This is a genomic window from Ensifer adhaerens (assembly GCF_002007205.1).
In the GTDB taxonomy this organism is placed as follows: Bacteria; Pseudomonadota; Alphaproteobacteria; order Rhizobiales; family Rhizobiaceae; genus Ensifer; species Ensifer adhaerens_D.
This window is the reverse complement of record NZ_LAZS01000008.1, coordinates 173,015-228,144: the sequence shown is the minus strand read 5'-3', so window position 1 is coordinate 228,144 and position 55,130 is coordinate 173,015. Positions and strand designations below refer to the sequence as shown.

The 55,130-nt window shown below is 64.3% G+C and carries 54 protein-coding genes and 1 pseudogene (1 of these 55 cut by a window edge); 26 read left to right on the top strand and 29 right to left on the bottom strand.

Annotated elements, in window-relative coordinates; all coding sequences use genetic code 11:
• The 5 genes in view from bioB to XB14_RS19335 are tightly spaced (each overlapping or abutting the next) and all read left to right on the top strand, a layout consistent with a single transcriptional unit that may run on beyond the window.
• A protein-coding gene (bioB, locus tag XB14_RS19355; RefSeq protein ID WP_077963225.1) for a biotin synthase BioB crosses the window boundary here: on the top strand, window positions 1-988 show its 3' portion. 29 nt of this gene lie to the left of the window's left edge; 988 of the gene's 1,017 nt are visible here — the last part of the coding sequence; its start codon lies off the left edge, out of view; it ends in the stop codon at window positions 986-988.
• Window positions 985-2,130: an 8-amino-7-oxononanoate synthase gene (locus XB14_RS19350; RefSeq protein WP_077963224.1), complete on the top strand. Its 1,146-nt coding sequence runs from the start codon at window positions 985-987 to the stop codon at window positions 2,128-2,130. The genes bioB and XB14_RS19350 overlap by 4 nt, the downstream gene beginning before the upstream one ends.
• Window positions 2,127-2,765, top strand: coding sequence for a dethiobiotin synthase (gene bioD / locus XB14_RS19345; RefSeq protein WP_077963223.1), 639 nt, complete (start codon window positions 2,127-2,129; stop codon window positions 2,763-2,765). Before XB14_RS19350 ends, bioD begins: the two co-directional genes overlap by 4 nt.
• Entirely contained in the window at window positions 2,762-4,030 is a 1,269-nt protein-coding gene (locus tag XB14_RS19340; RefSeq protein ID WP_077963222.1) for an adenosylmethionine--8-amino-7-oxononanoate transaminase, read from the top strand. Before bioD ends, XB14_RS19340 begins: the two co-directional genes overlap by 4 nt.
• Window positions 4,027-5,016: a beta-ketoacyl-ACP synthase III gene (locus XB14_RS19335; protein ID WP_077963221.1), complete on the top strand. Its 990-nt coding sequence runs from the start codon at window positions 4,027-4,029 to the stop codon at window positions 5,014-5,016. The genes XB14_RS19340 and XB14_RS19335 overlap by 4 nt, the downstream gene beginning before the upstream one ends.
• 51 nt (window positions 5,017-5,067) lie before the next feature.
• Here XB14_RS19335 and XB14_RS19330 read toward each other — a convergent pair whose 3' ends face one another.
• Window positions 5,068-6,069, bottom strand: a complete 1,002-nt coding sequence (locus XB14_RS19330; protein ID WP_077963220.1) for a LacI family DNA-binding transcriptional regulator — start codon at window positions 6,067-6,069, stop codon at window positions 5,068-5,070.
• Window positions 6,070-6,366: 297 nt separating this feature from the next.
• Here XB14_RS19330 and XB14_RS19325 point away from each other — a divergent pair, with 297 nt between their 5' ends.
• From XB14_RS19325 to XB14_RS19310, 4 genes are all read left to right on the top strand, one after another.
• Entirely contained in the window at window positions 6,367-7,299 is a 933-nt protein-coding gene (locus XB14_RS19325; protein ID WP_077963219.1) for a sugar ABC transporter substrate-binding protein, read from the top strand.
• Between the two features lie 117 nt (window positions 7,300-7,416).
• Window positions 7,417-8,979, top strand: a complete 1,563-nt coding sequence (locus tag XB14_RS19320; RefSeq protein ID WP_077963509.1) for a sugar ABC transporter ATP-binding protein — start codon at window positions 7,417-7,419, stop codon at window positions 8,977-8,979.
• Window position 8,980: 1 nt separating this feature from the next.
• Window positions 8,981-9,994, top strand: coding sequence for an ABC transporter permease (locus tag XB14_RS19315; protein WP_077963218.1), 1,014 nt, complete (start codon window positions 8,981-8,983; stop codon window positions 9,992-9,994).
• Window positions 9,995-10,139: 145 nt separating this feature from the next.
• Entirely contained in the window at window positions 10,140-10,616 is a 477-nt protein-coding gene (locus XB14_RS19310) for an RbsD/FucU family protein (RefSeq protein WP_077963217.1), read from the top strand.
• Window positions 10,617-10,654: 38 nt separating this feature from the next.
• Here the strand turns inward: XB14_RS19310 and XB14_RS19305 are convergent, their stop codons facing one another.
• From XB14_RS19305 to XB14_RS19290, 4 genes are all read right to left on the bottom strand, one after another.
• Entirely contained in the window at window positions 10,655-11,701 is a 1,047-nt protein-coding gene (locus XB14_RS19305) for a glutathione synthetase (protein ID WP_077963216.1), read from the bottom strand.
• A gap of 8 nt (window positions 11,702-11,709) precedes the next feature.
• Complete coding sequence (locus XB14_RS19300) at window positions 11,710-13,575, bottom strand: flavohemoglobin expression-modulating QEGLA motif protein (RefSeq protein ID WP_234804085.1); 1,866 nt, start codon at window positions 13,573-13,575, stop codon at window positions 11,710-11,712.
• Window positions 13,576-13,589: 14 nt separating this feature from the next.
• Window positions 13,590-14,414 (bottom strand): N-formylglutamate amidohydrolase, encoded by an 825-nt coding sequence (locus tag XB14_RS19295; protein WP_077963214.1) that lies wholly within the window; start codon window positions 14,412-14,414, stop codon window positions 13,590-13,592.
• A 129-nt stretch (window positions 14,415-14,543) separates the two neighbouring features.
• Entirely contained in the window at window positions 14,544-15,443 is a 900-nt protein-coding gene (locus XB14_RS19290; RefSeq protein WP_077963213.1) for a LysR substrate-binding domain-containing protein, read from the bottom strand.
• Between the two features lie 106 nt (window positions 15,444-15,549).
• Between XB14_RS19290 and XB14_RS19285 the strand changes: the two genes are divergently transcribed.
• The 3 genes from XB14_RS19285 (at window position 15,550) to XB14_RS19275 (ending at window position 16,835) form a co-directional block, all read left to right on the top strand.
• Window positions 15,550-15,744: a hypothetical protein gene (locus tag XB14_RS19285; protein WP_077963212.1), complete on the top strand. Its 195-nt coding sequence runs from the start codon at window positions 15,550-15,552 to the stop codon at window positions 15,742-15,744.
• A gap of 196 nt (window positions 15,745-15,940) precedes the next feature.
• Window positions 15,941-16,156: a hypothetical protein gene (locus XB14_RS19280; RefSeq protein ID WP_327326763.1), complete on the top strand. Its 216-nt coding sequence runs from the start codon at window positions 15,941-15,943 to the stop codon at window positions 16,154-16,156.
• A gap of 76 nt (window positions 16,157-16,232) precedes the next feature.
• Window positions 16,233-16,835 carry a nitroreductase family protein gene (locus XB14_RS19275; protein ID WP_077963211.1) on the top strand — a complete coding sequence of 201 codons (603 nt, stop codon included), beginning with the start codon at window positions 16,233-16,235 and terminating at the stop codon, window positions 16,833-16,835.
• Between the two features lie 49 nt (window positions 16,836-16,884).
• On the opposite strand, the gene XB14_RS19270 is transcribed toward XB14_RS19275, so the two are convergent.
• Window positions 16,885-17,202 carry a potassium channel family protein gene (locus XB14_RS19270; RefSeq protein ID WP_077963210.1) on the bottom strand — a complete coding sequence of 106 codons (318 nt, stop codon included), beginning with the start codon at window positions 17,200-17,202 and terminating at the stop codon, window positions 16,885-16,887.
• Between the two features lie 293 nt (window positions 17,203-17,495).
• Between XB14_RS19270 and XB14_RS19265 the strand changes: the two genes are divergently transcribed.
• The gene (locus XB14_RS19265; RefSeq protein WP_077963507.1) at window positions 17,496-19,166 is read left to right on the top strand and encodes a SulP family inorganic anion transporter; all 1,671 of its coding nucleotides are present in this window, start codon (window positions 17,496-17,498) and stop codon (window positions 19,164-19,166) included.
• A 116-nt stretch (window positions 19,167-19,282) separates the two neighbouring features.
• On the opposite strand, the gene XB14_RS19260 is transcribed toward XB14_RS19265, so the two are convergent.
• The 3 genes from XB14_RS19260 to XB14_RS19250 all read right to left on the bottom strand — a co-directional run bounded on the left by XB14_RS19260 (window position 19,283) and on the right by XB14_RS19250 (window position 21,883).
• Entirely contained in the window at window positions 19,283-19,717 is a 435-nt protein-coding gene (locus tag XB14_RS19260) for a GFA family protein (RefSeq protein ID WP_077963209.1), read from the bottom strand.
• Window positions 19,718-19,826: 109 nt separating this feature from the next.
• Entirely contained in the window at window positions 19,827-21,221 is a 1,395-nt protein-coding gene (locus XB14_RS19255) for an ATP-binding protein (protein ID WP_077963208.1), read from the bottom strand.
• Window positions 21,221-21,883, bottom strand: coding sequence for a response regulator transcription factor (locus XB14_RS19250; protein ID WP_077963207.1), 663 nt, complete (start codon window positions 21,881-21,883; stop codon window positions 21,221-21,223). Before XB14_RS19250 ends, XB14_RS19255 begins: the two co-directional genes overlap by 1 nt.
• 115 nt (window positions 21,884-21,998) lie before the next feature.
• On the opposite strand from XB14_RS19250, the gene XB14_RS19245 reads away from it, so the two are divergent.
• Both XB14_RS19245 and XB14_RS19240 read left to right on the top strand, forming a co-directional pair.
• Complete coding sequence (locus XB14_RS19245; RefSeq protein WP_077963206.1) at window positions 21,999-22,757, top strand: L,D-transpeptidase; 759 nt, start codon at window positions 21,999-22,001, stop codon at window positions 22,755-22,757.
• Between the two features lie 185 nt (window positions 22,758-22,942).
• Window positions 22,943-23,659, top strand: coding sequence for a L,D-transpeptidase (locus tag XB14_RS19240; RefSeq protein ID WP_077963205.1), 717 nt, complete (start codon window positions 22,943-22,945; stop codon window positions 23,657-23,659).
• Between the two features lie 48 nt (window positions 23,660-23,707).
• Here the strand turns inward: XB14_RS19240 and XB14_RS33290 are convergent, their stop codons facing one another.
• The 4 genes from XB14_RS33290 to XB14_RS19220 all read right to left on the bottom strand — a co-directional run bounded on the left by XB14_RS33290 (window position 23,708) and on the right by XB14_RS19220 (window position 27,240).
• The gene (locus XB14_RS33290) at window positions 23,708-24,547 is read right to left on the bottom strand and encodes a L,D-transpeptidase (RefSeq protein WP_077963204.1); all 840 of its coding nucleotides are present in this window, start codon (window positions 24,545-24,547) and stop codon (window positions 23,708-23,710) included.
• 83 nt (window positions 24,548-24,630) lie between these two features.
• Window positions 24,631-25,614 (bottom strand): L,D-transpeptidase family protein, encoded by a 984-nt coding sequence (locus tag XB14_RS19230; protein WP_077963506.1) that lies wholly within the window; start codon window positions 25,612-25,614, stop codon window positions 24,631-24,633.
• Window positions 25,615-25,947: 333 nt separating this feature from the next.
• Window positions 25,948-26,202: a hypothetical protein gene (locus tag XB14_RS19225; protein ID WP_077963203.1), complete on the bottom strand. Its 255-nt coding sequence runs from the start codon at window positions 26,200-26,202 to the stop codon at window positions 25,948-25,950.
• Window positions 26,203-26,331: 129 nt separating this feature from the next.
• On the bottom strand, window positions 26,332-27,240 hold the full coding sequence (locus tag XB14_RS19220; RefSeq protein WP_077963202.1) for an SDR family oxidoreductase: 909 nt from the start codon (window positions 27,238-27,240) through the stop codon (window positions 26,332-26,334).
• Between the two features lie 89 nt (window positions 27,241-27,329).
• Here XB14_RS19220 and XB14_RS19215 point away from each other — a divergent pair, with 89 nt between their 5' ends.
• Both XB14_RS19215 and XB14_RS19210 read left to right on the top strand, forming a co-directional pair.
• Window positions 27,330-27,902, top strand: coding sequence for a TetR/AcrR family transcriptional regulator (locus XB14_RS19215; protein WP_077963201.1), 573 nt, complete (start codon window positions 27,330-27,332; stop codon window positions 27,900-27,902).
• A 97-nt stretch (window positions 27,903-27,999) separates the two neighbouring features.
• Window positions 28,000-29,049 carry a serine hydrolase domain-containing protein gene (locus tag XB14_RS19210; protein ID WP_077963505.1) on the top strand — a complete coding sequence of 350 codons (1,050 nt, stop codon included), beginning with the start codon at window positions 28,000-28,002 and terminating at the stop codon, window positions 29,047-29,049.
• A gap of 25 nt (window positions 29,050-29,074) precedes the next feature.
• Here the strand turns inward: XB14_RS19210 and XB14_RS19205 are convergent, their stop codons facing one another.
• Window positions 29,075-29,887, bottom strand: coding sequence for an arginase family protein (locus XB14_RS19205; RefSeq protein WP_234804084.1), 813 nt, complete (start codon window positions 29,885-29,887; stop codon window positions 29,075-29,077).
• A 132-nt stretch (window positions 29,888-30,019) separates the two neighbouring features.
• On the opposite strand from XB14_RS19205, the pseudogene XB14_RS33855 reads away from it, so the two are divergent.
• Window positions 30,020-30,387, top strand: a pseudogene (locus XB14_RS33855) (GAF domain-containing protein).
• A 17-nt stretch (window positions 30,388-30,404) separates the two neighbouring features.
• Here the strand turns inward: XB14_RS33855 and XB14_RS19195 are convergent.
• From XB14_RS19195 to XB14_RS19185, 3 genes are all read right to left on the bottom strand, one after another.
• Window positions 30,405-31,421, bottom strand: a complete 1,017-nt coding sequence (locus XB14_RS19195) for a zinc-binding alcohol dehydrogenase family protein (RefSeq protein ID WP_077963199.1) — start codon at window positions 31,419-31,421, stop codon at window positions 30,405-30,407.
• A gap of 113 nt (window positions 31,422-31,534) precedes the next feature.
• Window positions 31,535-32,206, bottom strand: coding sequence for an SDR family oxidoreductase (locus XB14_RS19190; protein ID WP_077963198.1), 672 nt, complete (start codon window positions 32,204-32,206; stop codon window positions 31,535-31,537).
• Window positions 32,203-32,601, bottom strand: a complete 399-nt coding sequence (locus tag XB14_RS19185) for a glyoxalase (RefSeq protein WP_077963197.1) — start codon at window positions 32,599-32,601, stop codon at window positions 32,203-32,205. Before XB14_RS19185 ends, XB14_RS19190 begins: the two co-directional genes overlap by 4 nt.
• A 91-nt stretch (window positions 32,602-32,692) precedes the next feature.
• Between XB14_RS19185 and XB14_RS19180 the strand changes: the two genes are divergently transcribed.
• The 5 genes from XB14_RS19180 to XB14_RS19160 all read left to right on the top strand — a co-directional run bounded on the left by XB14_RS19180 (window position 32,693) and on the right by XB14_RS19160 (window position 39,217).
• Complete coding sequence (locus tag XB14_RS19180; RefSeq protein ID WP_077963196.1) at window positions 32,693-33,610, top strand: LysR family transcriptional regulator; 918 nt, start codon at window positions 32,693-32,695, stop codon at window positions 33,608-33,610.
• Window positions 33,611-33,855: 245 nt separating this feature from the next.
• Window positions 33,856-34,362, top strand: a complete 507-nt coding sequence (locus XB14_RS19175; RefSeq protein WP_077963195.1) for a sigma-70 family RNA polymerase sigma factor — start codon at window positions 33,856-33,858, stop codon at window positions 34,360-34,362.
• Window positions 34,363-34,461: 99 nt separating this feature from the next.
• Window positions 34,462-35,412, top strand: coding sequence for a FecR family protein (locus XB14_RS19170; RefSeq protein WP_077963194.1), 951 nt, complete (start codon window positions 34,462-34,464; stop codon window positions 35,410-35,412).
• A 161-nt stretch (window positions 35,413-35,573) separates the two neighbouring features.
• On the top strand, window positions 35,574-37,979 hold the full coding sequence (locus tag XB14_RS19165) for a TonB-dependent siderophore receptor (protein ID WP_077963193.1): 2,406 nt from the start codon (window positions 35,574-35,576) through the stop codon (window positions 37,977-37,979).
• Window positions 37,979-39,217 carry an MFS transporter gene (locus XB14_RS19160; protein WP_077963192.1) on the top strand — a complete coding sequence of 413 codons (1,239 nt, stop codon included), beginning with the start codon at window positions 37,979-37,981 and terminating at the stop codon, window positions 39,215-39,217. Before XB14_RS19165 ends, XB14_RS19160 begins: the two co-directional genes overlap by 1 nt.
• A gap of 313 nt (window positions 39,218-39,530) precedes the next feature.
• On the opposite strand, the gene XB14_RS19150 is transcribed toward XB14_RS19160, so the two are convergent.
• On the bottom strand, window positions 39,531-40,520 hold the full coding sequence (locus XB14_RS19150) for a GlxA family transcriptional regulator (protein WP_077963190.1): 990 nt from the start codon (window positions 40,518-40,520) through the stop codon (window positions 39,531-39,533).
• 124 nt (window positions 40,521-40,644) lie between these two features.
• Between XB14_RS19150 and XB14_RS19145 the strand changes: the two genes are divergently transcribed.
• Complete coding sequence (locus tag XB14_RS19145) at window positions 40,645-41,262, top strand: cysteine hydrolase family protein (protein ID WP_077963504.1); 618 nt, start codon at window positions 40,645-40,647, stop codon at window positions 41,260-41,262.
• A gap of 79 nt (window positions 41,263-41,341) precedes the next feature.
• On the opposite strand, the gene XB14_RS19140 is transcribed toward XB14_RS19145, so the two are convergent.
• The 6 genes from XB14_RS19140 to XB14_RS19115 all read right to left on the bottom strand — a co-directional run bounded on the left by XB14_RS19140 (window position 41,342) and on the right by XB14_RS19115 (window position 48,202).
• Complete coding sequence (locus tag XB14_RS19140) at window positions 41,342-42,358, bottom strand: LacI family DNA-binding transcriptional regulator (protein ID WP_077963503.1); 1,017 nt, start codon at window positions 42,356-42,358, stop codon at window positions 41,342-41,344.
• A 121-nt stretch (window positions 42,359-42,479) separates the two neighbouring features.
• Window positions 42,480-43,760, bottom strand: coding sequence for a D-tagatose-bisphosphate aldolase, class II, non-catalytic subunit (locus XB14_RS19135; RefSeq protein ID WP_077963189.1), 1,281 nt, complete (start codon window positions 43,758-43,760; stop codon window positions 42,480-42,482).
• 5 nt (window positions 43,761-43,765) lie between these two features.
• The gene (locus tag XB14_RS19130; protein ID WP_077963188.1) at window positions 43,766-44,707 is read right to left on the bottom strand and encodes a sugar kinase; all 942 of its coding nucleotides are present in this window, start codon (window positions 44,705-44,707) and stop codon (window positions 43,766-43,768) included.
• A 22-nt stretch (window positions 44,708-44,729) separates the two neighbouring features.
• Entirely contained in the window at window positions 44,730-45,692 is a 963-nt protein-coding gene (locus XB14_RS19125; protein ID WP_060521942.1) for an ABC transporter permease, read from the bottom strand.
• Window positions 45,689-47,200: a sugar ABC transporter ATP-binding protein gene (locus tag XB14_RS19120; RefSeq protein WP_077963187.1), complete on the bottom strand. Its 1,512-nt coding sequence runs from the start codon at window positions 47,198-47,200 to the stop codon at window positions 45,689-45,691. Before XB14_RS19120 ends, XB14_RS19125 begins: the two co-directional genes overlap by 4 nt.
• A gap of 111 nt (window positions 47,201-47,311) precedes the next feature.
• Window positions 47,312-48,202 (bottom strand): substrate-binding domain-containing protein, encoded by an 891-nt coding sequence (locus XB14_RS19115; protein ID WP_077963186.1) that lies wholly within the window; start codon window positions 48,200-48,202, stop codon window positions 47,312-47,314.
• A 294-nt stretch (window positions 48,203-48,496) separates the two neighbouring features.
• On the opposite strand from XB14_RS19115, the gene XB14_RS19110 reads away from it, so the two are divergent.
• Window positions 48,497-48,781: an acylphosphatase gene (locus XB14_RS19110; RefSeq protein ID WP_077963502.1), complete on the top strand. Its 285-nt coding sequence runs from the start codon at window positions 48,497-48,499 to the stop codon at window positions 48,779-48,781.
• 94 nt (window positions 48,782-48,875) lie between these two features.
• On the opposite strand, the gene XB14_RS19105 is transcribed toward XB14_RS19110, so the two are convergent.
• Window positions 48,876-49,544: a TetR/AcrR family transcriptional regulator gene (locus tag XB14_RS19105; RefSeq protein WP_077963185.1), complete on the bottom strand. Its 669-nt coding sequence runs from the start codon at window positions 49,542-49,544 to the stop codon at window positions 48,876-48,878.
• Between the two features lie 189 nt (window positions 49,545-49,733).
• On the opposite strand from XB14_RS19105, the gene XB14_RS19100 reads away from it, so the two are divergent.
• Window positions 49,734-50,930: a multidrug effflux MFS transporter gene (locus XB14_RS19100; RefSeq protein WP_077963184.1), complete on the top strand. Its 1,197-nt coding sequence runs from the start codon at window positions 49,734-49,736 to the stop codon at window positions 50,928-50,930.
• 82 nt (window positions 50,931-51,012) lie between these two features.
• Here XB14_RS19100 and nrdF read toward each other — a convergent pair whose 3' ends face one another.
• From nrdF to nrdH, 4 genes are all read right to left on the bottom strand, one after another.
• Window positions 51,013-51,987, bottom strand: coding sequence for a class 1b ribonucleoside-diphosphate reductase subunit beta (nrdF, locus tag XB14_RS19095; RefSeq protein ID WP_077963183.1), 975 nt, complete (start codon window positions 51,985-51,987; stop codon window positions 51,013-51,015).
• A gap of 207 nt (window positions 51,988-52,194) precedes the next feature.
• On the bottom strand, window positions 52,195-54,348 hold the full coding sequence (gene nrdE, locus XB14_RS19085; RefSeq protein ID WP_077963182.1) for a class 1b ribonucleoside-diphosphate reductase subunit alpha: 2,154 nt from the start codon (window positions 54,346-54,348) through the stop codon (window positions 52,195-52,197).
• Entirely contained in the window at window positions 54,318-54,734 is a 417-nt protein-coding gene (gene nrdI, locus XB14_RS19080; RefSeq protein ID WP_077963181.1) for a class Ib ribonucleoside-diphosphate reductase assembly flavoprotein NrdI, read from the bottom strand. Before nrdI ends, nrdE begins: the two co-directional genes overlap by 31 nt.
• A gap of 11 nt (window positions 54,735-54,745) precedes the next feature.
• Complete coding sequence (nrdH, locus tag XB14_RS19075) at window positions 54,746-54,967, bottom strand: glutaredoxin-like protein NrdH (protein ID WP_077963180.1); 222 nt, start codon at window positions 54,965-54,967, stop codon at window positions 54,746-54,748.
• Window positions 54,968-55,130: the final 163 nt, after the last annotated feature.

The following is a 55,130-nucleotide window of genomic DNA, read 5'->3' as shown; positions in this document are numbered from 1 at the left end:
TAATTTTACCCCGGGCGACGCTGCCGAATCCCGCTGGACGCAAGCGGAAGCGGAAAAAATCTATAATTCGCCGTTTAATGACTTGCTCTACCGCGCACACACGGTCCATCGCGCGCAGTTCGATCCCAACGCCATCCAGATGAGCCGGCTGCTTTCGATCAAGACCGGAGGCTGCGCCGAGGACTGCGGTTACTGCAGCCAGTCCGCCCACTACCAGACCGGCCTCAAGGCATCGAAGCTGATGGAGGTCGAGCGTGTGCTTGCCGAGGCACGCAAGGCGCGCGATGGCGGCGCGACCCGATATTGCATGGGCGCCGCCTGGCGCAGCCCGAAGGATCGCGACATGGAGGCGATCGTCGCGATGGTCAGCGGTGTGCGGGCGCTCGGCATGGAAACCTGCATGACGCTCGGCATGCTGACGCCCGCCCAATCCGCGCGGCTCGCCGAAGCCGGGCTCGACTACTACAACCACAATATCGATACGTCCGAGCGCTTCTACGGCGAGATCATCACCACCCGTAGCTTTGCCGACCGGCTGGAGACGCTCGCCAATGTCCGCGACGCCGGCATCAAGGTCTGCGCCGGCGGCATCCTCGGCATGGGCGAGGCCGCCGACGACCGGATCTCGATGCTGGTGACGCTCGCCAACCTGCCGGTGCCTCCGGAAAGCGTGCCGATCAACATGCTGATCCCGATTCCGGGCTCGAAGCTTGCCGATGCCGCGCCGGTCGATCCGATCGATTTCGTCCGCACCATCGCCCTTGCCCGCATCCTGATGCCGCAATCGCATGTCCGCCTTTCGGCCGGACGGACGGACATGAGCGACGAGACGCAGGCGCTCTGTTTCTTTGCCGGCGCCAATTCGATCTTCGTCGGCGAAACCTTGCTGACCGCCGACAATCCGGGCGAGGACCACGACGCGGCGCTCTTCCGGCGCCTGGGTCTAAGGCCGATGGCCCCAACGGCAAGGCAGGACGCGGCCGAATGACCACGGGTCTCGTCGCGCGCTACGAGAAGACTCTCGATGGCCTCGAACGCAAGGGGCGCCGCCGCGCGCTCGTCTCCGCCTGCGGCATCGACTTTACCTCCAACGACTATCTGGCGCTCGCCGCCTCGCCAAGGCTGAAGGCGGCGATGACGGCGGCAATCGCACGCGGCGTGTCGGTCGGCTCCGGCGGCTCGCGGCTCTTGCGCGGCAACCACGGGGAGCACGAGGCGCTGGAGGCCGAAGCTGCCGCCTTCTTCGGCGTGGAGCGGACGCTCTTCTTCGGCAGCGGCTATGCCGCAAACGCCGCGTTGTTTTCGACGCTGCCGCAGCGCGACGACATCGTTGTGCACGATGCCCTGATCCATGCGAGCGCCCATGACGGTATCGCCGCGAGCAAGGCCCCGGCGGTAGCGGCAGCCCATAACGATGTCGACGCCTTTGCCGACGCCATCGGCCAATGGCGTCGTGCCGGCGGCATGGGGCATCCGTGGATTGCCGTCGAAAGCCTCTATTCGATGGACGGCGATCGTGCCCCGCTCGCCGACCTCTTAGCGCTTGCCGCGCACCATGACGGCTTTCTCGTCATCGACGAGGCGCATGCGACCGGCGTCTTCGGACCGGATGGCCGCGGGCTGGCGGCGGAACTGGAAGGCCGGGGGAATGTGGTCGTGCTGCACACTTGCGGCAAGGCGCTCGGTGTTTCCGGCGCGCTTGTCGGAGCAAGCGCCGTCCTCTGCGACTATCTCGTCAACCGCGCCCGCAACTTCATCTACTCGACCGCGCCTTCACCGCTGGCCGCCGCCGCCGTGCGCGAAGCGCTCGCCGCGCTCGTCGACGAACCGGAGCGCCGCGCCGCGTTCGAAGACCTAAGAGCCTTTGCCAACCGGGCGCTGGTCGAGGTGCTTGGCATCGAAGGCAGCGGCTCGCAGATACTCCCCATCCCGATTGGCGACAACGGCCGTGCGGTCCGCATTGCCGCACGCATGCGAACCGAGGGCTACGATATCAGGGCGATCCGGCCGCCGACGGTGCCGGAAGGCACCGCGCGCCTTCGGGTCGCGATCACGCTCAATGTCGACCGGGCGGCGATTGGGCAGATGCTCCAGCGCCTGAAGATCGCGATCGCGGAGGAGCGGCCATGAAAACCCGTCTCGTGGTCACCGGTACCGATACCGGCATCGGCAAGACCATCTTTTCCGCGGCGCTTACCGATGCGCTCGACGGCTGCTACTGGAAGCCTGTGCAATCGGGCCTCGACGAAGAAACCGACAGCGAAACCGTCGGCCGGCTCGGCCGGCTGCCCTCTGATCGTATCCTGCCCGAAGCCTACAGGCTGGCGACGCCGGCCTCGCCGCACCTGTCGGCACGGATCGACGGCGTCACGCTCCGGCCCGAAGGTCTTTTGCCGCCCGCGGTGGATCGACCTCTGGTGATCGAAGGCGCGGGCGGGCTGCTGGTGCCGCTGACGGAGCGCACGGTCTTTGCGGATGTCTTCGCGCTCTGGCAGATCCCGGTCGTCCTTTGCGCCCGCACCGGGCTTGGTACGATCAACCACACCCTGTTGTCGCTCGAGGCGCTGCGCCGCCGCGCCATTCCCATCCTCGGGGTAGCCTTCATCGGCGACGCGCAGGAAGACAGCGAAGCGATCATCTCCAGGCTTGGCGCCGTGCGTCGGCTCGGACGGCTGCCGCGGCTCGAAGCGCTGACGCCGGACCGCCTGCGGCAGGCCTTCGCCGAGAATTTCAACATCGCCGATTTCCGGGAGGTGCCGGCATGAGAAGCTCCACGGTCTGGTATCCCTTCACCCAGCATGCCCTGGAACCGCCGATGCGCCGCATCGTCGGCACCGAGGGTGCGTTTCTCGTCGACGAGCATGGCGTGTCGATCCTCGATGCGATTTCGTCCTGGTGGGTCATCACCCACGGTCATCGCCATCCTGCTATCATGGAGGCGATCCGCAAGGCCACGGACACCTACGACCAGATCATCTTCGCCGAATACACCCACGCGCCGGCGGAAGACCTGGCGCAAGGGCTGGTCGAGATCGCGCCGCCCGGGCTCGCCCATGTCTTCTACTCCGACAGCGGTTCGACCGCGGTCGAAGTCGCGCTGAAGATGGCGCTCGGCTTCTTCCACAACAGCGGCCGGCCGCGAAACCGCATCTGCGTGCTGGAGCATGGCTATCACGGCGACACGATCGGCACGATGTCGACCGGAGAACGAGGCGTCTTCAATGCCGCCTACGCGCCGCTGCTCTTCTCCGTCGACCGCTTGCCCTTTCCGGAGCCGGGTCGGGAGCAGGCAACGCTCGACGCCTTCGAGACGGCCTGCGCATCCGGCGCGGTTGCCGCCCTCTTGATCGAGCCTCTGCTGCTCGGCGCCGGCGGCATGAAAACCTATCCGGCTTCCGTGCTGTCCGAGCTGAAGCGCATTGCCGAACGGCATGGCAGCCTGCTGATCGCTGACGAAGTGATGACCGGTTGGGGGCGGACGGGCAGCCTGTTTGCCTGCGAACAGGCCGGGATCACGCCCGATATTCTCTGCACCTCGAAGGGGTTGACCGGTGGTGCACTTCCCTTGGCCGCGACGCTGTGCACCTCGGAAATCTTCGAGGCGCATCTTTCGTCCGACCGGCGCAAGACGTTCTTCCATTCGAGTTCCTACACCGCCAACCCGATCGCCTGTGCCGCGGCACTTGCCAATCTTGGCGTCTGGAAACAGGAGCCGGTGCGGCAGCGGATCGACACGCTGACGGAGCGGCAGCACCAGCAGATCGAGCGGTTTGCCGATGATCCTCGCTTCGGCGGCATGCGCCAGCTCGGCACCATAACAGCTCTCGACCTCACGGTGCCGTCCGGCGGCTATCTCGCCGAGGTCGGCCCGCAGCTCAGGGCGTTTTTCCGCAAGCGTGGTTTGCTGATCCGTCCGCTCGGCAACGTCATCTACCTGATGCCGCCCTACTGCGTCACCGACGACGATCTTGGGCGGGCCTATGACGCGATCGACGAGGCGGCGTCGCTCTTCGGGGCAGGGCAGCTATGAGGCCTGTTCGCTCCTCCCGGATCGTCGGTTTCGGCCATGCCGCACCGGAGCGGCGTGTCGCCAACGACGAAATCGAGACGACGCTGGGGCTTGAGCCCGGCTGGATCGAGCGCCGCACCGGCATTCGCGAGCGGCGCTGGGCCGCGCCCGGCGACACGCTGTCGGGGCTTGCAGCAAAGGCGGGCGCAATGGCGCTCGACGATGCCCGCACCCCGCCCGGCGATATCGCCCTGGTCCTGCTTGCGACCTCGACGCCCGATCATCTGCTACCGCCTTCCGCACCCCTGCTCGCCCATCGTCTCGGTCTTTCCAACGCCGGTGCGATCGACCTTGCCGGCGCCTGTTCAGGCTTCGTTTACGCCTTGACGCTCGCCGACGGTTTCGTGCGGTCGCAGGGAAAGCCGGTGCTGGTGGTGGCGGCCAACATCTTGAGCCGCCGGATCAATCCGGCCGAGCGGGCGAGCGCCGTGCTCTTTGCCGATGCCGCCGGCGCCGTCGTCGTCGCGCCCTCCGATGATCCGCAGACAGGCCTGTTCGGCGTCGACCTTGCCGCCGATGGCAGCCGCTACGATCTGATCTCGATTGCCGCCGGCGGCAGCAACAGGCCGTTTTCTGCCGACACCAGGCCCGAGGATCTGCTGATGACGATGCGTGACGGGCGCGAGATGTTCGCGCAGGCGGTGGAGATGATGACGGCCTGTGCCGTGAACGCCATGGACGCCGCCGGCTGCGTGGCCCCGGACATCAGCCGCTTCGTGCCGCACCAGGCCAATGCCCGTATCTTCGACGCCGTCTGCGACCGACTCGGCATCGCGCCGTCGAAAACGGTGCGCACGATCTCGGACTACGGCAATTCGTCGGCCGCGACCATCCCGCTGTCGCTATCGCTGGCGCATCGAGAAAAACCCTTCATCGCCGGCGAAAAGCTGTTGCTGACGGCGGCCGGCGCGGGGCTTGCGGGAGGGGCGGCGGTGCTTGCGATCTGATGACGCGTCGACGGCGGCAACACTCCGTAACGTGGGGCGCGCGCCGTGATGTCAGGGTGTTGAGGGCGCGGCGCAGGAGCCGCGTTTCATCAGCATTGGCTGCAGCTTGTATTCCTCCTGCAGCGCATGGCTGCCGAGCACGCCTTCGAGCGCGAGCCGGGCGATCTCGTCGATCGGCTGGCGAATGGTTGTGAGCCGCGGCAGCACCAGCGAGGCCAGCGGAATGTCGTCGAAGCCGACGATCGAAAGGTCGTTCGGGACCCGAAGCCCCATGTCGTCGGCGGCGCGCAGCAGGCCGATTGCCTGCTGGTCGCTGGCAGTGGCGATCGCCGTCGGGCGACTTTTTTCGGGCTGCGTCAGCAGCTGCTTACCAAGTTCTTCGCCTGAGCGGTAGTCGAAGTGCCCTTCGACGATCTGCGGCGGAACGTAGTCGCCTGGGTGGCTCTTCCGGAATTCCGCGAGCCGTTGAACGAAACCGCCGCGGCGCTCGCCGGAGACTTCGGTCGTGCCCGGACCGCTGATATAGCCGAGCCGACGATGGCCGAGCGAAAGCAGGTGGTCCGCGGCGAGATAACCGCCCTGACGGTTGTCGACGGAGACGAGCGCATGGCCGCTCAAGGGCCGGTCGACGGTCACTGTGCGCGTGCGCGACGCCAACCCATCGGCGAGGCTGTTGCTGACGGGAACGAGGATCAGCCCGGCCGGCAACCGTCCGAGCAGGGTTTCGATCTGCTGCTTCTCGGCGTCCGGGTCGTCATGGGTGTTGGCAAGCAGCACCGAGTAGCCCTCGGCGGAAGCCAACATCTCCACCTGTTTGGCAAGCTCGGCAAAGAAGGGGTTGGTGATGTCAGGCACGACGAGGCCGATAATGTCGGTCTTGGCGAGCCGGAGGCTGCGACCGAGAATGTTCGGCCGGTAGCCGATCGCGTCGATCGTCGCTTCGACCTTCGCCCTGATGTCCTCGCTCACCGTCTTGTTCTTGGCAAGCACACGCGAAACCGTGCCGACGGACACCCCGGCGCGCTGGGCAACATCCTTGATCGTCGGGTTCAAACGGTCGGCTCCCTATCACGTTCGCTGCATCGATCAGGAGGGAAAATCATGCAACGGATCAAAGTCTTACGCCAGCGACCGCGGGTCTGTCCGACGGCAGCTGGCCTTCCTCTTAAATCAGAGAATGCCGCGAACCGGTAGCGGCTTCCAGCACAAATTTCGCAAGTGATGAAACGTTTCATATTGACAGCGATACCGCCTTTCTATCTCTTAAAGGCCGAAGCGGACCACGCATGCACATGCGATGAAACGTTTCATTGGTGGTTGGAGGACCATCTTTTCACCGGAGGAGAACCCATGAAATTTTCCCTGTATGCGTCTATCGTCGCACTCACCGTTGCCACCGCATTGCCGACACTTGCCATGGCTGCCGATAAACCCGTCGTCGGCCTCGTCATGAAGTCGCTTGCGAACGACTTCTTCAAGAACATGCTGGAAGGCGCCGAAGCGCATGCGCAGAAGCGTGGCGACTACGAGCTCAAAGCCATCGGCATGCAGAACGAGACCGATTTCGAGAGCCAGTTGAACGGCGTCGAGAACTTCATCACCCAGGGCGTCGACGCGATCGTGATTGCGCCGGCCGACTCCCGCGCCATGGTCGCGCCGCTGAAGAAGGCGATGGATGCGGGCATTGTCGTCATCAATTTCGACGTTTCGCTCGACGAGCAGGCAAAGAAGGATGCCGGCGTCGATCTGGCCTTCGTCGGCCCTGACAATCGCGGCGGCGCCAAGATGGTCGGTGATGCGCTCGCCAAGGATCTCGGCGCCGGCGCTAAGGTCGTGATCCTCGAGGGCAATCCGGGCGCCGACAATGCAGCGCAGCGCAAGCGCGGCTTCGAGGATGCGATCGCGGCAGGCAAGCTCGATCTTCTCGATTCCCGCACGGCGCATTGGGAAACGGAAGAGGCCAATTCCGTCTTCTCGACCATGCTGACGGCGCATCCCGATATCCAGGGTGTGCTTGCCGCCAACGATTCCATGGCGATCGGTGTCGTCAAGGCGCTCGACGCGGCTGGCCGCAACGACATCAAGGTCGTCGGCTTCGACAATGTGCCGGCGGTCGCCCCGATGCTGAAGGACGGCAAGCTTTTGGCGACGGTCGACCAGTTCGGTTCGCAGATGGCGGCGAACGCCATCGACAAGGCGCTCGAAGTCGTGGCCGGCGGGCCCAAGCTCGAAGGTTGGGTGAAGACCGACATCGAGCTCGTGACCAAGGACAACGTGAAATAACCCAGAGACCGCGCGTGCGCACCGGGCGCTGCCCGGTGCGCTTCGGCAAGGACAGCATTCGCCGCAGGCCAATGGCTTGCGTGCGCAATTGCTGCGTTTCAAAAGGGCCAGGTCATGATGAACACGCAAACCGTGCAGGCGGAAGCGGCTGGCGTTTCGATGCCGCCGGTTCTGGAACTGCATGATGTTAAGAAGGCCTTTGGGGGTACCAAGGCTCTGAACGGCGTCAGCCTCTCCATTCAGCCGGGCGAAGTGCACGGCCTCATCGGCGAGAACGGTGCCGGCAAATCGACTTTGATCAAGGTTCTCTGCGGTATCGTACGTCCGGACGAGGGTGCAATCAATCTTGCAGGCCGCGCCTATGCACCAACGACGCCCCGGGAGGCCAAGGCCAACGGTCTCCAGGTGGTGCACCAGGAATTCAACCTTCTGCCCCATCTGTCGGTGGCGGAGAACATCTTCATCGAGCATCTGCCGCGCAATGCGTTCGGCGTTGTCAGACGGCAGGAGATGCATGCCGGCGCACGGGCCGCACTCGATGCGATCGGCCTCAGCGACATCGACGTGCGCTGGCCGGTCGCGCGCCTCGGCATCGCCCACCGACAGTTGGTCGAGGTGGCGCGCGCGCTGATGACGGAAAGCCGTATTCTCATCCTCGACGAACCGACGGCTACACTGACGTCGCGCGAAACCGAGCGGCTGTTCAAGATCGTCAGCGACCTTCGCCGTCGCGGCGTCTCGATCGTCTTCGTGTCGCATCATCTCGACGAGGTCTTCCGCATCTGCGATCGGGTGACGGTGCTGCGCAACGGCGAGACGGTGTTCTCGCGGCCGATCGTCGAGACCAATCAGGACGAACTTGTGCGCGCCATGGTGGGCCGCAAGCTGCAGCAGCAGATGGCGAGCGAAGTGGTCTCGTTTGCTCGGCCGGCACAGGCGTTGTCGCTTGCCCGGTTTCGCCCGCCGCAATCGCCGCATGCCGAGGGTATTTCACTGCACCTGCACAAGGGCGAAATCCTGGGGATCGCCGGGCTTGTCGGCTCCGGCCGCACCGAGCTTCTGCGGGCGATCGCGGCCGCTCAACGGCCGCTCTCCGGCGAGCTCTTCCTTGAGGGGAAACCCACCTCCTTCCGCTCGCCGCGCGAGGCGATCAATGCCGGTATCGGCTTCGTGACCGAGGACCGGAAGGAGGAAGGCCTGATCCTCAACATGCCGATTTCGGCCAATGTCACGCTCGCCTCCCTCTCGGACGTCTCGCGTGCCGGCATCCTCGACAGGAAGGCGGAAATCGAAGTGACGGAACGGCTCGGCGCCGAGCTCAAGCTGAAATATGGCGGACCCGGCAAGAATGCCGCGACGCTCTCGGGCGGCAACCAGCAGAAGGTGGTGCTCGCCAAATGGCTGGCGCGCAATCCGAAGGTACTGCTGCTCGACGAGCCGACACGCGGCGTCGACGTCGGCGCCAAGGCCGAGATCTATGCCCTGATCCGCCAGTTCGCTGAACGTGGCTTGGCGCTGTTGGTCGTCTCGTCGGAGCTGCCGGAACTGATGACCCTGTCGGACCGCATCCTCGTGATGTCGCAGCACCGTGTCGTCGGCGAGCTGTCGCGGCCGGAATTCTCCGAAGAACGTATTCTGCAATTTGCCTACCAGGGCGAGCAGCAACAGGCGAGGCAGTAAGATGCAAGCACTCGAAAAGACACAAGCCGGCGAAACCGTCCATGCTCGCCAGCTGCCGGGCTGGTCGCCAAAGGTGCTCCTGCGCGATGCCGGCATCGGCCTGGCGCTCCTGCTTTTGATCGTCTTCTTCTCGGTCTCGACCGAGCACTTCCTGACGGCCAACAACATCTCCAACATCCTGACGCAGATCACCATCAACCTGATCCTCGCCGTCGGCATGACCTTCGTCATCCTGATCGGCGGCATTGATCTTTCCGTCGGCTCGATGCTGGCCTTCTGCGCCGTCGTCGGCGGCACGGTGTTGACGATTCCCGATCTCTCGGTGTTCCAGGCCGTGGCGCTGGCAACGCTCGCCGCTGTCGGCACCGGCGTCGTCTGTGGCTTCCTGAATGGCTGGATCAGCGCCTTCTGGGGGCTGCCCTCCTTCATCGTCACGCTTGGCATGCTGAACATCGCCCGCGGTGCCGCGCTGCAGGTGACGGACGCACGCACGATCTATTCGTTTCCGCCGAGCTTCAACGCCTTCGGCTCGCAGATGATCTTCGGCATCCCCGTCGTCTTCCTGATCGCGCTGCTGCTCGTCGCGATCGCCTGGTTCGTGCTGTCGAAGACGGTGTTCGGCCGGCTGCTCTATGGCATCGGCAACAACGAGGAGGCCGTGCGTCTCGCCGGCCATTCGCTGATGTTCTACAAAGTGGCGGCCTTCACGATTGCCGGTGCGCTCGTCGGCATCGCCGCCATGGTCTACATGGCCCGCCTCAACATCGCGAGCCCGATCATCGGCATCGGCTTCGAGCTGAACGCGATCGCCGCCGTCATCATCGGTGGCACCAGCCTCAACGGCGGCCGCGGCACGGTGATCGGCACCCTGCTCGGCGCCTGCATCACCGGGGTTCTCGCCAACGGCCTCATTCTGTTCGGGCTCAGCGATTTCATGCGGCAGATGATCACCGGTGTCGTCATCATCCTCGCGGTGATCATCGACAAGTATCGCGAGCGGCTGACCGGCATCTAGGACCGGGAGCCACGTGCGGGCGGATCGCCGCCCGCCGCAACCGACGAAATGCGGTGAAGGACAAGGTGGTCGGGTCGATAGACCCGCCCGCAGGGATCTCTGCGGCCTGGTTTTCACGCAGAGGCAAATGCGGAAGGTTAGGCTGATGCTCAAGAACATCGATCCGGCGCTGAACGCCGACGTGCTGCATGCGCTGCGCTCAATGGGGCATGGCGACCGGATCGCGATCGTTGACGCGAATTTTCCTGCCGACACGATCGCGCGCCATACCCGGCTCGGTCTGCCGCTTCACATTGCGAATGTCTCGGCCGCGCGTGCGGTGCGCGCCATTCTTTCCGTCATGCCGCTCGACACGCCGCTACAGCCTTCGGCGGCGCGGCTGACGCCGGACGGGGAGGCGGGCGAGCTGCCAGAGGTCCAGCGCGAGGTGCAGGCCGAGGTGGTGCGCGCGGATGGTTCTCTTTCGAAGATGTATGCGATCGAGCGTTTCGCCTTCCACGAGGAAGCGAAGCACGCCTATTGTGTCATCGTGACGGGCGAGGCGCGCCGCTTCGGTAGCTTCCTCTTCACCAAGGGCGTGGTGCCGCCGGCCAGCCACTGGCACGAGACCGTCGCCGGGTGAGAGCCACCTTGAGGATCAATCCGCGGCGGGGCCGCCAATCAAAGGGTCGCAAGCTCTCGATTGGAAAGCACGCCATCATTGGCCCGCCTTATCTCGACCTTCCGTTCGAGCTCGGCGACGATGTCCTCGCTGAAATCGATCGAGGTCAGCTCGGCGATCTCGGGCAGGGCGCCGGGCGTGAAGACGTTGACCTCCACCAGCTTGTCGCCGACCACGTCGAGGCCGACCAGGAACATGCCGTCGCGCACCAGCTTGGGGCGCATCTGCTCGGCGACGGCGAGCATCGCCGGGGTGATGACGGCGGCGGCGGGCCTGCCGTTGACATGCATGTTGGAGCGCAGTTCGCCTTCGGCTGGAACGCGCCGCACGGCGGCGTAGGTATCGCCGCGCTTGAGGGGGCGGCCGTTCATCAGGAACAGGCGGACGTCGCCCTCGGTCGCTGCCGGCAGATACTCCTGCGCGATCACGTAGCCTCCTTCGCTGACCGCCTCGAAGATCTGGTTGAGGTTCGTCTCATGGCTGGAACTGACCTTGAAGACATTCTTGCCGCCGGAGCCCTGCAGCGGCTTCAGGATGACGCCTTCGGGATGCGCATCGACGAAGGATCTGATCTCCTCCATGTGTCTCGTGATCAGCGTGGTCGGACGGACGACCTCGGGAAAGCCCTGCAAATAGAGCTTGTTCTGCGCCGCCGCCAGCCCGTCGGGATCGTTGACGACGATTGCGCCACGCTCGGCGGCGAGCCGCCCGAAAATGATGCCGGCCTGGGTGGCCCAGGGGCGGATGCCGACGTCCTCGGAGGGGTCGTTGCGCAGAAAGAGAACCTGGATCTCCGCAATGTCCAGCACCTCGCGCCGCGTCGCCTCGCCTCGCAGCGCCGCAATGAAGGTTTCCGCCTTGCGCGGCCTTGCCGTTCCCAGAGACAGCGCATGGAGGATCAGGCGGCCATCGGGTGTCAGAACGAAATCGCCCGGCGTGACGTAGACGATTTCATGGCCGCGAGCGACGGCTGCGAGCGCGAGTGAAGTCGTCGCATAGAACGTCTCTTCGCCTTCGATGGAGTTGACGAGAAAGACAATGCGCATCCGGTCTCCTACTCTGCGATCAAGTCGAGCGGGGAAAGTCCCCTTTGGGCTCGCTGAAGTCGGTCGCGCGCTTTGACCTCATCGAGAAAGATAGGGCGGAGTGCCGGGGCACCAAGAAGCCCGCGCAGGCTCAGCTCCTCGATGGCGCCGAAATGCGAGGCGGCGATCTTGCCCATCCAGAACGGTTCGAGACTGCCGCCGTCGGCGAGATGATCGAGGAGCTGCAGCAGGCCGCGCAGGTAGATCGCATCCTTGACCAGCCCGCCGCCGCGGTAGATCCGCAGCGTGATGTTGAAGGCCTCGGCGGCGGCGAAGCCGTGGCCGTCGACGAGCAGCCGATAGGCCTGCGGAAACGGCGCGCCGTCGAGCATGGCCGCGCAGCCGGCGACCCTGGCGGCAAGCACGCGCAGCCGGTCTGCGGTCATGCCGGCGCTCAAGTACTCGGCAAAGACGGCAAGTCCCTCCTGCATGCCTTCGTAACCGGCAAGCCCGGAGCGAAGGATCCGGAGCCCCTGGGCCGAGCCGTTGAAATAGGTCAAGAGATGCACGCCGATCTCGTGGTTGAGCAGCGCCTCGACGCGATCGGCGTCGAGCGCGGAGCTTCTCGCGATCAGCAGCTGACCGCGCGAGACGAGCAGGCCGGCCGGCAGGTCGTCACGAATGTCGACGGAGGCGGAAAAGTCGGCCGACTGGCGCCGATAGGCCGAGATCATCGCCTGGGCGCGCTCCCTTATGTAGTCGCAGTCGCGCCTTTCTGCGGCTGACGACGGCGCGTCGCGATCGGGCGCGGTACGCGCAAGGATGTCGGAAGCGGCGTCGTGAAGCGTGTCCTCCACCGGGCCGTAGAGCGCGCGGCCGAACTCGACGAACTTGCGGGTCTCCCGCGCCGAAATCATCGAAAGCTGCAGGTCGACCTCCTGCTGTTTCTCCCGATAAAGGGCGTAAAGCAGCGGGTCTTCGAGATGTTCGAAGTTGAGCGAGAAGAGCTTTCGCTTGGCCGTTTCGATCTGCAGCGTCAGCGGCCGGTAGTAGAGCCGCGGGCTTTTGGAAAAGCCGCCCGAGGCAAACTCCGTCCAGGCGGTTTCGGCGTTGATCGGCGTCACCGCCAGCAGGAAGTCGAAGCTCGAGGCGATTTCGTCGATGCCGCGGTCGGCGCGCACGACGGCATCGACGAAGGCCTTGCGCCCGAAGGCGCGGTGTGTCGGCAGCCGAAAATTGTCGGACTTGGCGCGGGCGAAGGCGGCGACGGCCCTGAGCCCTGCATCGAAGACGCTCGCGACCAGCCGCTCGCGCAGTTGCGGATAGATGCGGCGCGTGCCCGGTTCGCAATAGATCGGCGCGAAACGCACGGTGAGGTGCGGGTAGTCGAGTGCCAGGGCCTTCCGGCCTGTCGTCGTCGCCGGCGGGCGCTCGACGAGCGTCACATGTGGCGTGCGAAACTTTCCTTCGATCGTCGCCGCCGTCTCGATCAATGCCTTGGCGGCGACCTGCTCGGCGGCCCGTGCGCCGGCGACGACCTCGATCAGGAAGGGCGGCAGGAAGGGCGCGTCCTTGGCCGGCGGATCGTCGCTTTCGAGCTCGCCGAATTCGAGCACGATGAAAAAGCCGAGGCGTTGCTCGATTACCCTCCCGACGCGTTCGATGATCGCGGCGGCGGTGTCGATGTCGGGCGAAAGCAGATAGGCGGCGTTCGCCTGGGCGATGTCGCGTGCCACCGGCTGCTGGTGGTCGCAAGCGATCTGCACGCAGAGGAAGGGAACGAGACGGTCGATGTGCAACCGCCCGCCGTCACCGAAATCCTGTCGCACGGCGCGGCCGTCCGTCAGCCGCGCAATGCCTTCATCGAGCCACGCCGGGGCGGGGTTGCCAGGCATCGCTTTTTCCTCCGTCATCGCTGCCTCGCCAGTGCTTCGGTCAGCACCGGGACGAGGGAAGAGACCAGCGCCCGCAGGGCCCGCAGCGCCTCGATATCCGGCTTGCCGGTCCATTCGTCCATGAAGGTCTTCTTGAACTCGATCGCGATCGCACAGCCGGTCTCGGGGAAATGCTCGTGGATGAAGCGCGTCTGCTCGCCGCGTCCCTGAAAGGCGATGTTCTCGCGCACATCCAGCGGCCGGCCACCGATATCGGCGGCGCCGAGCGCCGATATCAGCGTATCGACGACGCCGGCCCATTTGAGCCGGTCCATCGAGGAGGTGCCGATATTGATTTCCGGGGCTTCGTCAGTGGCCGCGGGCGCCGCCTCCGGCCCCTGGCGGCGGTGGTTGTAGCTGTGCACGTCGAGCACGACGAAGCGCCCGTGGCGACGCTCGATTGCCGCCAGCATGGAATGCAGCATGGCGTAGTATTCGTCATGCACGGCAAGGGAGGCCTCGATCATGGCTGCCGGCGGGTGTTCCCGCCAGACGGAAAGGCCCCAGGCCTGCGCGGGCTGGAGATAGACGGCGCCGGTACGGGCGCGGTTGAGATCGACCTCGAAGCGGGACCTGTGAACGACGATGCGATTGGCAAGATCCCGGATGATGAACTCCGTGAACGGATCCTCCTCGCGCAGCCTTGCCTCGTCCGTCAGCGCCGAGAGCGCACGGGTATCGCTGCGCATCGCATGCCCGTTGTGGATCGCCGTGCCGACGATCGGGCCATCGCCGCGATGTACGGTCCACCAGGCGGTCTCGGTGGCTGAACGGACCTGTTCCGTCGGCTCGCTTTCCATGGTCGCTCCCGCATTCCCTCGCTCTGGTCGCTTCGGGGGTGCAACTCCCCGAAAGGCCCAAGGGTTCCGGAACCGATGAAATTTCCGGGGCGGTTGAGGCACAAGCTCGCCCGGATCGGGCAGCAGGTCTCAGCGTTGCGAATGGCCGAGTTCGCTAAGGATCCATTGGCGGAAGGCGCTGATCTTCGGCGAATTGCGCCGGCCTTCCGGATAGACCATCCAATAGGCCAGGCTGTCGTCGCAGAGGAGATCAAAGGGCTGGATCAGGCGCCCGTCGGCGAGTTCCGCGGCAAAGAAGGCTGGTGTCAGGATTGCCACGCCCTGTCCGGCGGTCGCCGCATTTCCCTCATAGACCTGCGCGCCCATGCTGGCGCCGGGCCGGCTTGCAAGCCCCTCCACCGGTACGTTGGCGGCGGCAAACCACCGCGCCCACCAGGGGTCGCCGGGGTCGAGAAGCGGCAGCCGCAGGAGGTCGGCAGGTTCCTTCACGCCGCCGATGCTGGCCGCAAGGCCCGGGCTCAGCATCGGTGCGAAGTCGGCGTTGATCAGCCGATGGGCCACAAGCCCAGTCCAGTCGCCGCGGCCCGAGCGGATGCCGATATCGACCTCCTCGCGGCTGAAGTCGACGAGGTGCGGTTCCGTCTGTAGGCGGACGGCAAGCGAGGGGTGGGCGATCTGGAACGAGCCGAGGCGCCGCGCCAGCCAGTTGGACGCGAAGGTCGCAATCGTGCTGATGACCAGCGTTCCCTGGGCCCCGCCGCGGGCCGCAACATAGGCTTCGCTCAACTGCTCGAAGACCTGCGTGACCGCGGGTGCCAGCCGTTGCCCGACCTCGGTGAGGGCGATCTGGCGCGGACGGCGCAGGAACAGGGGCGCGCCAATCCGATCCTCGAGCACCTTGATCTGATAGCTCACCGCGGCCTGCGTCATGCCGAGTTCGCTTGCGGCATTGGTGAAACTTCCATGCCTGGCAACCGCCTCGAAGACGCGTATCGCCGTCAATGGTGGGAGCGGAAGTGTCTTATGCATTAAATGGCCTTATGCATGATGATCGATATTCGATTGGAAGGTGAGGCCGTTCATCACCATTTTCAAGGTCCGTCCATTAGACGGATTGATGAAGAGGATGACGGCTATGACAACCATTCAAGTACGTAGTTTTTCGTCGACAAACGATTTTTCCGCCGGTTCCTGGCTGGCGCACTTGTTCGCGCGGAAGAACCGGGCGGCCGACGTCGTCGACGTCAGGGATCTGTCGGATCACCTGAAGCGGGATATGGGCTTTCTCGACGGCAACCGCCCAGACGGCAACGAGTTCCCGGCCAATTGATTTCTGAAGACCCGGGCGAGCCTTCCATCGCTCGGGTCTTCCAACGCCTGCGACGCAGCGTCGTCGCCTCGGCGGAGCAGTTTTCCACGACCCGCCCGCTCTTTGGGTCAGAATTCCTTTAATCTACTATTTAAGTGGATAATCTCGGTGGTATTCGGTCAACGCAGGTTTGCGCTGGCTGCCTGAGATGAGGTCCATGATGAGCATGCTGCGGCAATATGAGCGTTTGAGTGCTATCCGCGAGGTCCTGCAGGGCCGGTTGGAGCTGCACGAGGCGCGCGACTGTTTCGGTTTCGACGATTTCGAGGACGGCACGGCCGGTGAACTCAAGGATCGCATTGCCGAGCTCTCCGAGGAGATCTCGACCTTGAGAAGCCGTTGCGACCGCTATCAGGGCTTCGGCCGCCAGTGACCAGGCGGCCAATGACTACCCTGCCAACGATTGCGCCTGATGACGGCAGCACGCCGTCGAAGAATGGATCATCCCCATGACCTTGCATGTGAATTCCCGCGTCGCGGATTATGCGATCAATCCGCTTTTCCTCGAGCGCTGGTCCCCGCGCGCCTATTCGGGTGCCAAAATTTCCGAGCCCGAGCTGTTCGAGATCCTCGAGGCTGCCCGCTGGGCGCCATCGGCCTACAACGCCCAGCCATGGCATTTCGTCTATGCGCGCCGCGGCAGCGAAGGCTGGGAGAAGCTGCTTGGCCTGCTCAACGATTTCAACCGGAGCTGGGCGGCGGAAGCCTCGGCGCTGATCTTCGTGCTGTCGAAGACTTCGCTGCTGCCGCCGGGGGCCAGCGAAGAAGTGCCGTCCTACACCCATTCCTTCGATGCGGGTGCTGCCTGGGGCGCACTGGCGCTGCAGGCCGCCCATTCCGGCTGGCAGGCGCACGGCATGGCCGGCCTCGACTACGAGCGCGCCCGAACCGAGCTAGACGTACCCGAGAACTACCGCATCGAAGCGGCCGTCGCGATCGGGCGCCTCGGCGACAAGGCGCTGCTTCCGCAAGCGCTGCAGCAGCGCGAACAGCCAAGCCCGCGCAAGGCGCTGTCGCAGATTGTATCCGAAGGCCGGTTCGTGGCCGGCTGAACCGCGGAAGCATGCGCCGGGGGCAGGCAAGCCTTGCCTGTCCGCTCTCTCAGCGATCGTCCGCATCATCCCTGCCGGTCGCATTCAGCGCCTGCACGGTGACGGCCGCGACGAGGCCGGTCAGCACGATGCCGGAAAAGCCGATCACCATGGCCAGGATACGGGCGCTCAAATGCTTGGGCGTGAGATCGCCGTAGCCGATCGTCAGCCCGGTGACGAAGGTGAAGTAAAGCGCTTCGTCGAGCCGCCAGTCCTCGATGCGGCCGATGACGACGCCGGATGCTGCCATCACGATCAGGATCGCGGAGAAGATCGGCCAGAGCAGCTGAAGCTGCCGGTAGAGATTGGAAAAGAACAGGCGCCGCATCCGCTTCGTCTGCCGTCTGCGATGAGATTCCGTCACGCAATCCTCCCTCGCGCGCGCCACACCATCCCCACCTATCCGTGGTGGCCGGTGCCGGCTCGCTCCCCGCCGTCGAGATCCCCTCTCGACGCAGCCCGCGGCACTCACGATAGCCTTCTGTATGGCGGCCTGCCAGCGTCTGTTTTGCCCGCCGGAAAGCGGCGCGCGATGGCGGTCTCTGGTTCCTTGCCACGGCATTGGCCGAGTGCTATCGCTTTAGAATAATCTCATGAAAGCTCTTGCCGAAGGACATCCGGATGGCATCGCATGAGCATTCGCTTGCCGGCGGCGGACGCGGTCTGTCCGCGGGTTTCCGGCTGGATCTGATTGCAGGTCTCACGGCCGCCGCCGTGGTTCTGCCCAAGGCCATGGCCTATGCTACGGTCGCCGGCCTGCCCGTCAGCGTCGGTCTCTACACCGCCTTCGTGCCGATGATCATCTACGCGCTTCTCGGCACGTCGCGCGTTCTCAGCGTCTCGTCGACCACCACGCTTGCGATCCTCGCCGGCACGCAGCTCGGCCTTGCCGTGCCGGATGGCGATCCCGCCAAGCTCTTGACGGCGACTGCGACGCTGACGGCGCTCACGGGCGCGCTTCTGTTCCTCGCGTCGCTGTTGCGTTTCGGCTTCGTCGCCAATTTCATCTCGTCGCCGGTGCTGATCGGTTTCAAGGCTGGTATCGGCCTTGTCATCGTGCTTGATCAGGTGCCGAAGCTGCTCGGCATTCACATCACCAAGGAAGGTTTCTTCCGCGACATCCTCAGCATCGCCGGCCACCTGTCCGAGACCTCGATGCTCACGCTTGCGATTGCCGTAGCGGCGCTGGTGGCGCTGCTCGCGATGGAGCGGCTCTGGCCGCATTCGCCGGCGCCGCTTCTGGCGGTGGCCGCGGGCATCGCACTTTCCTGGCTTGCCGGTCTCGAAGCACTCGGTGTTTCCACCGTCGGCTTCATCCCGCAGGCGCTGCCTTCGCTGACGCTTCCGAGCCTGGGTCTTGTCCAGGAACTCCTGCCGGGCGCGCTCGGCATCGCGTTGATGAGTTTCACCGAGACCATTGCCGCCGGCCGGGCTTTCGCCGCGCCGTCCGATCCGCCGATCCGGGCGAACCGCGAATTGCTGGCGACGGGCGCCGCGAATTTCGGGGGCGCCTTCTTCGGCGCCATGAGCGCCGGCGGCGGCACGTCGCAAACCGCCGTGGTGCGGGCGGTCGGCGGCCACAGCCAGGTGGCGTCGCTGGTCACCGCGGCGGCAGCGGCTGCGACCATGCTGGTGCTCGCGCCGTTGCTCGGCCTGCTGCCGCAGGCCGTCCTTGCCGCGATCGTCATCGTTTACTCGATCGGGCTCATCAAGCCGGCGGATTTCCTCTCCGTCCGCAAGGTCCGGCTGATGGAGTTTCACTGGGCGCTGGCCGCCTTTCTCGGCGTGCTGTTTTTCGGCACGTTGCAGGGCATCATCGTGGCGATCGTGCTGTCCTTCATCGGGCTAGCGCGCCAGGCGGCCTCGGCGAAGGTCTATGTCGTCGGTCGCAAGCGCGGCACCGATCGGCTGCGACCGCTCTCGCCCGAGCACCCCGATGACGAGACCTTCGAGGGGCTCTTGATCCTCCGGCCGGAGGGGCGGCTCTTTTTTGGCAATGCCCAGCAGGTGGCGGACCAGGCGCAGATGCTGGTCGCAAAACAGAAGCCCAGGGTCCTCGTGCTCGACATGAGCCGGGTTTTCGACATCGAATATTCGGCGCTGCAGATGATGATGGAGGGCGAGCGCCGCATCAGCGAACACGGCGTCACCGTCTGGCTGGCCGAACTGAACCCGGACGTGCTTGCCTATGTGCGCGCATCGGGCTTTGCCGATCAGCTCGGTCCAGACCGCCTGTTCGTCAATACCCGCACGGCGCTCCAGCACTATCTCGCCGGCGGCGTGCAGGGGTAAAGCAATTCCAGGAAAAGTGCGCAGCGGTTTTCCGTCCGGAATTGCGGACCAGGAGAAGCCGATCCCCGGAAATGCGCGAAGCGGTTCCGGAACTGCGCCGTTTCAGAAAGGTGCGCTCATTCCGCCATCATCTCGCCCGTTCCGCCGAAGGCCGGCGGGAAGTCGCGATATTTCGGCAGGCCGTCCTTCATCGGCAGCACCGTCTCCTGATAGTTGACGTGCAGCGCCGGCTTGAAGGCAAGCGACGGGATTGCCGCGGCAAAGACGTCGGTGACGCCCCACAGCGGATGCTCGGTCATGAGATGTCCGCCGCAGGCCTTGCACCATTTGCGCACGCTCGTCGCCGTCTTCTGATAGCCGACGAGATTGTCCGCGCCCTTGACGATCCGCACCTTCTCCGGCGGCCAGAGCGTAAACGCGTTGACCGGTCCCGCCGACCAGCTGCGGCAGGAGCTGCAGTGACAGAAGCCCATGGCGGCGGGATCGCCGCTCACTTCGATCTCGACTGCGCCGCAGAAGCACTTTCCCGAATGGCTACCGTTTGCTGCCATGACACCCTCCTTCGGTTCGTCGGGCCGCCCCTGCTTTCGCGGGGGTGGCGGCGTGAGGCAGAGCAATAGCGTGTCACTCCTGAGCGTGAGGTCAACGCCTCCTTTTGAGCTAGACTTGCGCCCTTGTGGCGGCTTCGACGAGGGCCAGCGGCAGCACGATGCGGGCGGACAGGCCGCCACTCTCCCGGTTGCACAGCTCGAGCTCGGCGCCGGTGCGATCGAGCGCCCGCTCGACGATGCTCAAGCCCAGGCCGCTGCCGGCCGCCGCCTTGAACCGGCCGCGGAAGAAACGCTCGGTCACACGCGGCATCTCCTCCTCGGGGATGCCGGGGCCCTCGTCGTCGATCGCGATCACCAGATGCCGGTCTCGCCTCTCGGTGCGGCAGCAGACCGTTGCGCCTGATGGCGAATGGTTGATGGCGTTTTCCAAGAGGTTGCGCGCCGCGAGCCGGAAGAGGTCCGGATCCATGCTGATCCTGAGGCCGAACATCGGCCCGTTGATGACAACATCGACGCGATGTGCCTGGCCGGCGAGCTCGGTCCTGAGGTTGGCCAGCGTCTCGCCGACATCGAAGCCGGCCGCGGGCCGGGCGCTCTCTGAGGCTTCGACCGAGGCGATGTCAAGCAGTTGCCGCACCAGCTTGCCGGTCCGGTCGACCCCGGCGACGATCTGGCCGAGCGCCTTCTCGCGGATCTCGCCGTCGTCGCTGGCGAGCGCCACCTGCGCCTGCGTCTTGAGGCCGGCCAGTGGCGTGCGCAGCTCGTGGGCGGCAAAGGCGATGAAGTTCTGTTCGCGCTCGCGGGCGCCGGCGACACGGGCGAAGAGGCCGTTCAGCGACTTCAGCACCGGGCTGATCTCGCGGGTCGTGCCGGTATCCTCTATCGCGTGCAGATCCGAGGCCTCGCGCGCTGCAAGGTCGCCCGCAAGTTTCCTGAGCGGCGCCAGCCCGCGCCCGACGCTGAGCCAGATCAACACGGCCAGAAGCGGAATGATCAGCAGCGCCGGCAGCAGCAGCCCCTTGACCAGGTCGTTGACCAGTCGGTCGCGGATGCGCAGGTTGTCGCCGACCAGCACGCGCACCCCGAGGCTCGCATTCTCCACCGCAAAGACCCGCCAGGTCTCGCCGTTGATGACGGTTTCCGAGAAGCCCGTCGCATGCGGCGCAAGGGTCATGTCGGGTGCACTGTCCGACTTGCCGATCAGGGTGCCGTCCAGCGACCAGATCTGGCAGGAGAGCTGGCGGTCGTAATGCGGATGTTCGAGCAGCGGGATCTTGATCGCGCTCTGCGCCGGGCGGCCGGTGTCGCCGTCGCCCTCTTCCTTCATCATGTCGGGGCTGACGATCAGCGAATTCACCATGCGTGCGGCCTCCATCAGCCGCGCGTCGAGCACGCGTTCGACTTCGGCGCGGGTGCTGAGGAAGATCCAGACGGTGGCCGACAGCCATAAGAGGCCGGTCGTGATCAGGAGGATGGCGAAAAGCCGTGTGCGCAGCGATTGCATCAGCCGGCCCCGCCCAGCCGGTAGCCGATCCCCCGGATGGTTTCGATCAGCCCCGGGCCGAGCTTGTTGCGCAGGTGGTGGATGTGCACCTCGACGGCATTGCTCTCGATTTCCTCCTGCCAGCCGTAGAGCTTGTCCTCGAGTTTGGCCTTGGAGAAGATGACGCCCGGATGCGACATCAGCGTATGCAGGATGGAGTATTCGCGCCGCGACAGTTGCACCGGCTTGCCGGCCTGCTCCACCGATTGCCTTGCCGGATCGAGTTTCAGCGTCGACCATTCGAGCCCGGCGCTCGCGCGGCCGCTGGAGCGTCGTGCCAGCGCCCGCAGCCGCGCGGCGACCTCGTCGAGGTCGAAGGGTTTGCCGAGATAGTCGTCGGCGCCGGTGTCGAGCCCGGCGACGCGGTCGCGCACCGTGTCGCGCGCGGTCAACAGAAGCACGGGAACGTCGTTCTGCCTGGCGCGCAGGTCCCTGAGAATATCGAGGCCGGAGCCGTCCGGCAGCATCAGGTCGAGCACGACCGCGTCGAAGCCGTTGGCGGCAAGCGCCGTCGCGGCCGCATCGCAGGTGCCGACGGCATCGCTGGTAAAGCCGGCCAGCGCCAGGCCGACCTTCAGGCCGTCACGCAGGATATCGTCGTCTTCGACGATCAGGACTCGCATTGCTTTTCCTCACATTTTTGAGAGCCGGACTGTTAAATCGCTCCCTTAAGGCAGCCTTAAGGTAGGACTTCCCTCTGCGACGGCATTGCAACAAACGAATCGTTGAATGCCCGATATGACCGAAGCAAACGAGCTTTCTTCCTCCACGACCGATCACAAGACCGGCATCGCGCTCACCCGCCGCAGCCTTTTCGTCGGCGCAGCCTCGCTGTTCGTCACCGGCTGCGCGACCGCGCGCCCGACGCCCGCGGTGGTGCCGGTGGCTGCGACGCCCGTTCGTCCCGCAGCCGGGCCGACGGTGCCGCCGATGTACTACGCCATGCCCGACGAACAGTTTCCGATCCCCGATGTGAAGATCGCCGAGGTCGATCCGAAGTTCTGGCGGCAGGAGGTGGATTATCCGACCAGCGAGCGGCCCGGCACGCTGATCGTCGATACGCCGGCGAAGTATCTCTATCACGTACTGCCGGGTGGGCGCGCGATGCGCTATGGCATCGGCGTCGGGCGCGAGGGCTTTGCCTGGTCGGGCCGCGCGATCGTCGCCTACAAGCGCCAGTGGCCGCGCTGGACGCCGCCCGACGAGATGGTCGCGCGTCAGCCGAAGCTCGCCCCCTACAGCATCGCCAACGGCGGCATGCCTCCCGGTATCAAGAACCCGCTCGGCGCGCGGGCGCTCTACATCCACAAGGACGGCAAGGACACGCTCTACCGCATCCATGGCAGTCCCGAGGCGCACTCGATCGGCAAGGCGGTCTCTTCGGGCTGCATCCGCCTCATCAACCAGGACGTCGTCTATCTCTACGATCAGGTCCGCGACGGCAGCACCATCATCGTCATTCCGGATCCGAGCAAGGGCGACCTGGCCATCGGATAGGATGGCCAACGGAGGCAGCGCGGGAATTCTGCAACACTTCGACAACGAGTACCGCCTCGCGCAAGCGATCCACGCCAAAGAAAGATTTTCACCACATTTCGGTCACGGTTCGGCCCAACAGCCTTGGGCCTCCCTTCGGACCCTCCCAACCGAAATCTCCAACCCTGGAATAGTATAAAGTGTCGATGAATTTGTCCCGCCGGTCGCTGCTCGCGGTGATCGCCAGTTCCGTCTTGAGCGCCTGCACGCAGATCCCGAAACCCGAACCGAAGCCGAAGCTGATCGAACCGATCTCCCGTGACGGCGGCTCGCCGGAAAAGGCGGCGGATGCGGCGGGCGTGCCGACGAAGACCTTCGACTACGCCAGGATCTACGCGCCGGTGAAGGACGAGGGCTACGACGTTCCGGGCATCCAGCACACGGAGATCAAGCCGCAGTTCCTGCGCCAGGAAGTGGCCTATGCCACCAACGAGCCGCCCTATTCGATCGTCGTCGATACCCAGACGATGTTCCTCTACTACGTCCTGCCGGGTGGGCGCGCCATCCGTTACGGCGTCGGCCTTGGTGCAGCCGGCCGCGCCTGGAAGGGGCGGGCCGTGGTGCAATGGAAGCGCAAGTGGCCGCGCTGGACGGTGCCGGACGACATGGTCGCGCGCCAGCCGCACCTCAAGAAATACGGCATCGATGCCGGCGGCATGGATCCAGGCCTCGACAACCCGCTCGGCGCTCGCGCCATGTACATTTTCCAGGATGGCCAGGACACGCTCTACCGCATCCACGGTTCGCCACAGTGGCGCTCGATCGGCAAGAACGCGTCGGCCGGCTGCGTGCGCATGCTGCAGCAGGATGCGATCGATCTTTACGATCGGGTCCGAGGCAAGACGCCGCTGCTCGTCCTGTGACGGGCGACACACTGGCGTAATTTTCACGCTCTCGCCGGACGGTTTGCCTCAAAGCGGCTGAGGCAGCGGCAATCCGTCTGGTCCCATCAGCATATAGTCCGGCGAGCGCGGCAGCGGCTGCGAGTCCGGCAACGGCTGCGAGTCGGGCAAAGGCTGCGCGCCCGGCATTGGCTGCGATTGCACCATGCCGCCGCCCGAGAGGTCGGTGACGACGATTGGCGTGCCGTTCGGCACGCGGTTGTAGAGATCGACGACATCCTGGTTGATCATGCGGACGCAGCCCGAAGACACCGACTTGCCGATCGTCCACCATTCCGGCGAGCCGTGAATACGATAGAGCGTGTCTTCGCCGTTCTGGAAAATGTACATGGCGCGGGCGCCGAGCGGGTTCTTAAGGCCGGGATCCATGCCACCCGCTTCGATGCTGAATTGCTGCAGCTCGGGCTGGCGCGCCACCATCTCGTTCGGCGGTTTCCAGCGCGGCCATTCGCGCTTGTACTGGATGACTCCGCGACCCGCCCAGGCGAAACCGGCGCGCCCGAGACCGACGCCGTAGCGCATCGCCTGGCCGCCTTCATAGACCCTGTAGAGAAAGTGGTTGCCGACGTCGACGACCAGCGTTCCCGGCTTCTCGCCGGTCGGGTCTGCGACCATCTGGCGGTAGAAGCGCGGATCGATCTTATCGTAGGGAATGGCCGGCAGCGGATAGGGTTCGTTCGGTTTCTCGCCGTACATGTCGGCAAGGAACGTGTTGGCCTCGGGAACCGGTTCCGGCGCATAGGAACGCGTCACCGTCGGCCGCGGCGAGGCGCAGCCGGCGAGACCAGCGGCCGCCAACCCGGCGGAAAGCTGCAGGAAGGCGCGGCGGCGGATCTCTTTTTCGGGCATGTAAACCTCGATCGTCCTCTATTCGCTACCGGCGATGCAACCGACCCTTTAAGTCAATTGTGCGTCGCCAGCCGACGGAACGATCACAGGCCGGCGTAGGGGTCCGCCAGCGCCGCTTCGGGTCGGCTGATAGGATACTTAGTTCCCGAGATCTTGGCGGCCAGCTTTTCGGCGCCGTTTTTCTCAAGGAGTGTCCGGAAGCTCGGATGCATGCCGCCGTCAACATAGGCGTTGAGCGGCGCCGACGTCTGGTTGGCCATCATGCCGGCGAGCTTTGCGTCTTCCGATTGCAGGCGCGCCACCAGCCCGGCATCGGGCGTCGTGATCGCCGGGGGGCAGGCTGCGAGCGGATCGGACGGTTCGCCGTCGGCAAAGTCCGTGTTGAAGACGTAGCGGCGTCCGCAGGCGGCGACCTTCGGCTGGCGTTTCGTCGCCTCGAAGATGTCGTAGCCCTGCTTGATGTTCTTCCAGAAGTCGAAGTTCGGGTCGCCGCGGTGCTTGGCCATGTTCTCGGCCGTCATGCGGAAGGGATAGGCCTGCACCTGGAACGTGCCCTGGCCGCCAGCGAGCGCGCGCTGAACGACGGCATAGATTTCGCCGACGCCCTGGTCGGTCATGGCGTAGCAGCCGGAAGACGAGCAGGCGCCATGCACCATCAGCGCTTCGCCGGTATAGCCGAGCGCCGATTCCAGCCGGTTGGGATAGCCGAGATTGAACGACAGGAAATACTGCGACTTCGGGTTCAGCATGCCTGCCGAGACATGGTAGAAGCCTTCCGGCGCCTGGCGGTCGCCGGATTTCATCTTCGGGCCGAGCTTTCCGGACCAGCGGCACATGGGATAGGTCTTCAGGAGGGCGTACTGGCCTCGGCTGTTCTGTTTCCAGACCTCGAGCTCGCTTTCCTGCTTGAAAATGCGGATCAGCACCGGGCTTTCCGGCTTGCTGCCGTTCTTGGCCATGGCGGCGATCAGTTTTGCCGGGATCGGTGGCGGCGCGCGCACGTCGTCGAGCGCCATGCAGCCGGACAGCGCCAGAGCCATCGCGCCGATGGTAAGCGCATGCCGCATCCGCCGCACCTGCGCGAAAATCCCGCCAGCCCAAGGCGTTTCGGAAGAAGGGCTCTCAATCGTCTCGCGCCGCATGCGGGCTCCTGGAAATGCTTCCGCCACCAAGCGTCCTTCGTGTGGCGTGTGTGCCGGCCGGGTGCGTTCGACGCAGTTCGGTTCGGCATTGAGTTCAGCGATTAAGCGGTGACAGCCCTGGCTGCAAGCCTTTGCCCCTGGCGCTCGCGATCAACAATACTTGAACGCGCGCCGCCATGACTGCCCGCCGATTGGGTCGATGTTGAGACAATATGGTGAATTTTTTCTCAACACGCGCGCCCGGAATGTTCCCGTGCGTCAGTCCCGCGGCTCGCTGCCGGGCGCGTAGACGGTCTTCTGCTTGAAGGCAAAAACGTTGCCGCAGCGGCAGCGGACCATGTGCTTGGCGGGGTCGGGAGAGTTGCGTTCGGTCGAGAAGCCCTTGGGCATCACGTCGATGAGGAAGCCGCGATTGCTGCCCTTGCCTTTGTCGTTTTCCGACGCTTCGGCAAAGCCCGCAGCTCCGCACTTGGCGCATTCCAGCTTTCTCGAATAACGATCCCGCGATGCCATGTTCAATCACACTCGATAGCGCTGCCGCATCCGGATAGGCGGCGGCGCTTGGGTTGCCTGAAACACCGACCTATAGGAGGCGGCCCGCCGTTTCAAGTTTGCCGGTGACGAGTTGCTGGCGGCATCGCCCTAGCGATAGCCGGTGGCGTCGGCCGGCTTGTTGGCCTCCATCACCTCGCGCATGTAGCGCCAGCAATCGGGCTTCGAGCCGTCGAGATCGGTGAAGCCATAGACCTGCGCCAGCCCGCCGCTCGACAGCGACTGGCCGTTCCAGCGGGCCTTGTCCGGATCGGCCGCAAGGGCTGCGATGGCGCGGCCGACGAAACGGGGTGTTTCCGAAATGACGAAATGCGGCTGGTTCTTCGTGGCGTCCTGCCAGTTGTCCTCGCCGACCTCGTAATGCTCGAGCATCATCTCCGAGCGCATCCAGCCGGGCGTAATCGAAACCGAGGTCGCGCCGTGCGGGGCCAGATCCTTGGCGTGCGCCCAGGCCATGCGGTTGGCCGAAACCTTGGCAAGGTCGTAGAAGGGCGACAAGCGATAGTTCTCGGCATTGTATTCGGCGGTGCCGTCGGTGACCTCGACCAAAAGCCCGCCCGGCTTCTCGATCATCAGCGGCAGGGCGTAATGGGCGGTGATCAGGTGCGTGTCGACGCCGAGGCGGAGCAGCTTCAAGCCATTTTTGAGATTGTGCTCCCAGACCGACTTGTTCCATTCGAACAGCAACTCGCCGCCCCAGACGTCGTTGATGAGAATATCCAGCCGTCCCTGGTCGGCGCGGATGCGGTCGACGAGCGCCTTGACTTGCGTCGGCTGCAGATGGTCGACCTGAACGGCAATGCCCTTGCCGCCGAGGCCGGTGACGATCTCGGCCGTTTCCTCGATCGTCTCGGGCCGCCGATAGTCGGATTGCTGCTGGCGTGTGGTGCGGCCGGTCACGTAGACGGTGGCGCCGGCGGCGCCGAGTTCTGTGGCGATGCCACGCCCGCCGCCGCGTGTCGCGCCGGCGACGAGGGCGACTTTCCCTTCGAGCGTCATGATTTTTCTCCTTCCTGGCCGTCCATCAACTGGCGTTTCCTGGATGTCGTGATATATAAATGATTGTTCGGTTATAAATGAGAGTCAAGATGCCTCGCCCAAAAACCGTGCCAGACGAAGAAGTGCTGGCGGCCGCATTCGCGCTGATGCGCGCGCACGGCCCCGACGGCCTGACCTTCGCGGCGCTCGCCGCAAGCACCGGCCTTTCCGGCGCCACGCTGGTGCAGCGCTTCGAAAACAAGTCGACCTTGATCCAGCGGGCGCTCATCCAGGCCTGGGACGGGCTCGACCGGCAAACGGCGGAGCTGGTGGCGACGGTGCCGCGCACGCCAGAGGGTGCCATTGCCCTGCTCGTCGGCCTCTCGGGCGATTATGGCGGTATTGAATCCTATGCCGACGACCTCAGGATCCTCCGGGAAGACCTGCGCGATCCCTTGCTTCGCGCCCGCGGCGCCCGATGGCGCGACGTGCTCTCGGGCGTGCTCGACGAGTGCCTTGCCGGTCTGCCGGGCGCGAGCCCGGGGCTCGGTCTGCTCATGGCATCACAATGGCAGGGATCACTGCTCTGGTGGAGTTTCGATCCGCAAACGCCCGTCACGGATTTCGTCAGGCAGGGTCTGACGCGCTTCGTCGAGGCCTTTGCAAGAGGGCCGGCGGACTGAGATCAGCGCCGGCGCTGGCGTTCACCCGGCTGTCAAATCGCCGTGAGATGGCCGTGCAGTGGATGACGGCGGCGTCGGACCGTCTTAGATGCTGATCATGACCAGATTTGCCGCCGCACTCTTTGCCCGGATCGCCGCCCTGGCACTCGTCGCCTTGACGCTTTTCGCCTTGCCGGCCGCCGCCCAGGCACCGGCGCCGGTCTCGGGTTTGCTGGACGACCTGGCCTCGCGGCAGGAGCTTGATCCGCTGAAGACGGTGATCGTTTCGCGCGACGGCAGGATCCTTGCCGAGCGCGGCTATCGCGGCAACCGCGCGACGGACTCCACGAACATCAAGTCCGCATCGAAATCGATCATCTCGGCGCTGGTCGGGATCGCGATCGACAAAAGGCTGCTGGAAGGGCCGGACCAGAAGATCGCCCCGATCCTCAAAGCCGACCTGCCGGCGTCGCCCGATCCGCGCATCAACGACATCACCATCGGTCATCTGCTGTCGATGCAGGCCGGGCTCGGTCGTCTCTCGGGGCCGAATTACGGCCGATGGGTTGCCAGCCGGAACTGGGTGCGCACGGCGCTTGCCCAACCTTTCGACGGCGATCCGGGCGGTCAGATGCTCTATTCCACCGCCTCCACCCATCTGCTCTCGGCAATCCTGACGAAGGTCAGTGGCCGATCGACGCTGGCGCTGGCCCGCGACTGGCTCGGCCCGCTCGAGGGCTTCCGCATCGGGGCCTGGGATCGCGACCCGCAAGGCATCTATCTCGGCGGCAATCAGATGGCGATGAGCACCCGTTCCCTGCTTGCCTTCGGCGAACTCTACCGTAACGGCGGCCGGACGACGTCCGGCCGGCAACTGGTGTCGCCGGAATGGATCGCCGCCTCCTGGCAGCATCGCACCAATTCGCGCTTCTCTGGCGACGAGTACGGTTACGGCTGGTTCGAGCGCCAGGTCGCCGGCGAAGAGGTGCATTTCGCCTGGGGCTATGGCGGCCAGATGCTCTACATCGTGCCGAGCCTCGATCTGACCGTCGTGATGACCTCGGCCGAAAGCGGACCTTCGGCCCGCAACGGCTACCGCGACGCGTTGCATCTGGTGCTCGGCGAGATCATCACAAGAGTGAAGGCCGATCCGGAAACGGACGGGTGACGAGGCGCCGGCGAACGGCCGCCGCTCAGCGCCTTTCCAACAACGGTTCGATGATGCCGAGCAGGCATTCGATCGCGGCCGCGTCTTTTGCCGCGTCGTGAGACGCCTCGAACTCGGCCAGTTCGATGCCGGCGATCTGCTGTTGCGGGATCGCCGCGAAGATAGCGCGCAAGGCCTGCGGATCGAGGCCATCGTTGATGGCATAGGCGGCAGGCACATGGTTCGGCTCGAGCACGTCCCAATCGACATGGATCCAGGCGGGTTTATCCCCGATCAGCGACAGAATGGCTTCCGGCGGCGCCGCGGCGGGCGAAAGGGTATGTACGCCTGCCTGCTGCAAGAGAGCCGTCTCGGCTGGATCGATGTCGCGCGCGCCGACGATGACGACCTGGGCCGGGTTCAGTCCGCTGCCGTGCCCGCTCTCCCAGAGCCCGCAGGCGGCGGAAAGAACCATGCCGCCGAGATAGCCGCTTTCGGTGGTCTGTGGCGTGTTGAAGTCGCCGTGGGCATCGATCCAGAGCAGGATCGCATCCGGGCATTCCCGCGCGACGACTGGCAGTGTCGCAAGGCTTGCCGAGCAGGTGTTGGCGACGAGGAGCGGCTTGTTGCCGCGCTGGAGCGTTGCGGCGATCGCCGCCTGCAGGCCGGCCAGGGTCTCCCCGGCCTCAGGCAGGCTGGTCGACCAATCGTCTTCCTTTGCCGGTGACGGGGTGCCGATAACGGTCGGTTGCAGCCCGGTCTGTTTGCCGAGCGCTTCCGCCGTCATGGCCGCGCCCGGGATCGCTCCCGGTGTTCGGTCGGCGATCCGTCCCTGGGAGACGATGAGTTCGTAGGGCACGGGCATCCTCCTTGCATTGTCTGCGGGCGTTTCACGCGGGCTCTTGTCGCGCCAGTAAGGCGGTGCCTGTTCGGGCGGTCTCGGGCGGCTGTGAGGAATTGGCTTGAAAGGGCGGCGGCCTGCGGATTCGATATGTTCATATGGATATATCGATTTCATGCCGCGATCGCAATTTCATTCGGGATCAGCCTTGATGCTATTGCTGTGAGTAGGGTCATCGCCAAGGTCGCCTGCGTGCGCATCCCGGTTGGCAGAGGCGTTTGCGTTGCTGCCGTCGCACAACGGCAGACGATGCTGGTTCCCGACGGCCATGCGTATCGGGGGCATATCGCCTGCGATGCGGCGTCCCGCTCGGAACTCGTCGTGCCGCTGGTGACGGACGGCAAGGTGCTCGGCGTGCTCGATCTCGACAGCCCCACGCCAGGGGGTTCGATGCCGAAGACCAGGCCGGTTTCGAGGCGCTTGCCGCAATCTATGTCGCGGCAAGCGATTTCGCTTAGATCGATAGCCGGAGCGCTCAGCCGTCAAAGCGCTCGATGACGATCTTGCCCTTGGCGGCCCCGGTCTCGATCCGCCGATGCGCTTCGCGCAGGTTCGCCGCATTGATCGGCGACAGCACCTCGGCAAGCGTCGTCTTAAGCCGTCCGGCGTCGATTTCGTCGGCGACGAAGGAGAGCAGGCGGTGCTGTTCGATCATGTCGGGCGTCTGATGCATCGGCCGTGCGAACATGAACTCCCAGTGCAGGCTCGCCGCCTTGGTCTTCATCCCGGCCATCGGCATCGGCACGTCGGTGTTGTCGATGGAGACGATGCCCCCTTGCGGCCGGATCAGCTCGACCGCGTCGGCCCAATGGCGCATGTCGTTGAAGATCGCGATGTGGCCGACATGGGGAAAGCCGAGCGCCTTGACCTGCGCGACCAGCGGTTCGCGGTGGCTGACGACATGGTCGGCGCCGAGTTCCTTGACCCAGGCGATGGTTTCCGGCCGCGAGGCGGTGGCGATGACAGTCAGCCCCGCGCGCTTGGCAAGCTGAATGCCGATCGAGCCGACGCCGCCGGCGCCGCCGACGATCAGGATCGACTGGCCGCGATCGGCGCCGTCGCGGTCGATGCGGAGCCGATCGAAGAAGGCTTCATAGGCGGTGATCGTTGTTAGTGGCAGCGCAGCCGCTTCGGCGAAGCCTAGCGACTTCGGCTTGCGGCCGACGATGCGCTCGTCGACCAGCTGGAATTGCTGATTGGAGCCGGGTCGCGTCAGATCGCCGGCGTAGTAGACGTGGTCGCCGGGCTTGAACAGTGTCGCGTCGGGACCGACCGCTTCGACCACGCCGCTCGCATCCCAGCCGAGCACGCGCGGCGTTTCCTCGACCTTGTCCTTCGGCGCCCGCATCTTGACGTCCACCGGATTGACCGCGACGGCGTGAACCGCGACCAGGATGTCATGCCCTTTGGGCTCCGGCTTCGGCAGGTCGACATCGAGGAAGCATTGCGGGTCTGAAACCGGGAGATAGCGGGTGAGGGCAACGGCATTCATGATTTGCTCCTTTGTGGGGTGAAGTGATGTGGTTGCCGCGGTCATGCCACGCGCTCGAGGGCCGGATAGCGAGAGTAGCCCGCGGCGGTGCCGCCGAAAAGCGCGGCGCGACGTCAGTTGATGAGCGCGCCGCCCTCGATGTCGATGACCGCGCCGGTGACGAAAGGATTGTCGATGGCAAAGAGATAGCCTTGGGCGATGTCCTGCGGTTCGCCGAAACGGCCGGCCGGCAGCGTTGCGGCGGCGCGGTCGAACATCGTGTCGCGCGCCTCGCCGGTCATGCCGCTATAGGCTTCCGTCCGCGTCAGGCCGGGGCTGACGACGTTGATCCGCAGCGGTGCCAGTTCGCGCGCGAGAATCTTGGCCGTCGCCTCGAGCGCGGCGTTCATCGCCGTCTTGACGAAGGTGCCGGGAACCGTCCGGCGGGCGAGAAAACCCGAAGTGAAGGTGATCGTACCGCCGGCGCGCATGGTCTTGGCCGCCTCACGGGCAAGCACGATCGAGCCCCAGAACTTGACGTCGAAGGCGGCCTTGGCTGCATCGAGGTCGATGTCGGCGACCTTGCCGCCGGGAGCCGACGAGCCGGCCGTGACGATCAGGTGATCGATCAGCCCGAGGTTCTGGAAATAGGCGGCGACCACTGCGGTGTCGGCGATGTCGAGCCCGGTGGCACGGCTGGCGATCTCCACCCGGCCCGGACGCTCGGAGAGAGCCTTGGCAACGGCGGCACCAATGCCGCTGGTGCCGCCGATGACGACGGAGACGGTGGTGTCAGTGAAGGTCATGGGCATTCTCCAGAGGAAGTTTGGGGAACGGGTTCGGAAAAGACGGCTTCGAGCAGCGGGCCGCCGGGCGCGCGGAAGAACAGCCGGCGCTCGCCGATATCGGCGAGATCCATGGTCGAATAGGGAATGGCGAGCCGGTCGAGCCTGGCGCGAAACGCCGCGTAGCCTTCCAGCCGGAAGCCGACGTGATCGATCGCCTCGGCCGCGCGCTCGAAGCCAGTGCCGTGGCTGCCGATGACATGCACGATTGGCTTGCCTTCGGCATAGAGCCAGCAGCCGGGGATGTGGCGGATAGCAACCGGACGTTCGCCGATCGTCAGGTCGAAGACCCTCTCGAAGAAGGCGCGCGTTCCGTCGATATCGGCGGTGCGGATGGTGACGTGATCGAGCTGCATGGCGCGTCTCCTTTCGAGGAAGAACTTACCTATTGCGGCGCATCCGGATAATTGGCTTATTTCCAAAATTATATTTCGGAGAGAGCGAAAGATGTTGCTCGACAATCTGGCCCTGTTTCTTCTGATCGTCGAAAAGGGCGGGCTTTCCGCCGCAGGGCGCGAAAAGGGGCTGTCGCCGGCTTCCGTGTCCGAGCGGCTGGCGGCGCTCGAAGCCCACTACGGTGCCGCCCTTCTGAAACGCACGACGCGGGCGATCAGCCTGACCGAGGAAGGGCGCCTTCTGGTGGACGGCGCCCGCCGGCTTCTGGCGGAGGCCGGCGAACTGGAGGCTGGTATCCGGTCGGGGACGCGAATGATCTCGGGCCCGATCCGGCTGAGCGCACCGGAGGATATGGGACGCCGCTACATCGTGCCGATCCTCGATCGGTTCCTGGCCGAACATCCCGACGTGACGGTGGATCTCAACCTCACCGATGGCTATGTCGACCTGGTTGGCCAGGGCATGGATTTCGCGATCCGGCACGGCGTGCTTGCCGACAGCACGCTTCGGTCGCGCGCCCTTGGCGAGAACCGCCGGGTCGTATGCGCCGCGCCCGCCTATCTCGACGCCATGGGCCGGCCGGAGCACCCCGACGACCTCTCCGGTCACGACTGCATCATCATGCGCTTCGGCGCCAATCTCGACCGCGAATGGGCCTTCCAGGTGGGCGGCAAGCCGCACAAGGTGATGGTGCGCGGGCGGCGCGTCGCCAACGACGGCGGGCTGGTCGCGGAATGGTGCCGGGCGGGGCACGGTGTCGCCCTGAAATCGGTGTGGGACATCGCGGAAGATCTCGCCTCCGGCGCGCTGGTCGAACTGCTCAAGGACTTTGCGGTCGGCGAGACCGGGCTGCAGATCGTCTACCCACCGGTAAGCGTCCAGCCGCGCCGGGTGCGGCTATTGATCGACCGTATCGCGGCGGAACTCGGCTCGATCGAGACTGTCCTGGCGCGCATCGCAGACGCATAGCGCCGGCGGCGCGGCCGCCCGTGACCGCTGCCGACGTGGCCGTCGTGCAACAGTATTGCCCCAATTTAGGTCTTGGTCGGTCCCGACGCGGCGCAGTTTTTGCGATGCGGCATGCCAGCGCATTGCGGTCGCGCGTGGCTTCATTTATAAAACATGAGTAACACATTCAACATAAGTGGTAGCGCATGGCGCTGCCGCTGGTCTCGGCGGCGGCCTTGCGGCTCCGGCGATGGAGAGGCAGATTGATGACCGATGCGATGGTGCAGGGGCTTCACGAGCGGGAGGAGGGCAGGATCCGCCGTTTCTTCAGCCGCCGCCTCAGAAATCGCGAGGATGCGGTCGATGCCACCCAGGAGACCTTCATGCGCATGCTGGAGGCGTCTCGCTCGACGCTGATCGAGAATCCGCAGGCCTACCTGTTCCAGGTTGCGCGCTCCGTCGCGCGGGTCGCTACCGAGCGCGCCGCGCGCGAGCAGGCCCTGTTTGTTGCCGACGAGGACGGCGTGGAGCATGCCGAGGACAGGCCGATCCAGGACCGCATCGTCAACGCCCGCCAGTGCCTCCTGATCATGGCGCGCACCATCGAGGGGCTTCCGAACCGCTGCCAGCAGGTCTTCATCCTCAGCCGCCTGCATGGCTTGAGCAACGGCGCGATTGCCGAGCAACTCGGCATATCGAGAAACATGGTCGAAAAGCACATCATCCGGGCGCTGCTCGAATGCCGGAAGATGCGCGCCGAGATTATTTTCTGAGCCGACGTCAGGCAAAATCATCCATTCAACTCTAAGATGATGGAGGCGATTCTCTGAACGGATCGCCCGACGGCATTTCAGTTCGACCGGAAGAAGGTAATGAGCGGCAACCGCCACACCATCGACGACAGCATTCTGCAGGCGGCTGCGACCTGGGTTGCGCGGCTGCAGTCCGATGATGCGACGGATGCCGACCGTCAGGCCTTCGAGCGCTGGATAGCCGCAGATCCGGATCACCAGGCGGCCTACGACGAATTGCGGGCGCTCTGGAGCGACCTTGGGAGCGTGTCGATCCCAGAAGGACGGCTCGGGCAGTTGCGCGCGCAGCGCCGCCGCCGGGTCGGAGCGTTCGTCGGGCTCTGTCTTGCCGCAGGTTTTGCCATACTGTCGCTGGCGACGTCCTATGGCGACCGCTGGCGTGCCGACCATTATACCGGTGTCGGCGAGATCAGGCGCATCGCGCTTGAGGACGGAACGCAGGTGGACCTCAACACCGACACGGCGCTTGTCGTTCGATATGACCAGGGTCAAAGAAAGGTGCGGCTGCTGCGCGGCGAAGCCTTCTTTGCCGTCGCGAAAAACCCTGAGAGACCCTTCGTGGTCGAAGACGGTGCGATCAGCGCGACGGCGCTCGGAACCCGCTATTCCGTCGGCGCGACGGGTGCGGACCGGGCGGCCGACGTCAAGGTGGAAGAGGGCCGTGTCGAAGTCCAGGCGGCCGGCGAGAAAGCCATACTCGGCGCCGGCGAAGCGGCGACGATCGACCGGCAGGGTCGCCTCTCCCTGTCGAAGGCGGATGTCGCCGCGGGGACTGCCTGGCGCGACGGAAAGCTTGTCTTCTCCCGTCGCCCGCTCCGTGAGGTCCTTTCGACGCTCGAGCGCTATCGCCGCGGCCGGATCCTGCTCATCGACGGGGCGGCCGGGAACCTCGAAGTCTCCGGCATCTTCGATCTGCACGACACCGACGACGCCTTGCGGGTGCTGGAGGCAAGCCTGCCGCTGCGCGTCATGCGATTGTCCAGCCTCATGGTCGTCGTGCAGTCGCGTTAGGAAGCTAGCCGGCAGCAAGGCGGTGACGTCTTGCAAAATCCTTTCTCAAAAAAATCGTCCGGTGACGTCAGGAGATCCCGTTCCGCGAACTCTTAGTCAGCAGTGGCGGCGCTGCACCTGGTTCGGGGTGGCTCGCCCGGAGTTGGAGTAGGGGATCTCGGATGAGAATTTTGCAGGGTCGTGGATCGCGACGCCGGTCTTTTGCACGCTTGGCGCTCGCCAGCGTTTCTTTCATCGCCTGCGCGAGCGCAGTGCAGGCTCAGGCGACGGCGGCACCGTCCGCGATCATTGCTTCCAAAGCGATCTCCGTTCCCGCGGGCTCCCTTGAAGCGGGCATCCTGAAGCTCGGCCGGCAGGCCGACCTGCGCCTGCTCTATCCGAGCGCGCTCACCAGCGGCAAGGTGACCAAGGGCGTCGAAGGCAGGCTTGAAACCGAGGCGGCGGTTGCGCGACTGCTCGACGGGACCGGGCTGCGCTTCCGCATCGTCAGCGCAAAGACCGTGCAGATCTTCGATCCGTCGGACGCGACGATCACCACTGGCGCCGTCGACAGGGATGGCGCAACGCAACTCGAAAAGATCACCGCGACCGGCGAACGCACGGGCGCCGAGGGCATCGTCGAGACCGACGGCTACGTGGCGAAATCCGCAAGGGTCGCCACCAAGACCGATACGCCGGTCATGCAGACGCCGCAGTCGATGTCGGTGATCAGCCAGAAGCAGTTGCAGGACCTGAAGCCGCAGAACCTGATGGAGGCGCTGAACTACACGCCCGGCGCCCGCGTCGGCCAGTATGGCGCCGAGCCACGCTTCGATGCCTTCAAGGTGCGCGGCATCGACCTGACGCTGACCGGCATCTTCCGCGACGGCCTGCGCCAGATTGCAAGCCCCAATGGCCTCTTCCGGCTGGAACCCTATGGTGTCGAGGCGATCGCGACGCTGCGCGGCCCGGCAGCCTCGATCTATGGCGCCAGCTCCTCCGGCGGCATCGTCGACATCGTCTCGAAGCGCCCGACCAGCGAGCCGCTGCGCGAGGTCGAGGTGCAATATGGCTCTTTCGGCCGCGTACAGGGCGCCTTTGACGTTTCCGGACCGCTCGACGAGGAAGGCACCATGCTCTACCGCATGACGGGTCTTGCGCGCGACGGCCGCACCGAGATCGAGGCGGTCAAGGACGATCGCCTGTTCATCGCGCCTGCCTTCACCTGGCAGCCGGACGAGGGCACCAAGTTCACGCTGCTCGGCGAGTACATGGATTCGACCACCGGCGGCACCTGGGGCTATCTCAACCGCTACGGGCCGGACGGTAAGTCGATCGGCGCGATCCCGACCTATGGCGGCGACGCCCGTTTCAACGACTTCACCCAGAAGCAGGCGCGCATCGGCTACGAGCTGGAGCATGAGCTCTCGGACGGTGTCACGCTCTTCCACAAGCTGCGCTACTCCGACATTTCGACGCGGCAGGAGTGGGTCTTCGCCAAGTATCCGGGCCTGACCGTCGAGGACAATTCCGGCCTTGCCAGCGACACCTATCTGAAGTTCGACTTCGACACCGGGGCAGCGGCACATCAGCTCATCGCCGGCATCGACTACAGCTACATGAAATACACCTCGCAGCAGGGCAGCGGGCCGGATCTCTTCCGGGACGATTTCACCTATGTGCCGAACCTGACTTCGACCCAGAAGCAGTCGCAAAGCGGCATCGGCATCTACATCCAGGACCAGATCGAGTATGAGGCGTGGCGCCTGACGGCGGGCCTGCGCCACGACTGGGTGGACAACAAATATTCCGTCGACGGCAGGCGCTTCAACCGCGACGACAGCGAGACGACCGCGCGTGCGGCCCTCGGCTACGTGCTGCCGAACGGCATGATGCCCTATGTCAGCTACGGCACGGCCTTCGTTTCCAACCCTGGCGTGATCCTCAATCTCGGCGGCACCGATACGCCGGCGATGCCAACGCTCGGCAAACAGTGGGAAGCGGGCATCAAGTACGAGATCCCCGGCCAGAACGCGACGATTACGGCCGCGGTCTTCAACATCGACCAGGAAAACGCCACCGTCTACGAGACGTCGTCGGGCCTGAACCTCCTGCGCCAGCTTGATCTGAGGTCGCGCGGCTTCGAACTCGAAGGCACGGCTTCGCTCGACAATGGCTGGAACTTCATCGCGTCCTATTCCTACAACGACGTCGAGATCACCAAGCTGACGTCGGAAACGCTCAGCAACCAGCTGAACTCCTCGCCCTACCATATGTTCTCCCTGTGGGCGGACTACGAGGTGCAGTCAGGGCCGCTCGAAGGGCTCGGCGTCGGCGCCGGCGTGCGTTACGTCGGCTCGAGCTTCGGCGACAACGTCCATACGCCGGTTCTCAACAACCAGGCGCGCACCTTTGTCGATGCCTCTGTCCGCTACGATCTCGGTGCCGCCAATCCGAACTTCGAGGGCGTACGGCTGCAGCTCAATGCGACCAACCTCTTCGACGAGGTCGAGCAACTGTGCACCACGGGCTTCTGCTATTTCGACGAAGGCCGCAAGGTCGTCGCCAGCCTGCGCTACCGCTTCTGATGGCGTCGCAAAAGGCAGTCCAGCCAAGGCCGTCGCCGGCCGCGATCTTCTTCGCGGTCGGTGGCCTCTATGTCGCGCAAAGCGTGATCGGCGGGCTGACGATGCTCGGCCTGCCGGCGGTCTTGCGCACGCAAGGCCTGCCGCTCGACCAGATCGGCCTCGTCTATCTGACGGTGCTGCCCTGGGCGTTGAAGTTCCTCTGGTCGCCGCAGGTGGAGCGTTTTCGCCTGCCGGCGGTCGGACGAAATCGCTCGGCGATCATCATCGTCGCCGGCGGTTCGCTTTCGGCACTCATGCTTGCCATGCTCGGCCTCATCGGCCCGGAGCGGCTTGCGCCGGTGCTCGCCTGCCTCGTGTTCATCGCGCTCTTCACCTCGACCGTCGATATCGCCTGCGACGGCTTTGCCGTCGAGACGCTGGCCGAGGAGCACCACGGCTGGGGCAATGCCGCCCAGGTCGGCGGCGCCTATGTCGGCTCGGCGATCGGTGCCGGCCTGTTCCTCGTCTTCGTCGATCGGTGGGGCTGGGCACCGGCGGTATGGATCATGGCGGCCGTCGTGCTGGCACTCGGCCTTCCCTTTCTCGTTGGCCCGGGTTCGCGGCCGACAAGCGCCACGCGCAGTCATGTACCGTCGCTGAAAGTGGCACTACGGCGGCCAGAGGTGCGCAAGGGCCTGTTGCTCGCGGCAATTTACGTCTCGGCGCAAAAGTGGGGGCTTGCCATGCTCGGCCCCTTCCTCATCGACTACGGCTTCGATCTCGCCTCCGTCGGCATCCTCAATGGCGTCGGCAGCATGCTCGTCGGTTTCGGTGGCGCGCTGTTCGGAGGGCTGCTCGTGCGCCTGTGCGGCGCCGGCGCCGTGCTGATCGGTGCACTGGTCCTGCAGGTGGCGATGCTGATCGCCTTCGCCTATGTCGGCGCCTCCGGCGACGTCTCGCGGCCTGTGGTGATGACGCTCGCGGTCGCCAGTTCCTCCGGGGTGATGGCGATCGGTTTCGTCGCGCTCTATGCGCAGTTCATGGGCTGGGCCGATCCGCGCCAGGCGGGCGTCGATTTCACCCTGTTCCAATGCATGGACAGCCTCGTCAGCATGGCAGGAGGTCTCGGCGCTGGCTGGATCGCTGAGCGCTTCGGCTATTCGGCCTTCTTTGTTTGCGCGGCCGGGGTTTCGACGGTCGCCGTGCCGCTGCTGGCAATGTTGCTGCGGCGGCGGCCGACGCGGCCTATGCTGGCTTGATGCCCTCAGCGCTGGATCACACGCATGTAGAGGATCGGCTGCCCGTCGCGGACCAGGGCGACGCCCTCATTGCCATAGAGCGCCCCTATGCTTGCTTCGGCACAACCACAAGGAATCTCCCGTTGCCATCGCGTCCATCAGCGGTGAAAGCAGGACATGTGGGTCGGGCAGCCGGTCAATAAGGTCTCGGGCACCGAAGTCGAGCATTGTCTCGGCGATCCACTCCCCGAAGCCTTCCGGGTTGGTCTCATGCAGCAATTCCAGATCGCTGGGATTGCAATGCAGCCTACGGTCTGTGCTCATCGCTTGGAACTCACGAGGGATGTCGGTGGAGAGCTACATCGTGGGGTGCCGGTCGGTTGCGAAACTGCCGACGATAGCTTGCCGGCGAGATCGAGAAGGCGCGGGTGAAATGCTGCCGCAGCGAGACGGTGGAGCCGAAGCCGGCCATGTCTGCGATGTGATCGACGGAACAGGAACCGGTTTCGAGCAGGCGCTGCGCCACGGCGAGCCGCTGCGCCAGGAGCCATTGGGTGAAGGTCGTTCCGGTCTTCTTGCGGAAGTGCCGGGTGAAGCTGCGAAGGCTCATGCCGGCGTGATCCGCCAGGCGTTCGAGCGAGAGCGGCTCGTCGAGATGTTCGATCGCCCAGGCAATCGTTGATGAGAGCGGGTCGCCGCTGCCGGGAGCGGGCAGCGGTGCCTCGATATATTGCGCCTGGTCGCCATGGCGATGCGGCGCGACCACCAGCCTTCGTGCGATACGGTTGGCGATCTCGGCGCCATGATCGTTGCGCACGATATGCAGGCAGCAGTCGATCGCAGCCGCCGTTCCGGCTGAGGTCAGGATATCGCCCTCGTCGAGATAGAGCGCGTTCCGGTTCAGGGCGACTTGCGGATAGGCGCGCTCGAATTCGTCCGCCCAGGCCCAGTGCGTCGAGGCTGTCCGCCCGTCAAGCAGGCCCGCTTCGGCCAGTACGAAGGTGCCGAGACAGAGGCCGACAAGCCGGGCGCCGCGACCGTGAGCAGCGCGCAGAGCAGCCAGCAGGGCTTCCGGCGGGCGGTCGCCTGGTGCACCCCAGGCGGGCACGATGATCGTGTCGGCCTCCGCAATGCTGGAGAGATCGTGTTCCACTTCGATGCTGAAGCCGGACATGGTGCGGATGGATCCGACCTTTTCGCCCGCGATCAGCAGCCGGTAGCGCGGCACGCCGAGCTTCAAGAGGTCGTCGCCGAAGACGATGCAGGGCACCGAGAGATGAAACGGGCTGATGCCCTCGAAGGCGACGATGGCGATGGTGTGCATGTCCTGGTCGATTCCGATCCTAGCAAGTTGGCCGGAACCTATCACATATTGTCGTTCAGGCCACTTTCGTGATGAGGCCGCTTTGACGATCTTCGCGGGCGTTGAAACGCGAAAGGAACCGCCCATGACACAACACCCGACCATCCGCACGATCGCCGGTGCACCTGCGCCGGAGACCCTCAATCCCAAGAAGACGGCGCTGCTGGCGATCGACTTCCAGAACGAATATTTTTCCGGCCGCATGCCGATCCCGGATGGCGAAAGGGCGCTCGCCAATGCAAGCCGGCTGATCGAGCGCGCCGATACGGAAGGCATGAAGGTCTACCATATCAAGCACGTGACGCCGGCCGGCAGCCCTGTCTTCGCCGAAGACAGCGAGACCTCGGCGTTTCATCGGGATATCCAGCCGGCTGCCAACCATTCGGTGGTGCGCAAGTCGTCGGTCAGCGTCTTTGCCAGCTCCGGTCTTGGCGAAGAGCTGAAGCAAGCCGGTGTCGATACGTTGGTCATCACCGGGCTGATGACCCATGCCTGCGTTGCCGGTGCAGCGCGCGATGCCGTGCCGCTCGGCTTCAACGTCATCGTCGCTTCGGATGCCTGCGCCACACGCGATCTCGATACGGGGGAAGGTGACGTCGTTCCGCATGCGCTGCTGCACCGTGCGTCGTTGGCGACGATCGATGACACCTTCGGCGATATCCTGACGACCGATCAGGTGCTGGCGCTGGCGCGCCGGTCCTGATTGATCGGCGCAACCGGGCCTGTCTGGAGCGCGCTCTTCTGAGAGGTCGCATTCGGACAGAACGGGTCGCCCGACCTTGCTAGGCCGAACCGCGCAGCATGATCTCGGCGCTCAAGAGAATGCGCTCGTCCTCGGGGAAGGCGCCGCCGTTGTCGGTGGTTTCCCCGAGCTTGAACAGCAGGAGCTCGATCGCCAGCCGGCCGATCTCGTTGTAGTTCTGCGCCACCGTCGTCAGCGGCGGGCAGGTGTAGCGCGACAGCGGATGGTCGTCGTGGCCGGCAACCCGGATATCGGCATCGGCATCACGCCCGACCTTGAGGCCCGACTGGAAGGCGGCGGCAATCACGCCGAAGGCGACGCGGTCGTTGGCGCAGAGTACCGTCTGCGTCGGAAAGCCACCGGAGCCGAGGATGCGCAGCGTCTCGTCGAAGCCGAACTTCTCGAAATCCCAGGCGGCATTCGGCGTGGTTTCGACCAGTGCCGGCTCCATCTTCAGCTGCTGCATCGCTTCCAGATAGGCGTCGCGCCGGGCGATCGCGTTGTTGTTGACCGGCGGCATGCCGAAGTAGCAGGGCGGGCTGCCGGAGCGGCAAAGATAATCGACCATCAAACGGAAGCTCTGGCGGTTGTCAGTGCCGACGAAGGACGAGCTGTCGTCGAGTGGCGAGTCGACATAAATCAGCGGGATGCTCGCGCCGAGCGCGGAAAGGGTCTTGTGGTGAGACTGCACGCCGAGCGGCGCGATGATGGCGCCGGCGACGTTCATCGACTTGAAGGTCTCGATCGCCCGCTCTTCCATCTCCGGCCGCCCGTCGGAGGAGAGCACGAAGGCAAGGAACCCTGCCTGGTTGGCGATGTGTTCGATCCGGCGCGTCAGCGCCATGTAAAAGGGATCGGTCGAGTTCGGGACGATGACGCCGAGGATGTTGGTGCGGCGGCGGTTCAGGTTGACGGCGAAGATGTTCGGGCGAAAACCCGACTGCTTGATCGCCGCCTCTATGGCATCGCGGGTTTTCTTGCGGACCGAGCCCGGATCATTGAAGTATTTCGAGACCGTCGGGCGCGACAAGCCGACGAACTCCGAAAAATCCTCCATGGTCTTGATCTGTCTGTCCACGGTCGCCGTACCCCATATTGTTTTGATTTCGTTTATAGGTTCATTTCGAGGGGATAGGCAGTACCGGCTCGCAAATATTCACCGAACATACGGCCTGACGCTAAGCGCGGCAGGCTGCAAAATAATCCTCGAGAACCCGGTCGACGGCAGCAAGTGCCAGCGGTTTTGCTTGTGCCGCAACTTCGCCATCGCGCACGCGCTCGTAGCTGCCCGGGAGATACTGACTGATTAGCGTTTCCGGGATGGTGACGCCATCGAGCAGCGCCAGAAGTTCTTCGACGGCGGCGGCGACCTTCGGGTGCGGCCAGTAATAGCGGATGCGGTCGCTGTAGGAGAAATGCCGCTGCAGGCGCTGGGCCTCAGCCGAGCCGTGGTAATACTTGCCCCAGTTCGCAGGCTCGTCGCGCATCACGCTTTCCGTGACCGCCGCCAGCGTCTGCTTGCGTGCCTCAGGGAAGAGGAAGGCGGCGATCTGGTCGAGGCCGTAGAGTGCCTCGCGCAGAGCGAAGGTCAGACCCGGGCCGACCTTGAGAATGGCAAAGCCGTCGGAAACGAGATCGCGCAGCGCCTCTGGTGTCTGGTAGTCGGTCGAGTGCGCTTCGAAGACGACGCCGTCGAGCTGTTTCAGGGTGGCGCTGAGCTTCGCCGCCTTCGCCCGGTCATAGGCGATCACGTTCTCGTTGCCAAACTCGACGCCCGGCTGGACCACAGCGCCGACGACACGTCCGAAGGCGTCGGCAGCGCCGGCCTTTTCAAACGCCTGGCGGTGGATGGACACGGTCTCGATCGCCGCCTCGGGTGCGGTGACTTCCAGCGTGTCGAGTTCTTCCAGTGCGCCGCCCGGGACCGGCACTTCCGTGCCGATGATGTAGACGGGGGCGATGCCGTTCTCACCGCGAATGGCGGCTTCGGCGGCAGCCGCCAGCCGCGCTGCGCGCGCTGCGGTCACTGCATCGGGAAGCGCCACCGGCTCGCCGGCGCAGCCCATGCTGGTGTCGAGATGCAGCTTGGTGAAGCCGGCCTTCGCATAGGCCTCGATCATCGTTTCGGCCTTGGCCATCGCTTCGTCCGCCGGCAGGTGCTTCCACGGGTTCGGGCCGAGATGGTCGCCGCCAAGGATGATCTTGTCCTTGGGGAAAGCAACGCAATCGGCGATATCGGCGACGAAGCGGGTAAAATCGGCGGGTGTCATGCCGGTATAGCCGCCATCCTGGTTGACTTGGTTGCAGGTCGCCTCGATCAAAAGCGCCGCATCTTCCTTGCGTGCGCGAAGCATGGCAGCTTCGATCACCAGCGGGTGGGCCGAGCAGACGGAGGGAATGCCGCGCGGGCCGGGGCGTTCGGACCAGCGGGCGATGTCGATAAGTAGGTTCTGTTGCATGGCGGTCAGGCCTTTCGCGCGGTGATGAAGGTTTCGAGATCGGCGCGGGTCGAGGCGCCTTCCATCGGGCCGGAAATCATGACGGCACGCGCGCCCGAGGCGTTGGCGAATTCCAGCGCTTCAGCGGGTTTGGCCCCGTTCAGCCAGAAGGTGACGAAGGTCGCGCCGAAGCAGTCACCGGCGCCCGTCGGATCGACCTCCTCGGCCGCAAAGCCGGGGTGCGAGATCGTCGTTTCGCGGTCGAAATAGCTCGCACCCTCGGCGCCGCGCTTGACGACGACGACCTTGATGCCGGCGGCGAGCAGTTCGGCAACGGCTTCCGCTTCGGTCTTTGCCTGCGTGAACAGGAAGAGTTCCTGTCCGCTCGGCAGGAAGACGTCGGCCTTGGCGAGCACCGCCTGCAGCGCCTCGCGCATGCCGGGGCTGTCGAGGATTTCCGGCCGCAGGTTCGGGTCGAAGGAGACGGTGCCGCCGGCTGATTTGATGATCTCGATTGCGGCGATGATGCTCTCGACCACGCTTGGAGCGTAGAGCGACGAGCCCATCACGTGCAGGTGGCTGCAAGTTCCGACCAGCGCCCGGGTCGCCTCGTCGAGCCGGATCGTGCCGCAGGCACTGTGGCGGATGTTGAAGACGAAGGCGCGGCTGCCGTCGGCGCGGTAGCGCACGAAGGCGCTGCCGGTGGTGCCGAGCGGATCGACCGCGATACCCGAGATGTCGACGCCATCGGCCTTGAGCCGATCAAGGTTGACGTGGCCGAAATCGTCGTTGCCGACGCGCGAGATCATCGCCGCTGGCTGGCCGAGCTTGCCGACCTGGTCGATGAAGATCGCCGGCGCACCCGAGGGGTAGGGGCCGATCAAAGGGGTCGCCTGGCGAAAGCCGTCGCCCTTTTCGGTGGCGATGATCTCCACGAGAATTTCGCCGATCGTCAGTATCTTGTGCATGGGTATGTTCTCTTCGGAAAGATCAGCGCTTTGCCTGCTTGGCGCGGACGTCGAGCCAGACGGCGATCAGGATCACCAGGCCCTTGACGATGAGCTGGTAGAAGTAGGGGACCGACAGCATGTTCATGCCGTTGTTCATGACGCCGATGATGAGCGCGCCGATCAGCGTGCCGACCATGGTGCCGACGCCGCCGGCAAGCGAGGTGCCGCCGAGGACTGCCGCCGCGATTGCGTCGAGCTCGTAGCTCATGCCGGCATTGGTCTGGGCGGAGAACAGGCGGGAGGAGAGAAGCACGCCGCTGATCGCCGCCATCACGCCCGAGATCATGAAGATGGTGATCTTCAGCCGGTCGACCTTGATGCCGGAGTAGACCGCTGCCTCGCGATTGCCGCCGGTGAGGTAGGCGCGGCGGCCGAAGCTCGTCTTGCTCAAAAGGATGTGGTTGACGAGGAAGAGCACGGCGACGACCCAGATGATGATCGGCAGGCCGAGGAAGCTTTCAGTACCGATGGCGGTCCAGGTCGAGTTCTCGATCATCGCCGGCGCGCCGTTGGTCGGCAGGCTGACCATGCCGCGGTAGATGCCCATGGTCGCGACCGTGACGATGAAGGATGGCAGCAGCAGCTTTGCAGTCAGTACGCCGTTCAGCATGCCCATCAGGGCGCCGGCAAGAAGCGTGATGGCGAGCGCCGGCGCGAAGCCGAGGCCGAAGGCGAAACATTGCGCGCCGACCATGCCCGCAACCGCGATGATCGAGCCGACCGAAAGGTCAATCTCACCAAGCAGGATCACCCAGGTCATGCCGAAGGCGGCGATCGCCACCACGGCCACCTGCTGCAGGATGTTCATGAAGTTGACGACCGACATGAAGCGCGGGTTGAGGAAGGAGAAGATGACGCAGAGCATCACCAACGACAAAAGGATGCCGCCATACTGTTTCAGGGCGCGCAGGAAGGTGGCCTGGAGTTCGGATTGCTGTGTCATGATTTGAATCCCGTTGCGTGCGCCATGATCGTTTCCGGGTTGAGGTCGGCGCCGGAAAGCGTCGCGCCGATGACGCCCTCGTGCATGACGATGACGCGGTCGCTCATTCCGAGAACCTCCGGCAGCTCGGAGGAGATCAGCAGGATCGCCGTTCCCTCGGCCGCCAGCTGGCGGATGATCTTGTAGATTTCGAACTTGGCGCCGACATCGACGCCGCGGGTGGGCTCGTCGAGGATCAGCACCTTGGGCCGGGTCAGCAGCCACTTGGCGAGCACGATCTTCTGCTGGTTGCCGCCGCTCAAGGAGCCGGAGGGTGTGTCGAGCGAATGGGTCTTGATCGAAAGCCGGCCGACTTCCTGGGCTGCAGCGTCGCGTTCGGCGCGGCTGCGGGTGAAACCGAGCGGGCTGGTAAAATCGGAAAGCGCGGCCATCGAGATGTTCCAGCCGACGCTGTGGCTGAGGACCAGGCCCTCTTCCTTGCGGTTTTCGGTGACGAAGCCGATGCCGCGGGCAATCGCCTCGGCCGGTGAGCGGAAGCGGACGGGTTGCCCTTCGAAGCGGACCGTGCCGGCGGCCGCCTTCATGCCGAAGAGCGCGTTCATCACCTCGGAACGGCCGGAGCCGACGAGACCGAAGAAGCCGAGGATTTCGCCTGGCCTGATGTCGAAGGAAATGTCCTCGAAGTCGCCGTCACGGGTGAGGCCGTCGACCGAGAGGACCGGCGCTGTCGAGGCCGATTGCTCATGGGCCGGTGGCGGATAGATCTCGTCCATGCGGCGGCCGACCATCAGCGCGATCAGCGCCTCGATGGTAACGTCGTCTCGGTCATGAGTGGAGACATACTCGCCGTCGCGGATGACGGTGATGTCGTCGCTGAGCCGCATGATTTCTTCCATGCGGTGGGAGATGTAGATGACGGCGACGCCGCGGCTCTTCAGCCGGGCGATGATCTCGAAGAGGATCTCGGCCTCGCTGTCGCTGAGCGAAGAGGTCGGTTCGTCGAGAATGACGACCTTGGCCTCGTGGCTCAGTCCCTTGGCGATCTCGACCAGCTGGCGCTGGGCGATAGAGAGATTGCCGACCTTCTCGCTGACATCAACAGGCAGGCCGAGATCGGCGACGATCGCCCGGGCCCTGGCGACCAGTTCCTTGTCGTTGATGAAGCCGAAGCGGCGTGGCTCGCGGGTGGCGAGAATGTTTTCGGCCACCGTCAGGTTGCTGCAGAGGCTGAGTTCCTGAAAGACGATGGCAAGCCCGAGGGCGGCAGCGTCCTGCGGATCGGCCGGCCGGTAGGGACGGCCGTCCAAAGTGATCTCCCCGGAGGTCGCCTCGTGCACGCCGGCAAGGATCTTCATCAGCGTCGATTTGCCGGCGCCGTTTTCGCCGAGCAGCGTGTGCACCCGGCCGCGCCGAACCTTGAGGCGCATGCCCTTCAGTGCCGCGACCTGGCCGAAGGATTTGGTGACGTTGTCGATTTCGAGAATGGTATCGCTGGTCGAAGCAAACATGGCGGCCTCCTTCAGGTCAGCCGAGAGCAGCGCCTCCGGCCAGAGGACGGAAACGGACCCTGATGGGGTGCCGCCGCCCCTGAACTGAGGCGGCGGCGGTCCTGGGAGGACTTATTTCGCGGTGTAGACGCCCGGAACGATCGGCTGTTCGGCCGGGACGGTCTCGCCGGCGGCAACCTTGACAGCGGTATCGACCGCCTGCTTGCCCATCTGGTCCGGGAACTGCTGGATGACGCCGACCATGACGGGGTTGGTGTCGACGGCGTCGCGCGCTTCCTTCATGCCATCGAAGCCGATGACCTTGACCTGGGATTCGAGACCCGCAGCCTTGACCGCCACGGCAGCAGCAAGTGCCGCATCGTCGCCGAAGCCGAAGATGCCTGATATGTCAGGGTTGGCCTGCAGCATGTTCTGGGCAGCGGCCAGCGCTTCGGCGCGGGTGATGCCGGTCTGGATCGCGACGATCTCCATGTCGGGATGCTTGGCGATCGCTTCCTTGAAGCCATTGACGCGGTTCACGACCGACTGGACCGTCGGGTAGTCGATGACGGCGACCTTGCCCTTGTTGTCGAGGACCTTGGCCATCAGTTCGCCGGCCTTGACGCCGCCAGTGAAGTTGTCGGTGCCGATATGCGAGGTGACGGTCGCGCCATTGGCCGGGACGTCGACGGTGATCACCTTGATGCCGGCTTTCTCGGCCTTTTCGATCGCAGCGCGCACGCCCTGGCTGTCGACCGGCGAAATGACGATGACGTCGACGCCCTTGACGATGAAGTCCTCGACGTCGGCGAGCTGCTTGTTCAGATCCTGGTTGGCGATCGAGACCTCGAGCTTGACGTTCTTGGCTTCAGCCTCGGCTTTCATCGCGTCGGCGAGCTCGATGTAGAACGGATGCTGCTGAGTCAGAAGCGACGCGCCGATGCCGTCGGCGAAGGCCGTGGAGGCAAGGAGCGACAACGCCGTGCCGGCGACGAGCGACTTCAGAATGCGGGACATGTTCATGGTTTCCTCCCTGGAAACGGCGCGGGCCTTCGGTGTCTCGGCCAAGCTGGCGAGGCCCTCCCATCGCCGTCTTGGTGAAGGCGTAAAAACCATAAAACTTTTCGCGCGTCAATTTTTAAAAATACGCAAACAAAAAATATATTGGTTGCGAGATAATACTTGTTGTCGCGCAGCGCACATTACGTCGCATTGCTGCGGCAGCAGACAGGGAACATGCACGGCTACCGCCATTGCGCTTGCCTTCGCCGCGGATTGCCCCAGATTGGTCCGGAGGCGGTGACGGAGGCGATCATCATGGGCCAGTCCCAGAAAACGGCACGCGTGCGAATCCTCGGGCGTGTACAGGGGGTTAGCTTCCGGGTATGGACGCGCGACGAGGCTGAGAAGCTGGGTCTGTCCGGGTGGGTCAGGAACGAGCCTGACGGCTCGGTTTTCGCCGTAATCAGTGGTTCGGAGGAGGCCGTCACGGCGATGATCGAACGCCTCGGCAAGGGGCCGGCGATGGCGTCGGTCGCGCAGGTCATCACCGAATTCGTCGAAACGGCGGGAAATCTGCAAGGGTTTCGCATTACCCGCTAGAGCGCGTCTGCGCTGATGACATACGACGCCAAATGATAGCGGCGCGCCTCAGGCGCAGGACCTCAGGGGGCGCGTTGGCGGGAATGGCAAGGGGTCAGGCGAGCGTTTGTACCGCAGGCCGACCATAGGCGCGCAGGAATGTGCGGACCGCCTTGCGGGCACTGTCCTGCAGCTCCGCTTCGCTCGGGGCTTCGCCGAACAGTCCGCCCATCTGCAGGTCGGCCTTGATCAACGCGATGAACTGGCGGGCGGCGAGATCGAAATCGTCGATGTCGAGCGGTGCTGCATGGGCGAGGCGCGCAAATAGCGCCGCCAGCGCCCGGTCGGTCTTGCCTGGTCCCTGCTCCCGCCAGAACTGGAAAAGATGCGGATAGCGGTTGCCCTCGGTCGAGATCAGCTTCTGGATGAACTTGGCGTCCTGGTTGCAATTGCAGTTCTTGTTGAGGCGCACGGCAAAGGCGGCCAGGTCTTCCTCGAGATTGTCGGCGTTTTCGGGAAAGGTCGCGAGGATGGAGAAAAGCACGCCGTTGACGCGATCCATGATGTCCTGGATCACCGCCATGAACAGCGTCTCTTTCTCACGATAGTGGTTGTAGATGGTCTGACGCGAGACACCGGCCTCGACGGCGATCTCGTCGATGCTGGCGCCGGAAAAGCCTTCCCGACAGAACACATCGGCTGCGGCCTCCAGGATCGAGACGCGTTTCGCGAATTGCCCTTTCTGGGAACGAGCGTCGGCCGAGGCCAAATCAAATTTCTTCATGGCCTGAAGATAGGCGCCATTGACGATTTAGACAATGCTGTCTAATTTGACAATCGTGTCCAAATTAATGGACGGAATAGTCAGCGCAGGATGCGTATCCCCAACGTTCGATCCTGGCACGACGATGTCTTTGAGTTTCAATCCGGGCGGCAGCGATTTCGGCGCCGCGATTTCTGAAAGTTCATTGCCATGACAACGTCCTTCCTCCGCACGGCCATCGTGCTTGGCCTGATCTCGGCGATCGGCCCGTTTGCAATCGACATGTACCTGCCGGCCCTGCCGTCGATCGGCAAGGATCTGGCGGCCGAAAACGGCGTGGTGCAGCTGAGCCTGCTGGCGTTCTTCATCTCCTTCGCCATCTCGCAGCTGATCTATGGGCCGCTTTCCGATATCTGGGGCCGCAAGGCGCCGCTCTATCTCGGCATCGGCCTCTTCACCGTCGCCAGCATCGGCTGCGCCCTTGCCCCAGACATCGAAACCCTGATCGCCTTCCGCTTTCTGCAAGGCATCGGCGGTGCCGCCGGCATGGTCATTCCGCGCGCCGTGGTTCGCGACATGCACACGGGTGTCCAGGCGGCGCGGTTGATGTCGATGCTGATGCTCGTCTTCAGCATCTCGCCGATCCTGGCGCCGCTTGCCGGCAGTGCCGTCATCCAGTTCTACGGCTGGCGCGGCGTCTTCTATGCGGTGATGATCGCCGCCTTCATCGGCCTGATCCTGCTGTCGACGCAGTTGCAGGAAACGCGTCCGAAGAAGGATCGCGCCGACAGCAGCATCGCCGGCGCGCTTGCCGCCTATCGCTTGCTTCTGTCCGACCGCAATTTCCTGACGCTCACCTTCATCGGCGGGCTCGGGATCTCCGGTTTCCTCGTCTATCTCGCCAACTCACCCTTCGTCTTGATCGACCACTACGGGCTGACGCCGACGCAATACAGCATCGCCTTCTCCATGAACGCCGTGTCGTTCTTCGCCGTCTCGCAGGCGACCGGCTGGCTCGGCGAGCGCTTCGGCCTGGTACGGGTGATGCAGCTTGCCGTCGGCGCCTTCGCTTTGACCATGGTCACGATGTTCATCGTCATGAGCCTCGGCTTCAACCAACTGCCCGTCATGGCCGCATTCCTCTTCGTCGGCTATGGCGTGCTCGGCCTGGTTATCCCGACCTCGGCGGTGCTGGCGCTTGAAGACCACGGCGAGATCGCCGGCACGGCCTCGGCACTGATGGGTACGCTGCACTTCGTCACCGCCGCCGTCGCGATGGTGATCGCGAGCCTCTTCTTCGATGGAACGGCCCTGCCGATGGCCGGCGCGATCGCCGCTTGCGCCCTTGCCGCCTTCCTGCTGACGCAAGCAACGATCGGCCGCAGCCGGGTGGTCGCGGCAGAGTAGGCGCTGCTACTGCTGAACCAAAAGGCCGGCGAGGATGTCCTCGCCGGCCTTTTGTTGTCAGGTATGACCGAATGGACCGTCCTTAAAAATTCCAGTCCTCGTCCTCGGTCGCCACAGCCTTGCCGATAACGTAGGACGAGCCGGAGCCGGAGAAGAAGTCGTGGTTCTCGTCGGCGTTCGGCGAGAGGGCGGAGAGAATGGCGGGGTTCACCTTGCAGGCCTCGGCCGGGAACAGCGCCTCGTAGCCGAGGTTCATCAGCGCCTTGTTGGCGTTGTAGTGCAGGAACTTCTTCACGTCCTCGGTGAGGCCGACGCCGTCATAGAGCGCCTCCGTGTACTTCGCTTCGTTGTCGTAGAGTTCGAGAAGCAGGTCGAAGGCAAAATCCTTGATTTCCTGCCGGCGTTCTTCGCTCAAGCGCTCCAAAGCCCGCTGGAACTTGTAACCGATATAGTAGCCGTGCACCGCCTCGTCGCGAATGATCAGCCGGATCATGTCGGCGGTGTTGGTGAGCTTGGCGCGGCTCGACCAGTACATCGGCAGGTAGAAGCCGGAGTAGAACAGGAAGCTTTCGAGGAAGACGCTCGCGACCTTCTTTTTCAAGGGATCGCCGGAGGCGTATTCCGCCATGATCAGCGCCGATTTCTTCTGCAGGAACTCGTTTTCCTCCGACCAGCGATAGGCGTCATCGACATCGGGTGTCAGGCAGAGCGTCGAGAAGATCGAGGAATAGGAGCGCGCATGCACCGCCTCCATGAAGGAGATGTTGGAAAGAACCGCCTCCTCGTGCGGGGTGGCGGCGTCCTCCATCAGCCTGATAGCGCCGACGCCATTCTGGATCGTGTCGAGCAGCGTCAAGCCCGTGAAGACGCGGATGGTGAGCGTCTGCTCCTCCGGCTTCAGCGTCGCCCAGGAGGGGATGTCGTTGGAGAGCGGCACTTTCTCGGGCAGCCAGAAATTGCCGGTGAGGCGGTTCCAGACCTCCAGGTCCTTGTCGTCCTCGATGCGGTTCCAGTTGATGGCGCGGATGCGGCTTGCGGGTTTGGTGTGCATGTTCATGTCGTCGGACCTTTGTGATCGTGTGTGCCCCTCACCCGCGCGGGAAGGGTTGCCCCTCATCCGCCTGCCGGCACCTTCTCCCCGCAGGCGGGGAGAAGGGACAATGCCGCGCCGCTTCACAACATCTGAACCGTCGGTGTGGCACGTCCCCTCTCCCCGCAAGCGGGGAGAGGGGTAGGGTGAGGGGCACGTTTCTGGAATGCAAAGTTACAGCGCGCAGGAAACGCAGCCCTGGACCTGCGTGCCCTCGAGCGCCATCTGGCGAAGGCGGATGTAGTAGATAGTCTTGATGCCCTTCTTCCACGCGTGGATCTGCGCGCGGTTGATGTCGCGGGTGGTCGCCGTGTCGCGGAAGAACAAGGTCAGCGACAGGCCCTGATCGACATGCTGGGTCGCCGCGGCATAGGTATCGATGATCTTCTCTGGCCCGATCTCATAAGCATCCTGGTAATATTCCAGGTTGTCGTTGGTCATGAAGGCGGCGGGATAGTAGACGCGGCCGATCTTGCCTTCCTTGCGGATCTCGATCTTCGAGACGATCGGGTGGATCGAGGAGGTCGAGTGGTTGATGTAGGAGATCGAGCCGGTCGGCGGCACCGCCTGGAGGTTCTGGTTGTAAAGGCCGCCAGCTATCACCGCCCGTTTCAACTCCAGCCAGTCTTCCTGCGTCGGGATGGATATTCCCGCCTGCTCGAATAGGTCTTTCACCTTTTCGGTCGCCGGTAGCCATTCAGCCTCGGTGTATTTGTCGAAATATTCACCGGAGGCGTATTTCGAGTTTTCGAAGCCGCCGAAGCTCACGCCTTTCTCGACGGCCAGTCGATTGGACGCGCGGATCGCGTGATAGGTCACCGTGTAGAAATAGATATTGGTGAAATCGATACCTTCCTCGGAGCCGTAGTAGATGCGCTCGCGGGCGAGGTAGCCGTGCAGGTTCATCTGCCCGAGACCGATCGCGTGGCTGTCGTCGTTGCCCTTCTCGATCGAAGGCACGGAGGAGATGTGGCTCATCTCGGAGACGGCGGTCAGCGCGCGGATCGAGGTCTCGACGGTCTGGCCGAAATCCGGGCTGTCCATGGCCGCGGCGATGTTTAGCGAACCGAGATTGCAGGAGATATCCTTGCCCATATGCTTGTAGGAGAGGTCGTCGTTGAACGCGCTCGCCTCGCTCACCTGCAGGATTTCCGAGCAGAGATTGCTCATGGTGATGCGGCCGGCGATCGGGTTTGCCCGGTTCACCGTGTCCTCGAACATGATGTAGGGATAGCCGCTCTCGAACTGGATCTCGGCGATGATCTGGAAGAAATCGCGGGCCTTGATCTTCCGCTTGCGGATACGGGCGTCCTCGACCATCTCGCGGTACTTTTCCGTCACCGAGATCTCGGTGAAGGGCACGCCATAGACCTGTTCCACGTCATAGGGCGAGAACAGATACATGTCCTCGTTGTTACGGGCGAGCTCGAAGGTGATGTCGGGAATGACGACGCCGAGCGACAGCGTCTTGATGCGGATCTTCTCGTCGGCGTTTTCGCGCTTGGTGTCGAGGAAGCGCATGATGTCCGGGTGGTGGGCATGCAGATAGACGGCACCCGCGCCCTGGCGCGCGCCAAGCTGGTTGGCATAGGAGAAACTGTCTTCGAGCAGCTTCATGACCGGGATGACGCCGGAGGACTGATTTTCGATCTGCTTGATCGGCGCGCCCATCTCGCGGATGTTGGTAAGCGACAGCGCCACGCCGCCGCCGCGTTTGGAAAGCTGCAGCGCCGAATTGATGGCGCGGCCGATGCTCTCCATGTTGTCCTCGATCCGAAGCAGGAAGCAGGAGACGAGTTCGCCGCGGCTCTTCTTGCCGGCGTTGAGGAAGGTGGGCGTTGCCGGCTGGAAGCGGCCGGAAATGATCTCGTCGACGAGGTCGCGGGCAAGCCCCTCGTCGCCGCGCGCCAAGGCCATCGCCACCATGCAGACGCGGTCCTCGTAGCGCTCCAGGTAACGCTTTCCGTCGAAGGTCTTCAGCGTATAGGACGTGTAGTATTTGAAGGCGCCGAGGAAAGTCGGAAAGCGGAACTTCTTTGAATAGGCGTGGTCATAGAGATCGCGCACGAAGTTGAAGGAATACTGGTCCAGCACTTCCTGCTCGTAATAGCCCTCGGTCACCAGATAATCGAGCTTTTCCCGTAGGTTATGGAAGAACACCGTGTTCTGGTTGACGTGCTGGAGGAAGTACTGTTTCGCCGCTTGCCGGTCCTTGTCGAGCTGTATTCTCCCCTCTTCGTCATAGAGGTTCAGCATCGCGTTCAGCGCATGATAATCCAGCGCTGCTTCCGTCGCCTTCAAGGGGCGTTCGAGTGTTGTGACGTCCAAAATCGTTCCATCCCGTTTTTGACATTGGCGACGTCCTCGTCGGTTCCGAGAAGCTCGAACCGGTAGAGGTAGGGTACCCGGCACTTGGCCGAAATGACGTCGCCGGCGATCCCGTAGGTCGCGCCGAAATTGCTGTTGCCCGCTGCGATCACGCCGCGGATGTGAGAGCGGTTGCCCGCGTCGTTCAAGAAGCGGATGACCTGCTTCGGCACCGCCCCGCGGCCATCGTCGCCGCAATAGGTCGGCACGACGAGCACATAGGGCTCTGCGACCGTAAGTGCGTCCTTACTGTCTTTCAGCGGTATGCGGGCTGCGCGAAGGCCGAGCTTTTCGACGAAGCGATGGGTGTTTTCCGAGCGACTGGAAAAATAGACGATCAGGCCCATCGCCTCTCACCTCAGGCAAGCGAACCGATCATATCAGGACGGAAGCCCGCCCAATGCCGTTCGCCGGCGACGACGACCGGGACCTGTCGATAGCCAAGACCCTGCACCAGCGCGAATGCATCGGAATCCTCGGAGATATCGACGAGGCGATAGTCGATGCCTTGGCGGTCGAGCGCGCGGGTTGTGGCGGTGCATTGGACGCAGGCGGGTTTGCTGTAGACGGTGATCGACATGGGTTCCTCGTGAGGGTCTGGCAAATGGGCGCAAAAAGTCGTCGGGTCGCGCGAACGCGAACCGTGGGCTTGGCGACAGGGCGCAAAACATCGTTCTCCGATCGCCTCGACCAGAGTTGATGTCGTCAAGCTGGCCCAAGGTCGGTTACGCAACCGGGCCGGC

Bases quoted from the DNA above. Each gene is read 5' to 3' on its own strand.
- XB14_RS19295 (WP_077963214.1), bottom strand. From the start codon at position 14,414: ATGGAAAGCGAGCCGACGGAACAGGTCCGTTCAGCCACCGAGACCGCC.
- XB14_RS19130 (WP_077963188.1), bottom strand. From the start codon at position 44,707: ATGCACAAGATACTGACGATCGGCGAAATTCTCGTGGAGATCATCGCC.
- XB14_RS19275 (WP_077963211.1), top strand. From the start codon at position 16,233: ATGACCTTGCATGTGAATTCCCGCGTCGCGGATTATGCGATCAATCCG.
- XB14_RS19105 (WP_077963185.1), bottom strand. From the start codon at position 49,544: ATGAAGAAATTTGATTTGGCCTCGGCCGACGCTCGTTCCCAGAAAGGG.
- XB14_RS19240 (WP_077963205.1), top strand. From the start codon at position 22,943: ATGAATTTGTCCCGCCGGTCGCTGCTCGCGGTGATCGCCAGTTCCGTC.
- XB14_RS19100 (WP_077963184.1), top strand. From the start codon at position 49,734: ATGACAACGTCCTTCCTCCGCACGGCCATCGTGCTTGGCCTGATCTCG.
- XB14_RS19325 (WP_077963219.1), top strand. From the start codon at position 6,367: ATGAAATTTTCCCTGTATGCGTCTATCGTCGCACTCACCGTTGCCACC.
- XB14_RS19190 (WP_077963198.1), bottom strand. From the start codon at position 32,206: ATGACCTTCACTGACACCACCGTCTCCGTCGTCATCGGCGGCACCAGC.
- XB14_RS19225 (WP_077963203.1), bottom strand. From the start codon at position 26,202: ATGGCATCGCGGGATCGTTATTCGAGAAAGCTGGAATGCGCCAAGTGC.
- XB14_RS19140 (WP_077963503.1), bottom strand. From the start codon at position 42,358: ATGGAGGATTTTTCGGAGTTCGTCGGCTTGTCGCGCCCGACGGTCTCG.
- XB14_RS19165 (WP_077963193.1), top strand. From the start codon at position 35,574: ATGAGAATTTTGCAGGGTCGTGGATCGCGACGCCGGTCTTTTGCACGC.
- XB14_RS19305 (WP_077963216.1), bottom strand. From the start codon at position 11,701: ATGCGCATTGTCTTTCTCGTCAACTCCATCGAAGGCGAAGAGACGTTC.
- XB14_RS19300 (WP_234804085.1), bottom strand. From the start codon at position 13,575: ATGCCTGGCAACCCCGCCCCGGCGTGGCTCGATGAAGGCATTGCGCGG.
- XB14_RS19125 (WP_060521942.1), bottom strand. From the start codon at position 45,692: ATGACACAGCAATCCGAACTCCAGGCCACCTTCCTGCGCGCCCTGAAA.
- XB14_RS19215 (WP_077963201.1), top strand. From the start codon at position 27,330: ATGCCTCGCCCAAAAACCGTGCCAGACGAAGAAGTGCTGGCGGCCGCA.
- nrdI (WP_077963181.1), bottom strand. From the start codon at position 54,734: ATGGGCCTGATCGTCTATTTTTCCAGTCGCTCGGAAAACACCCATCGC.
- XB14_RS19350 (WP_077963224.1), top strand. From the start codon at position 985: ATGACCACGGGTCTCGTCGCGCGCTACGAGAAGACTCTCGATGGCCTC.
- XB14_RS19265 (WP_077963507.1), top strand. From the start codon at position 17,496: ATGGCATCGCATGAGCATTCGCTTGCCGGCGGCGGACGCGGTCTGTCC.
- bioD (WP_077963223.1), top strand. From the start codon at position 2,127: ATGAAAACCCGTCTCGTGGTCACCGGTACCGATACCGGCATCGGCAAG.
- XB14_RS19310 (WP_077963217.1), top strand. From the start codon at position 10,140: ATGCTCAAGAACATCGATCCGGCGCTGAACGCCGACGTGCTGCATGCG.
- XB14_RS19150 (WP_077963190.1), bottom strand. From the start codon at position 40,520: ATGCACACCATCGCCATCGTCGCCTTCGAGGGCATCAGCCCGTTTCAT.
- XB14_RS19320 (WP_077963509.1), top strand. From the start codon at position 7,417: ATGAACACGCAAACCGTGCAGGCGGAAGCGGCTGGCGTTTCGATGCCG.
- XB14_RS19115 (WP_077963186.1), bottom strand. From the start codon at position 48,202: ATGAACATGTCCCGCATTCTGAAGTCGCTCGTCGCCGGCACGGCGTTG.
- XB14_RS19335 (WP_077963221.1), top strand. From the start codon at position 4,027: ATGAGGCCTGTTCGCTCCTCCCGGATCGTCGGTTTCGGCCATGCCGCA.
- XB14_RS19270 (WP_077963210.1), bottom strand. From the start codon at position 17,202: ATGCGGCGCCTGTTCTTTTCCAATCTCTACCGGCAGCTTCAGCTGCTC.
- XB14_RS19245 (WP_077963206.1), top strand. From the start codon at position 21,999: ATGACCGAAGCAAACGAGCTTTCTTCCTCCACGACCGATCACAAGACC.
- XB14_RS19315 (WP_077963218.1), top strand. From the start codon at position 8,981: ATGCAAGCACTCGAAAAGACACAAGCCGGCGAAACCGTCCATGCTCGC.
- XB14_RS19160 (WP_077963192.1), top strand. From the start codon at position 37,979: ATGGCGTCGCAAAAGGCAGTCCAGCCAAGGCCGTCGCCGGCCGCGATC.
- XB14_RS19250 (WP_077963207.1), bottom strand. From the start codon at position 21,883: ATGCGAGTCCTGATCGTCGAAGACGACGATATCCTGCGTGACGGCCTG.
- XB14_RS33290 (WP_077963204.1), bottom strand. From the start codon at position 24,547: ATGCCCGAAAAAGAGATCCGCCGCCGCGCCTTCCTGCAGCTTTCCGCC.
- XB14_RS19195 (WP_077963199.1), bottom strand. From the start codon at position 31,421: ATGAATGCCGTTGCCCTCACCCGCTATCTCCCGGTTTCAGACCCGCAA.
- XB14_RS19230 (WP_077963506.1), bottom strand. From the start codon at position 25,614: ATGCGGCATGCGCTTACCATCGGCGCGATGGCTCTGGCGCTGTCCGGC.
- nrdF (WP_077963183.1), bottom strand. From the start codon at position 51,987: ATGAACATGCACACCAAACCCGCAAGCCGCATCCGCGCCATCAACTGG.
- XB14_RS19170 (WP_077963194.1), top strand. From the start codon at position 34,462: ATGAGCGGCAACCGCCACACCATCGACGACAGCATTCTGCAGGCGGCT.
- XB14_RS19120 (WP_077963187.1), bottom strand. From the start codon at position 47,200: ATGTTTGCTTCGACCAGCGATACCATTCTCGAAATCGACAACGTCACC.
- XB14_RS19290 (WP_077963213.1), bottom strand. From the start codon at position 15,443: ATGCATAAGACACTTCCGCTCCCACCATTGACGGCGATACGCGTCTTC.
- XB14_RS19280 (WP_327326763.1), top strand. From the start codon at position 15,941: ATGATGAGCATGCTGCGGCAATATGAGCGTTTGAGTGCTATCCGCGAG.
- XB14_RS19220 (WP_077963202.1), bottom strand. From the start codon at position 27,240: ATGACGCTCGAAGGGAAAGTCGCCCTCGTCGCCGGCGCGACACGCGGC.
- XB14_RS19260 (WP_077963209.1), bottom strand. From the start codon at position 19,717: ATGGCAGCAAACGGTAGCCATTCGGGAAAGTGCTTCTGCGGCGCAGTC.
- XB14_RS19175 (WP_077963195.1), top strand. From the start codon at position 33,856: ATGACCGATGCGATGGTGCAGGGGCTTCACGAGCGGGAGGAGGGCAGG.
- XB14_RS19210 (WP_077963505.1), top strand. From the start codon at position 28,000: ATGACCAGATTTGCCGCCGCACTCTTTGCCCGGATCGCCGCCCTGGCA.
- XB14_RS19145 (WP_077963504.1), top strand. From the start codon at position 40,645: ATGACACAACACCCGACCATCCGCACGATCGCCGGTGCACCTGCGCCG.
- nrdH (WP_077963180.1), bottom strand. From the start codon at position 54,967: ATGTCGATCACCGTCTACAGCAAACCCGCCTGCGTCCAATGCACCGCC.
- XB14_RS19180 (WP_077963196.1), top strand. From the start codon at position 32,693: ATGTTGCTCGACAATCTGGCCCTGTTTCTTCTGATCGTCGAAAAGGGC.
- XB14_RS19285 (WP_077963212.1), top strand. From the start codon at position 15,550: ATGACAACCATTCAAGTACGTAGTTTTTCGTCGACAAACGATTTTTCC.
- XB14_RS19340 (WP_077963222.1), top strand. From the start codon at position 2,762: ATGAGAAGCTCCACGGTCTGGTATCCCTTCACCCAGCATGCCCTGGAA.
- XB14_RS19185 (WP_077963197.1), bottom strand. From the start codon at position 32,601: ATGCAGCTCGATCACGTCACCATCCGCACCGCCGATATCGACGGAACG.
- XB14_RS19110 (WP_077963502.1), top strand. From the start codon at position 48,497: ATGGGCCAGTCCCAGAAAACGGCACGCGTGCGAATCCTCGGGCGTGTA.
- XB14_RS19135 (WP_077963189.1), bottom strand. From the start codon at position 43,760: ATGCAACAGAACCTACTTATCGACATCGCCCGCTGGTCCGAACGCCCC.
- XB14_RS19255 (WP_077963208.1), bottom strand. From the start codon at position 21,221: ATGCAATCGCTGCGCACACGGCTTTTCGCCATCCTCCTGATCACGACC.